The 57,671-nt window shown below is 39.6% G+C and carries 57 protein-coding genes (2 of these 57 cut by a window edge); 40 read left to right on the top strand and 17 right to left on the bottom strand.

The genetic code is table 11. The annotated features are described in order from the left end of the window. The 14 genes from LY11_RS13635 to LY11_RS13570 all read left to right on the top strand — a co-directional run. Positions 1-860 carry the 3' portion of a quinol:cytochrome C oxidoreductase gene (locus LY11_RS13635; protein WP_111634215.1) on the top strand. Its footprint begins 355 nt before the window's first position, so the window shows 860 of its 1,215 coding nt (coding positions 356-1,215); its start codon lies beyond the left edge, outside the window; the stop codon is at positions 858-860. 63 nt (positions 861-923) lie between these two features. Beyond that, positions 924-2,189, top strand: coding sequence for a cytochrome c oxidase subunit II (locus tag LY11_RS13630; RefSeq protein WP_068403967.1), 1,266 nt, complete (start codon positions 924-926; stop codon positions 2,187-2,189). A gap of 20 nt (positions 2,190-2,209) precedes the next feature. After that, entirely contained in the window at positions 2,210-4,102 is a 1,893-nt protein-coding gene (locus LY11_RS13625) for a cytochrome c oxidase subunit I (protein WP_211321549.1), read from the top strand. Between the two features lie 85 nt (positions 4,103-4,187). Further along, on the top strand, positions 4,188-5,246 hold the full coding sequence (locus LY11_RS13620) for a COX15/CtaA family protein (RefSeq protein ID WP_111634213.1): 1,059 nt from the start codon (positions 4,188-4,190) through the stop codon (positions 5,244-5,246). Between the two features lie 17 nt (positions 5,247-5,263). Next, positions 5,264-6,166, top strand: coding sequence for a heme o synthase (gene cyoE / locus LY11_RS13615; protein ID WP_111634212.1), 903 nt, complete (start codon positions 5,264-5,266; stop codon positions 6,164-6,166). Positions 6,167-6,176: 10 nt separating this feature from the next. Next, complete coding sequence (locus LY11_RS13610; protein WP_111634211.1) at positions 6,177-6,770, top strand: cytochrome c oxidase subunit 3; 594 nt, start codon at positions 6,177-6,179, stop codon at positions 6,768-6,770. 30 nt (positions 6,771-6,800) lie between these two features. Next, complete coding sequence (locus tag LY11_RS13605) at positions 6,801-7,508, top strand: cytochrome c oxidase subunit 3 (protein WP_111634210.1); 708 nt, start codon at positions 6,801-6,803, stop codon at positions 7,506-7,508. 18 nt (positions 7,509-7,526) lie between these two features. Continuing rightward, entirely contained in the window at positions 7,527-7,880 is a 354-nt protein-coding gene (locus LY11_RS13600) for a cytochrome C oxidase subunit IV family protein (RefSeq protein WP_111634209.1), read from the top strand. A 3-nt stretch (positions 7,881-7,883) separates the two neighbouring features. Next, entirely contained in the window at positions 7,884-8,591 is a 708-nt protein-coding gene (locus LY11_RS13595) for an SCO family protein (RefSeq protein ID WP_111634208.1), read from the top strand. A 43-nt stretch (positions 8,592-8,634) separates the two neighbouring features. Beyond that, positions 8,635-9,207: a DUF420 domain-containing protein gene (locus tag LY11_RS13590; RefSeq protein WP_317047998.1), complete on the top strand. Its 573-nt coding sequence runs from the start codon at positions 8,635-8,637 to the stop codon at positions 9,205-9,207. 131 nt (positions 9,208-9,338) lie between these two features. Then, positions 9,339-9,590 carry a hypothetical protein gene (locus tag LY11_RS13585; protein ID WP_068403944.1) on the top strand — a complete coding sequence of 84 codons (252 nt, stop codon included), beginning with the start codon at positions 9,339-9,341 and terminating at the stop codon, positions 9,588-9,590. A 15-nt stretch (positions 9,591-9,605) separates the two neighbouring features. Next, on the top strand, positions 9,606-10,004 hold the full coding sequence (locus LY11_RS13580; RefSeq protein ID WP_111634207.1) for a DUF983 domain-containing protein: 399 nt from the start codon (positions 9,606-9,608) through the stop codon (positions 10,002-10,004). Then, entirely contained in the window at positions 10,001-10,663 is a 663-nt protein-coding gene (locus LY11_RS13575; protein WP_111634206.1) for a DUF2461 domain-containing protein, read from the top strand. Before LY11_RS13580 ends, LY11_RS13575 begins: the two co-directional genes overlap by 4 nt. A 2-nt stretch (positions 10,664-10,665) precedes the next feature. Beyond that, a complete protein-coding gene (locus tag LY11_RS13570; RefSeq protein ID WP_111634205.1) occupies positions 10,666-11,508 on the top strand; it encodes an OmpA/MotB family protein in 843 nt (280 codons plus the stop codon). 74 nt (positions 11,509-11,582) lie between these two features. Here the strand turns inward: LY11_RS13570 and rfbC are convergent, their stop codons facing one another. The 3 genes from rfbC to LY11_RS13555 are packed head-to-tail and all read right to left on the bottom strand — an operon-like array spanning position 11,583 to position 14,308. Beyond that, the gene (gene rfbC / locus LY11_RS13565; RefSeq protein ID WP_111634204.1) at positions 11,583-12,137 is read right to left on the bottom strand and encodes a dTDP-4-dehydrorhamnose 3,5-epimerase; all 555 of its coding nucleotides are present in this window, start codon (positions 12,135-12,137) and stop codon (positions 11,583-11,585) included. Positions 12,138-12,139: 2 nt separating this feature from the next. Continuing rightward, positions 12,140-12,442 carry a DUF4286 family protein gene (locus LY11_RS13560; RefSeq protein ID WP_111634203.1) on the bottom strand — a complete coding sequence of 101 codons (303 nt, stop codon included), beginning with the start codon at positions 12,440-12,442 and terminating at the stop codon, positions 12,140-12,142. 54 nt (positions 12,443-12,496) lie between these two features. Then, a complete protein-coding gene (locus LY11_RS13555) occupies positions 12,497-14,308 on the bottom strand; it encodes a tetratricopeptide repeat protein (protein WP_111634248.1) in 1,812 nt (603 codons plus the stop codon). 96 nt (positions 14,309-14,404) lie between these two features. On the opposite strand from LY11_RS13555, the gene LY11_RS13550 reads away from it, so the two are divergent. The 3 genes from LY11_RS13550 to LY11_RS13540 are packed head-to-tail and all read left to right on the top strand — an operon-like array spanning position 14,405 to position 18,806. Then, positions 14,405-16,435: a S9 family peptidase gene (locus LY11_RS13550; RefSeq protein WP_245952760.1), complete on the top strand. Its 2,031-nt coding sequence runs from the start codon at positions 14,405-14,407 to the stop codon at positions 16,433-16,435. Positions 16,436-16,444: 9 nt separating this feature from the next. Beyond that, positions 16,445-18,112, top strand: coding sequence for a sensor histidine kinase (locus LY11_RS13545; RefSeq protein WP_111634202.1), 1,668 nt, complete (start codon positions 16,445-16,447; stop codon positions 18,110-18,112). 4 nt (positions 18,113-18,116) lie between these two features. Further along, on the top strand, positions 18,117-18,806 hold the full coding sequence (locus LY11_RS13540) for a response regulator transcription factor (protein ID WP_068403928.1): 690 nt from the start codon (positions 18,117-18,119) through the stop codon (positions 18,804-18,806). Positions 18,807-18,863: 57 nt separating this feature from the next. On the opposite strand, the gene LY11_RS13535 is transcribed toward LY11_RS13540, so the two are convergent. The 9 genes from LY11_RS13535 to hemW form a co-directional block, all read right to left on the bottom strand. Further along, positions 18,864-19,583: a hypothetical protein gene (locus LY11_RS13535; protein WP_111634201.1), complete on the bottom strand. Its 720-nt coding sequence runs from the start codon at positions 19,581-19,583 to the stop codon at positions 18,864-18,866. 350 nt (positions 19,584-19,933) lie between these two features. Next, positions 19,934-21,223: a metallophosphoesterase gene (locus LY11_RS13530; protein ID WP_111634200.1), complete on the bottom strand. Its 1,290-nt coding sequence runs from the start codon at positions 21,221-21,223 to the stop codon at positions 19,934-19,936. Positions 21,224-21,260: 37 nt separating this feature from the next. Beyond that, positions 21,261-22,760, bottom strand: a complete 1,500-nt coding sequence (locus LY11_RS13525; RefSeq protein ID WP_111634199.1) for a sigma 54-interacting transcriptional regulator — start codon at positions 22,758-22,760, stop codon at positions 21,261-21,263. Between the two features lie 17 nt (positions 22,761-22,777). Beyond that, entirely contained in the window at positions 22,778-23,875 is a 1,098-nt protein-coding gene (locus tag LY11_RS13520) for a vWA domain-containing protein (protein ID WP_111634198.1), read from the bottom strand. Positions 23,876-24,055: 180 nt separating this feature from the next. Next, on the bottom strand, positions 24,056-24,940 hold the full coding sequence (locus LY11_RS13515) for a cupin-like domain-containing protein (RefSeq protein ID WP_111634197.1): 885 nt from the start codon (positions 24,938-24,940) through the stop codon (positions 24,056-24,058). Positions 24,941-25,056: 116 nt separating this feature from the next. Further along, on the bottom strand, positions 25,057-25,938 hold the full coding sequence (locus tag LY11_RS13510; protein ID WP_111634196.1) for a cupin-like domain-containing protein: 882 nt from the start codon (positions 25,936-25,938) through the stop codon (positions 25,057-25,059). A gap of 143 nt (positions 25,939-26,081) precedes the next feature. Beyond that, a complete protein-coding gene (locus LY11_RS13505; protein WP_111634195.1) occupies positions 26,082-26,633 on the bottom strand; it encodes a fasciclin domain-containing protein in 552 nt (183 codons plus the stop codon). Between the two features lie 33 nt (positions 26,634-26,666). Continuing rightward, positions 26,667-27,470: an SDR family oxidoreductase gene (locus LY11_RS13500; protein WP_111634194.1), complete on the bottom strand. Its 804-nt coding sequence runs from the start codon at positions 27,468-27,470 to the stop codon at positions 26,667-26,669. A 26-nt stretch (positions 27,471-27,496) separates the two neighbouring features. Continuing rightward, the gene (hemW, locus tag LY11_RS13495; RefSeq protein WP_111634193.1) at positions 27,497-28,642 is read right to left on the bottom strand and encodes a radical SAM family heme chaperone HemW; all 1,146 of its coding nucleotides are present in this window, start codon (positions 28,640-28,642) and stop codon (positions 27,497-27,499) included. A gap of 113 nt (positions 28,643-28,755) precedes the next feature. Here hemW and LY11_RS13490 point away from each other — a divergent pair, with 113 nt between their 5' ends. The 7 genes from LY11_RS13490 to porN all read left to right on the top strand — a co-directional run bounded on the left by LY11_RS13490 (position 28,756) and on the right by porN (position 36,431). Then, the gene (locus LY11_RS13490) at positions 28,756-29,304 is read left to right on the top strand and encodes a histidine phosphatase family protein (protein ID WP_111634192.1); all 549 of its coding nucleotides are present in this window, start codon (positions 28,756-28,758) and stop codon (positions 29,302-29,304) included. 262 nt (positions 29,305-29,566) lie between these two features. Beyond that, positions 29,567-30,535: a DUF4271 domain-containing protein gene (locus LY11_RS13485; RefSeq protein ID WP_245952758.1), complete on the top strand. Its 969-nt coding sequence runs from the start codon at positions 29,567-29,569 to the stop codon at positions 30,533-30,535. Positions 30,536-30,544: 9 nt separating this feature from the next. After that, positions 30,545-31,315, top strand: a complete 771-nt coding sequence (locus LY11_RS13480) for a uroporphyrinogen-III synthase (protein ID WP_111634190.1) — start codon at positions 30,545-30,547, stop codon at positions 31,313-31,315. Positions 31,316-31,509: 194 nt separating this feature from the next. Further along, positions 31,510-32,880, top strand: coding sequence for a T9SS ring complex lipoprotein PorK/GldK (gene porK / locus LY11_RS13475; protein ID WP_111634189.1), 1,371 nt, complete (start codon positions 31,510-31,512; stop codon positions 32,878-32,880). 54 nt (positions 32,881-32,934) lie between these two features. Further along, a complete protein-coding gene (gene porL, locus LY11_RS13470; protein WP_111634188.1) occupies positions 32,935-33,741 on the top strand; it encodes a type IX secretion system motor protein PorL/GldL in 807 nt (268 codons plus the stop codon). 43 nt (positions 33,742-33,784) lie between these two features. Further along, positions 33,785-35,323, top strand: a complete 1,539-nt coding sequence (porM, locus tag LY11_RS13465; protein WP_111634187.1) for a type IX secretion system motor protein PorM/GldM — start codon at positions 33,785-33,787, stop codon at positions 35,321-35,323. A gap of 7 nt (positions 35,324-35,330) precedes the next feature. Beyond that, the gene (gene porN / locus LY11_RS13460; protein WP_111634186.1) at positions 35,331-36,431 is read left to right on the top strand and encodes a type IX secretion system ring subunit PorN/GldN; all 1,101 of its coding nucleotides are present in this window, start codon (positions 35,331-35,333) and stop codon (positions 36,429-36,431) included. Positions 36,432-36,496: 65 nt separating this feature from the next. On the opposite strand, the gene uvrC is transcribed toward porN, so the two are convergent. Genes uvrC through porW form a run of 3 tightly spaced genes read right to left on the bottom strand, consistent with a single transcriptional unit; the run spans position 36,497 to position 43,566 of the window. Further along, entirely contained in the window at positions 36,497-38,302 is a 1,806-nt protein-coding gene (gene uvrC, locus LY11_RS13455) for an excinuclease ABC subunit UvrC (protein WP_111634185.1), read from the bottom strand. Next, on the bottom strand, positions 38,303-40,528 hold the full coding sequence (locus LY11_RS13450; protein WP_111634184.1) for a penicillin-binding protein 1A: 2,226 nt from the start codon (positions 40,526-40,528) through the stop codon (positions 38,303-38,305). It lies immediately after the preceding gene. 2 nt (positions 40,529-40,530) lie between these two features. Next, positions 40,531-43,566 carry a type IX secretion system periplasmic lipoprotein PorW/SprE gene (gene porW, locus LY11_RS27170; RefSeq protein ID WP_170132681.1) on the bottom strand — a complete coding sequence of 1,012 codons (3,036 nt, stop codon included), beginning with the start codon at positions 43,564-43,566 and terminating at the stop codon, positions 40,531-40,533. A gap of 167 nt (positions 43,567-43,733) precedes the next feature. On the opposite strand from porW, the gene LY11_RS13440 reads away from it, so the two are divergent. The 10 genes from LY11_RS13440 to LY11_RS13395 all read left to right on the top strand — a co-directional run bounded on the left by LY11_RS13440 (position 43,734) and on the right by LY11_RS13395 (position 50,852). Continuing rightward, positions 43,734-43,952 (top strand): AtpZ/AtpI family protein, encoded by a 219-nt coding sequence (locus LY11_RS13440; protein ID WP_111634182.1) that lies wholly within the window; start codon positions 43,734-43,736, stop codon positions 43,950-43,952. A gap of 210 nt (positions 43,953-44,162) precedes the next feature. Next, entirely contained in the window at positions 44,163-44,552 is a 390-nt protein-coding gene (locus LY11_RS13435) for a hypothetical protein (protein WP_111634246.1), read from the top strand. A 14-nt stretch (positions 44,553-44,566) separates the two neighbouring features. Next, positions 44,567-45,697: a F0F1 ATP synthase subunit A gene (gene atpB, locus LY11_RS13430; protein WP_111634181.1), complete on the top strand. Its 1,131-nt coding sequence runs from the start codon at positions 44,567-44,569 to the stop codon at positions 45,695-45,697. A 38-nt stretch (positions 45,698-45,735) separates the two neighbouring features. Beyond that, a complete protein-coding gene (atpE, locus tag LY11_RS13425) occupies positions 45,736-45,942 on the top strand; it encodes an ATP synthase F0 subunit C (protein WP_041879754.1) in 207 nt (68 codons plus the stop codon). Positions 45,943-46,024: 82 nt separating this feature from the next. Further along, on the top strand, positions 46,025-46,519 hold the full coding sequence (atpF, locus tag LY11_RS13420) for a F0F1 ATP synthase subunit B (protein ID WP_111634180.1): 495 nt from the start codon (positions 46,025-46,027) through the stop codon (positions 46,517-46,519). Positions 46,520-46,544: 25 nt separating this feature from the next. Beyond that, on the top strand, positions 46,545-47,093 hold the full coding sequence (gene atpH, locus LY11_RS13415) for an ATP synthase F1 subunit delta (RefSeq protein WP_111634179.1): 549 nt from the start codon (positions 46,545-46,547) through the stop codon (positions 47,091-47,093). Between the two features lie 44 nt (positions 47,094-47,137). Then, a complete protein-coding gene (gene atpA / locus LY11_RS13410) occupies positions 47,138-48,712 on the top strand; it encodes a F0F1 ATP synthase subunit alpha (RefSeq protein WP_111634178.1) in 1,575 nt (524 codons plus the stop codon). Positions 48,713-48,768: 56 nt separating this feature from the next. Beyond that, entirely contained in the window at positions 48,769-49,650 is an 882-nt protein-coding gene (gene atpG, locus LY11_RS13405) for an ATP synthase F1 subunit gamma (RefSeq protein ID WP_111634177.1), read from the top strand. 115 nt (positions 49,651-49,765) lie between these two features. Further along, the gene (locus LY11_RS13400) at positions 49,766-50,551 is read left to right on the top strand and encodes a 5'-nucleotidase, lipoprotein e(P4) family (RefSeq protein WP_245952756.1); all 786 of its coding nucleotides are present in this window, start codon (positions 49,766-49,768) and stop codon (positions 50,549-50,551) included. An 85-nt stretch (positions 50,552-50,636) separates the two neighbouring features. Further along, positions 50,637-50,852: a hypothetical protein gene (locus LY11_RS13395; RefSeq protein ID WP_084359345.1), complete on the top strand. Its 216-nt coding sequence runs from the start codon at positions 50,637-50,639 to the stop codon at positions 50,850-50,852. A gap of 73 nt (positions 50,853-50,925) precedes the next feature. Here LY11_RS13395 and LY11_RS13390 read toward each other — a convergent pair whose 3' ends face one another. Beyond that, positions 50,926-51,570: an FkbM family methyltransferase gene (locus LY11_RS13390; protein WP_111634176.1), complete on the bottom strand. Its 645-nt coding sequence runs from the start codon at positions 51,568-51,570 to the stop codon at positions 50,926-50,928. Positions 51,571-51,600: 30 nt separating this feature from the next. After that, on the bottom strand, positions 51,601-52,164 hold the full coding sequence (gene ruvC, locus LY11_RS13385) for a crossover junction endodeoxyribonuclease RuvC (protein ID WP_111634175.1): 564 nt from the start codon (positions 52,162-52,164) through the stop codon (positions 51,601-51,603). 45 nt (positions 52,165-52,209) lie between these two features. On the opposite strand from ruvC, the gene LY11_RS13380 reads away from it, so the two are divergent. The 6 genes in view from LY11_RS13380 to gcvT are tightly spaced (at most 41 nt apart) and all read left to right on the top strand, a layout consistent with a single transcriptional unit that may run on beyond the window. Further along, on the top strand, positions 52,210-53,187 hold the full coding sequence (locus tag LY11_RS13380) for a lysylphosphatidylglycerol synthase domain-containing protein (RefSeq protein ID WP_111634174.1): 978 nt from the start codon (positions 52,210-52,212) through the stop codon (positions 53,185-53,187). After that, positions 53,165-54,301, top strand: coding sequence for a glycosyltransferase family 2 protein (locus tag LY11_RS13375; RefSeq protein WP_111634173.1), 1,137 nt, complete (start codon positions 53,165-53,167; stop codon positions 54,299-54,301). Before LY11_RS13380 ends, LY11_RS13375 begins: the two co-directional genes overlap by 23 nt. Next, positions 54,301-55,410: an ABC transporter permease gene (locus LY11_RS13370; protein ID WP_111634172.1), complete on the top strand. Its 1,110-nt coding sequence runs from the start codon at positions 54,301-54,303 to the stop codon at positions 55,408-55,410. Before LY11_RS13375 ends, LY11_RS13370 begins: the two co-directional genes overlap by 1 nt. A gap of 21 nt (positions 55,411-55,431) precedes the next feature. Then, the gene (locus tag LY11_RS13365; RefSeq protein WP_111634171.1) at positions 55,432-56,043 is read left to right on the top strand and encodes a ribonuclease HII; all 612 of its coding nucleotides are present in this window, start codon (positions 55,432-55,434) and stop codon (positions 56,041-56,043) included. Positions 56,044-56,060: 17 nt separating this feature from the next. Further along, on the top strand, positions 56,061-57,263 hold the full coding sequence (locus LY11_RS13360) for a glycosyltransferase family 4 protein (RefSeq protein ID WP_111634170.1): 1,203 nt from the start codon (positions 56,061-56,063) through the stop codon (positions 57,261-57,263). Positions 57,264-57,304: 41 nt separating this feature from the next. Then, positions 57,305-57,671 carry the start of a glycine cleavage system aminomethyltransferase GcvT gene (gcvT, locus tag LY11_RS13355; RefSeq protein ID WP_111634169.1) on the top strand. 713 nt of this gene lie beyond the right edge of the window, so only the first 367 of its 1,080 coding nucleotides appear in the window; the start codon lies at positions 57,305-57,307; its stop codon lies beyond the right edge, outside the window.

Genomic DNA, 57,671 nt, shown 5'->3' with positions numbered 1-57,671 from the left:
CACCGGGCTTAACTGATCCGTCTTCTGCCAACTATGATAAATTAATCGATGGAAAATCAGCTTTCTTAAATGTACCTTTCTTCTTAGGACGTCAGGTTGTATTTTTAAGTATCTATTCTTTCTTCGCTCTTTTACTTTCTAAGTTATCAACTAACGAGGATTTAGAAGGTGGTTTAAATTCATACACGAAAAGTTTTAAATACTCTTGTATATTTTTAGTTATCTACGGCTTTACTACGCCAATCTTTGCATTTGATACAGTAATGTCATTAGAGGCACACTGGTTCTCTACTATGTTTGGATGGTACAACTTCGCAGCAATGTGGGTGAGCAGTTTAGCTACTATAGCTGTAATTATCATCCTGTTGAGAAAAGCAGGTTATATGCAATGGGTTAACAATAGTCACCTTCATAACTTAGGTCAATTCATCTTCGGGTTCTCAATTTTCTGGACTTATGTATGGTTTGCACAATTTATGTTGATCTATTATGCCAACATGCCGGAAGAAACTGTGTATTTTTACAAACGATTTGAGTTTTACAAGTTCTGGTTCTTTTTGAATTTAGTGATGAACTTCCTTGCTCCGGTTCTGTTGTTAATGGACCGCGATAATAAAAGACAGGAAAATATCATGCTGGGTGTTTGTATAATTGTATTATGCGGTCACTGGGTAGATTACTACCAGATGATTATGCCTGGAACTGTAGAATCACATAATGGCTTTGGTATTATTGAAATAGGTACAGCAATCGGTTTTGTAGGCTTGTTTACCTTTACAGTATTATCTTCATTAAGTAAGAAACCTTTAATTGCAAAGAATCACCCTTTCTTACAAGAGAGTCTGAATCACCATTTGTAGTAACTGGTTAGAGAGTATATACATTAATTTATAGTAGAAGTACATCGTACTACTTTTAAGAAAATGAGTTTAAGAAAATATATAAGCAATAAGACAATAGCGGCCCTGGCAGTAATTCTTACTGTGTTTGCAAATACGAGCGCATTTGCACAAGAAGCTGCCGCCGGTGCTGCCGCTACGGCTGCGAAAAAACCTATTGATATGTTCCCGATCTATAAGTCGGCAGCATTTTATACCCTGTTATTTTTACTGCTTTGCTTATTCATAGCGATAGTTGGTAAAGCAATGCGGGTATATGAATTGACACGTGAAGCACAGGATAAACCTGCCGGTATCAATTGGAATACAGTAAATGGTGTTCTTTTTGTGATTTTCTTAATCGTCGGATTATACGGAGTTTACTTTGAATATACGGTTCACGGAAACATGATTCTTCCTGATGCTGCTTCAGAACACGGTAAGAAGATTGACCAGATGTTTAACATCACGCTGATCCTGACTACTATCGTATTCATCGGAACACACCTTGTATTATTCCTGTTCTCGTACTTTTACAAGAATACTGGTAAAAGAAAAGCTTATTACTACCCACACAATAATGCACTGGAGCGTATCTGGACAATTGTTCCTGCGTTAGTGCTTACTGTATTGGTATTAATGGGATTCCTTACCTGGAGATCAATTTTCTACAAAATCGAAGATCCTAATAATAAGCCATTGAGCATTGAGATTACTTCTCAGCAGTTCGCATGGACTATCCGTTATCCGGGAGCTGATAAAATTGTAGGTAAGAAAAACTATAAACTGATTACCGGAACAAATAGTTTGGGTATGGACTTTAATGATAAGGACAATCTTGATGATCAGATGGCAGAGGAAATGGTTATTCCTGTCAACAAACCAGTAAGATTGATTCTGACCAGTAAAGATGTATTGCACAGTTTTTACATGCCGCATTTCAGGATACAGTTAAACACTGTTCCGGGTATGACTTCTTATTTTGAATTCACACCAACAATTACTACTGCTGATATGCAGACTAAAGTAAATGATCCAGCATTTAAATTCTTGTTCTATTGCTCGAAAATCTGTGGATCTGGTCACTATAACATGCAAAAGGTTGTTAGAGTTGTTTCTCAGGCTGAATATGATGCCTGGATAGTTAAACAACCTAAGTTTATCAATAACGATTTGAGAAAGCAATTTAACTTGCCAATCGTACCAGAACCAGCAGCTGCACCAGCGGCGGCAGCACCAGCTGATAGTACAGCTAAAGCTGCGACAAGTGCTCCTGCTGTAGCAATGAATAAACCGGCTTTAAAAAAATAATTATACTGGAATAGCGCATTATGTCAACTATAACATTACACGATACACATAACAACGATCACCATGACGGTCACGATCATGGGCATCACGAACAATCTTTCATAACGAAATACATCTTTAGCCAGGATCACAAGATGATCGCTAAGCAGTTTTTAATAACTGGTATTGTTATGGCTGTTATTGCAATGGGATTGTCTATCTTATTTCGTATGCAGCTGGCCTGGCCAGATAAAAGTTTCCCTATTCTTGAAACATTTTTAGGAAGATGGGCAGAAGGAGGAAGGATCAAACCTGATTTTTACCTTGCTCTGGTAACTATACACGGTACCATCATGGTATTCTTTGTACTGACCGCAGGATTGAGCGGTACGTTTAGTAATTTACTGATTCCTCTTCAGCTCGGGGTACGGGATATGGCATCACCATTTATGAACATGCTTTCATACTGGTTATTCTTTATCGCCTGCGTAGTGATGATGAGCTCATTCTTTATTGAAACGGGACCAGCGAGTGCAGGCTGGACAGTATATCCGCCATTATCAGCGCTTCCTAAGGCTATCGCCGGATCAGCACTGGGTATGACATTATGGTTAATCAGTATGGTTCTTTTTGTAGCTTCTCAGTTAATGGGTGGTATCAACTATGTAAGTACTGTATTAAACATGCGTACTAAAGGTATGGACCTTTGGAAAATGCCTTTAACAATCTGGGCTTTCTTATTAACAGCTATCTTAGGTATCTTATCATTCCCTGTTTTAGTAGCAGGTGTTGTGTTATTGATCTTTGACCGTAGTTTCGGTACAAGTTTCTATTTATCTGATATTGTTATGGGTACTCAGGTATTACCTAACGAAGGTGGTTCTCCAATCTTATGGCAGCATTTATTCTGGTTCCTTGGTCACCCTGAGGTATATATTGTAATTATGCCGGCTTTAGGTATCTCTTCAGAGGTTATCTCGGTAAATTCAAGAAAACCAATCTTTGGTTACCATGCGATGGTTTACTCGTTAATCGGTATTACTATCCTTTCCTTCATCGTATGGGGTCACCATATGTTTGTAACTGGGATGAACCCATTACTGGGTGGTGTGTTTATGATCACGACCCTGATTATCGCTGTTCCTTCAGCAGTAAAAACTTTCAACTACCTGGCTACACTATGGCGCGGTAATATCAGGTTCACACCTGCAATGTTATGTGCTATTGGTATGGTTTCATTCTTTATCTCAGGTGGTTTAACTGGTATCTTCTTAGGTAATGCCTCTTTAGATATTAACCTTCACGATACTTACTTCGTAGTGGCTCACTTTCACCTGGTAATGGGTTCTGCGGCGATCTTTGGTATGCTTGCCGGTGTTTATCACTGGTATCCAAAAATGTTCGGAAGAATGTTAAACGAGAAATTAGGATACCTTCACTTCTGGATTACATTTATCTGTGCTTACTTAGTATTCTTCCCATTACACTTCTTAGGTTTAGATGGTGTACCACGTCGTTACTATGCTTTCACTGAATTTGAATTCATGCAGAAATGGGTTACTGTAAACATCTTTGTAACATGGGCAGCTATCGTTGCAGCATTAGCACAGGTTGCTTTCCTTTTCAACTTCTTCTACTCAATTTTCAAAGGTAAAAAAGCAACACAGAACCCTTGGGAATCTAATACTTTAGAATGGACTACACCAGTTGAGCATATCCATGGTAACTGGCCAGGAGAAATCCCTACAGTATACCGTTGGCCATATGATTACAGTAAGCCAGGTTCTGAAGCAGATTTCATTCCTCAGACTGTTCCTTATTCTCAGACAATGAGCTCTAACATGCCGCATGACTTCGAAGGAAATGCAGAATCTGAGCGCATCCAGAGAGAGTGGGAAGAAAAACAAGCAAAAGAAAAAGCAATACTGGATTAATCTCCTTTATTAAAATTATACAATGAGGTTATCTGCTTGAGTATCTACTTAGAACGATAACCTCATTTTTTTTAAAATCAAACCAATGGTTCCTAAATCTGAAAAGAGATTTATCCGGTTAAACCTGATTACTTTAATAGTGACGTTAGTACTCATCTTAGCAGGTGCAGTAGTACGGAGTACGGGATCAGGTATGGGTTGTCCGGACTGGCCAAAATGTTTTGACCAATATGTTCCGCCAACCTCGGTAGATCAGCTTCCGAAAGACTATAAAGAGAAATATGTAGCTGGCAGGGTTAAAAAGAATGAGCGTTTTGCGCTGATGCTTGATAAAATGGGTAAAAAGGACGTGGCAGATAGTATCCGTCACGATCAAAGTATAACAGTTCCGGAATCATTTAATGCAGCAAAGACCTGGACTGAATACATTAACCGCCTTACCGGAGCAGCTACAGGTTTTCTGTTAATTGCAGTTACCGTTCTTTCATTTACGTATAAGAGTAAAGCTAAAAGGATTATAGTTTTAAGTATACTGAATCTTTTTATGGTAGTTTTTCAGGCCTGGCTGGGATCAATTGTGGTTTCCACCAATTTGCTGGCCTGGGTAGTCACCCTTCATATGCTGCTGGCCCTGGTCATGCTGGCTATATTGGTTTATACCCATTACTACGCACAATCACTGCATAAAGAAGCGACTGTTGTCATTTCTACAGTGTTCTGGTTAAAAGTACTGATCCTGGTTTCTTTAGTGCTGAGCGTTCTGCAGATTGTTTTGGGAACAGAAGTCCGGGAAGCTATTGATGAGATTTCAAAGAACCTGTTATACCAGGAGAGACATACATGGATTGGGAAAATAGGGGACATCTTCTCTTATCACCGTGATCTGGCAATTTTTGTAGTGGTGCTGAACGCATTCATCTACCAGTTTGTAATGAATAAATTTGGTGGTAAGGCAACAGAATTGAAACTGGGAAATTCAATCGTACTCGTACTGATGGTACAAATTGCGAGTGGGTTATTATTATCTAACTTTGCACTGCCACCTGCAGCTCAGGTGATACATTTAGTGTTCTCAACAGTTCTGTTTACGCTCCAGTTTTATCTTTATCTGCTGGTATACAGAACAAGTACTTATAATCAATAATATTAAAACACATAGAATTGAAATTATTTTTCTCAGATTTATCTAAACTCATCAAATTCAGACTTACTTTTCTGGTTGTGTTTTCTGCGTCAGTTACTTTTTTAATTGGTTCAAGGATGCAGGTTGCCAGAGGTGAGGTTCCGTCTATTGACTGGGGAAACTGGCTGATTCTGGTAGCAGGTGGGTTTTTAGTAACTGCTGCAGCAAACTGCTTCAATGAGATTATAGAAAAGGATCTGGATAAACTGATGACCCGTACAATGGATCGTCCGATGCCAGCAGGAAGAATGACAACAGGCCAGGGATTAGTACTGGGTTTGATCATGGGAATGCTTGGTACCTGGTTATTAGGGAAGCTGAATCTGGAAACAGGGCTTTTATCAGTATTTTCTATCTTGCTGTACGCATTCGTTTATACCCCTTTAAAACGTAAATCTCCGATTGCTGTTTTTGTTGGCGCAATACCAGGTGCTTTACCACCGCTAATCGGTTATTTAGCTGCACTGGGCCATACAACAAACTTTACACATGTAGATTACGAAGTGGCAGGAATTCTTTTCCTGATACAGTTCGTATGGCAGTTTCCACATTTCTGGGCAATTGCATGGGTTTTGGATGATGATTATAAAAAAGCAGGCTTCAGATTGCTGCCTACTAAGAAAAGAGACAAGACCACCGCATTTCTTGTTTTCTTAAGCACGTTAATATTAATACCTGTGAGTTTGCTGCCTACATTCTTTGGATTTGGCGGTTATTACATCGCAGGAGTTTCTATCATAGCCGGAGTGATTTTTGCACTGCTGGCCTTTAAACTACTGGTAAAACTGGATATAGACAGCGCACGTAAAGTGATGTTCTGTTCGTTCTTTTATATACCACTGGTACAATTGATTTTATTGTTTGATTTTATAGGTAAATAGTTTTTTATATATGGTACACACATTAAAACCGGAAGACGTAGCGCAGGATAGATTAGCTACCTCTTTTAAAGCTAAGAAATTCGTTCTTTGGCTATTTGTGGTTTCTTCAACTATTATGTTCGGAGGGTTCACAAGTTATTATATTGTATTTGCAGCATCTAAGGGTAAAGGACATGGATTGGTTCTTCCGGATGTCTTTATGTACAGCACAGCAGTACTTGTATTGAGCAGCATCTGCTTATTCTTTGCAGCAAAGGCAGTCCGTCAGCAGAATATACAGACACAAAAAATATTTCTATGGTCGACCCTGGTATTGGGGATTGCTTTTGGCTATCTTCAGGTTGATGCCTGGTCGGCACTATACCAAAGTGGTGCAACACTGGTTAACAATAACGCAGCAATTTCTACGATTTATATTGTTTCCGGCATGCACTTACTGCACATTTTTGCAGGACTTTGTTTCATCCTGAACAGTCTTTGGGGTGCATATAGCAAAATTCCTAAAGAAAATGCGGTGTATCGCATAGAAATAGCCTCTATATTTTGGCATTTTATAGATATATTATGGATATATCTCTATGTTTTTTTACTTTTGAACAGTTAGACTTTTTAACAAACTATTACAATTTTTAAAATGAATTCATTATCACAATTAGATCAGGTAAAAACTACTCCATGGAGTGGCGGCCGTTCACCGTGGTCGGTAGAATACGGAAAAATAATGATGTGGTTTTTCTTGCTATCAGATGCATTTACATTCTCTTCATTATTGGTATACTACGGAGCACAACGTTTCACAAAGTTTACATGGCCTGATCCGGATTTGGTATTCCAGTCTATTCCAGGTGTAATGGATTCAGGAGCACCATTAGTGTTCGTAGGTATTATGACTTTTATCCTGATCATGAGTTCGGTAACTATGGTATTAGCTGTTGAAGCTGGTCACAGACGTGCTAAGAAAGAAGTGATCTGGTGGATGGTTGCGACTATTATCGGTGGTTTCATGTTCCTGGGTTGCCAGGCATTAGAGTGGACTCACCTTCACCATGAAGGTTTCTGGTGGGCATCTATTCCAAAACCAGAGAAATTACAAGAATTCTTTGTTGGGCCAGTGTCTAACGTTGCGGCACAACAATTTGCTAACTTGTTCTTTACCATTACCGGATTCCACGGATTTCACGTATTCACAGGTGTACTCCTGAATATTATCATCTTATGTATGACTATTAACGGTACTTTCGAGAAACGTGGTCATTACCTGATGGTAGAAAAAGTAGGTTTATACTGGCACTTTGTTGACCTGGTTTGGGTATTCGTATTTACCTTCTTCTATTTAGTTTAATTCCTCAAAAAATATATTATGTCTGAACATAACTTACAAAATACAGGAGAGCATGCACACGATGAGCATGCTGGCCTAAGCAAATCAAAAATCTGGCAGGTATTCTTTATCTTATTAGGAATTACTGTAGTAGAATTTATCATTGCATTGGTAATTTTACCAAAACATTTGATTCCTCATACGGCTGGTAATATTGCTTATATCTTATTAACCCTTTTAAAAGCATATTATATTGTTGCCTACTTTATGCACCTTAAGTTTGAGAAAACCGGGCTGCAGTTGTCACTTGGGCTCGCATTTATATTTATTGCGTACTTTATAACTTTAATGCTCATTGAAGGTGGTTATTTGCATATACATATGACTATTTAATTCATGAAGTTTTCTTCAATAAAAAAAATAATAATCCTGGTATCGATTTTAGCGGTACCGGGATTTTTATATTATGAACTGGTTGAACAAGGGAAGAACAGGTATAAACCGTTACCCTTTTTCGGCCCCAAAAAAGTAGCCGCTACTTTCCATTCCAAAAGAGGGAAACAGATTCCTGATACCATTTATCATCAATTACCTGACTTCCGGTTTATTAACCAGCAGGCAGATACGGTGAGCTGGAAGAATTACGAAGGAAAGATTATTGTGCTGAACCTGATTTATACATCCGGGAATAATTATGCCGTAGAATTTGCCAACAAAGCAATGAACGTGTATATGAATACCTATATCAAAAACCCGTTGATTCATTTTATAGGGTTGAGTATAGATCCGACAACAGATGCCCCGGCTAAATTGCTTCCTTATGCGGAGAAACTAAAAGCAAAAGCCGGTAAATGGGATATATTGACCGGAGATAGTACTGCAGTTTATAACTGGATTAATAAAGGGCTTTATATTGATGCACAGCAGCATTTTGAAAAAGGAGAACGTAAATTCATTTATAGTAATTTATTTGTCCTTCTGGACCCTCAGCACCGTATCAGAGGCTATTATGATGCGACGAATCAGGAAGCGCTCTCCAAGCTGAATGATGAAATAAAAGTTCTCGTTGCCGAAGAACTTAGAAATGTAAGAGACGGAAGGTAGGCTTGCCCTGTAAGCTATCTGATGCTTAATAAAGATATACACCATGAATATTAACGATAAATTCTTTTTACGCCTGATCTGGATCGTTTCTGCAGTAGTACTTGCTGTAGTTATTGCTTTGAAGATTGTACCTCCACCAACAACAAAACCATCATTCATTTACTTATTACCACATTTAATTGGTGGCATAAATGCGACCTGTGCAGTATTACTGATTCTGTCTTTAATCTTTATCAAGAAGAAAAATATACAGGCACATAAAGTAACGAATGTGATTACTTTTATGCTGTCGGCTATTTTTCTTGTCTTTTATATCCTTTTTCACCTTTATGAAAAGGATACTAAATATGGAGATATTGATCATAACGGAGTCCTTTCTGTAGCTGAACTGGCAGCAGTGAGCGGAACAAGAATGATTTATTTCTTCATTCTGATTACCCATATTATGCTGGCCGTTATAGTATTGCCATTGATCCTGATTAGTTTCCTCAGAGGATTCAGCATGCAGATTGAAAGACACCGTAAGATCGTTAGATGGGCTTACCCGGTATGGTTATACGTTGCTGTTACCGGGGTAATTGTCTACCTGATGATTTCACCATATTATAATTTTTAAACAACCCGGCATTTTTACATTAGACTTATGTAATGTCAGGCTTAATTGTTCGTTTAATCTTATATTTGCTATAGTTAGTAATTCACCTGATGAAACTTGTTTTTTGCAAGTTTCGTAAACAATAGAATCCAATGAAAAGAGCTATTATCTTCTTTATTCTTTTGGTTGCTGTAACAGCAGGAGCTGGTCTGCAGAAAGCTGCTGCACAATGTGCCATGTGTACAATTAGTGCAGAGCAGGGAACTCAAAACGGGAATACACAGGCTGTAGGCTTGAATACAGGTGTTTTATACCTGATGGCAATTCCTTACCTGATGATTGCTGCAATAGGCTTCCTGTGGTATAAAAGATACCGTCGTTCACAAGCCTCGCTGCGTTCCTGATCTCTTTCAGCTTAGATGGAGAAAACGACCAAGCTATATGCACTGGTAAACGGTAAATGTCCGCATTGCCGCAGAGGAGATATCTTTACCGGTACTTTATATGGTTTCGATTTACAACGTACAAATGATATTTGCAGTCATTGCGGACAGCGCTACGAAATAGAGCCAGGTTATTTTTATGCCTCTATGTACGTAAGCTATGCAATGAATGTAATGGAAATGATTGCCGTGGGCATTGCAACCTATGTCTTTTCCGGGGGTAACCTGGAATTTGATTCCTTATGGATGTATGTAGGGGTGATTTTTAGTGGATGCTTAGTTCTTGCACCCTTTAACTATCGTTATTCCCGCGTGATTTTATTACATTGGCTCTCTCCTAAAATTAGTTATAACGCCTATTACGACAGACCATGATTAAGCCAGAAACACTAGCTTTTTTAAGCGCAGTAGCAGCAAATAATAACAGGGAATGGTTTGCCCTGAACAAGGAAGTCTATGAAACAGCAAAGGCTGATGTGATTCACCTTGTTGAGGAACTTATTCCTATTCTTGCGACCGTTGATCCGCAATTTCCACTCGAAACACAAGCTAAGAAATGCGTGATGCGTATTTACAGGGATGTGCGGTTCAGTAAAAATAAAGACCCCTATAAGAACAACTTTGGAGTTTCCTTCTCTGTGAAAAACTCGAATGGGAACGGACCGGAATTCTATTTACACCTTCAGCCAGGCAACTCCTTTTTTGCCGGCGGTTACTGGATGCCAGAGGCTCCGCTGCTTAAAAAAATAAGAGAAGAAATAGATTATAATACCTCAGAGTTTCTTGAAATTATAGAAGCTAAAGGTTTTACAGACCAGTTTGAGCTGAGTAAAAATGATACGCTGAAGAAAGCCCCTAAAGGATATGATCCGGAGCATCCTCATATTGAGCTGTTAAAACTCAAAAGCTTCATTGCTGTTTTACCACTCACCGATGCAGAACTAGTAAAACCTGCCTTGGTTAATCACTTAAAAAAAGCATTTACAGGTATATACCCATTCGTCCGCTTCCTGAGGGGAGCCATAGCACCATAATTATGAAGAGAGTTATTTTGTTTTTAAGCATCGGTTTATTAGCCAGTGCATTCAGTTCATGTGTAGTCCTGTCGCCAAAAAAGTACAAAGCCTTATTGGCTAAACAAGACTCATTAGGTACCGGATGGAGCGGAGCACAGGAATCCATTGATCACCTGCAGAGCGCCATTTCTAAATTACAACGTGACACTGCCAACCTGAATGGTCAGCTCAATGAGCTTCAAGGTAAATATAAAGCGATAAACGGCAGTTATGCCAAGTTAAAGGATAATAGTTCCTCGGCGATCAGTAAGCTCTCAGACGACCTTAAAAAGCGTGAACAACGCCTTAAAGAAGTAGAAGATGTGTTGCGTAAACGTGACGAAGCCTCTAATCAATTAAAAGAAAAATTAGAACAGGCACTGCTTGGATTCTCTAAGAACGGATTAACCGTAGAAATGAAAAACGGTAAAGTTTATGTCTCTCTGACTGATAAACTCTTATTCCCTTCAGCAAGTATTATTATTGATGAAAAAGGAAAACAGGCATTGGCTCAGCTGGCCAAAGTATTAAAAGAGCAGCCGGAGATCATCATTGCAGTAGAAGGACATACAGATTCACAGAAAATCACTAACCTGGGTCAGATTAAGGATAACTGGGACTTAAGTGTATTACGCTCTACTTCTGTAGTGCGTTACCTGACAGAAACTGAAAAAGTTCCGGGTGTAAGGTTAACTGCAACAGGAAAAGGTGAATTCCAGCCATTAGAGCTGAATACTACTCCGGAAGGAAGAAGCAAGAACCGCAGGATTGAAATTGTACTGTCGCCTAAATTGGATGAACTGTATAACCTGATCAAAAAATAATTATCATTCTATAAAAAATGGGCATCCGGATTATCCGGATGCCCATTTTTTATAGAATGATATTAACTCGTGAATTAAAAAGGGCTCACGAAATCTTTAAAAGAAGAAAGTACCAAATCCTTATCAGAAAGTAAAAGCTCTTCTTTGGTTAGCTCTTCGCTCCAGTTGATATTCAGATCTGCATCATTCCAGATTACACCACATTCGGACTCTTTATCGTAATAATTAGTCACTTTGTAGGTGAAAATAGTATCATCTTCAAGTGTTAAGAAACCATGAAGGAACCCTGGCGGAACCCATAATTGCTTATGGTTTTCACCACTCAGGACGATGCTGAAATGCTGACCATAAGTAGCAGATCCTTTCCTGACATCAACAGCAACATCAAGTACCTTACCCTGTATAACCCTTACCAGTTTTCCTTGTGCAAAAGGAGCTTTCTGAGCATGTAAACCACGCAAAGTACCTTTTTGTGAGAAAGATTGATTGTCTTGTACAAAGTCGGCCTCAATGCCGGCTCCGGCAAATGCGCGCGCACTAAAACTCTCGTAAAAATAGCCACGGTTATCTTTCCATACTTTAGGTTCGATAACAAAAAGATCAGCTATAGGTGTTTGTATCATATTCATAATTAGGCTATATATTCCATTACGGTAGTGAAAGAAACGAATTTATCCTTAAAACGACTATTTAATTCTGCTGCCAGCGCATTTGCATGCGTTAACTGATAAGCATCATAATCTTCAATTGACTGTACAACGTATTGTGCGCAATAAGTTACACCTTCATTTGGTGAATCGACTACTTTTAATAATCTGTTGGAAACGAATAATCCAGTAGCCATTACTTCAGGAATATGTTCTTCTTGCATCCATTGCAGCCATGCCGCAGCAGAAGCTTCTTCAATAATCAGGGTTACATTGTATAATAACATGGCACAAAGATATAATTAAGAGTTTGTGTAATTTTATAAATTACAGGAATAAATTCAGGATTCCATAGGATCACCTCTCAATTTCCTGAAATGCTTGCGTGCCTCAGTTACAAACATACTTCCCGGAAAGTCCACAATCAATTTTTGATATAATGTCTTAGCTTGCTCAGGATCGTTCAATTGGTCTTCATAGATTCCGGCAAGGATAAACAACGCTTCATCTGCCCAGTTTCCTTTTTGCTGATGTCCGATCAATTCTTTAAGCAAAGGCACAGCAAGAGCGAAATCCCTGTTTTTGATATATATGTTTGATTTAAACATCAAAATATCATCAGTAAGACTGTTTTTAGGATATAACAAGGCAATGCTGTCCACTTTGGCTATAGCTTCCTTATGGAGGTTTCTGAATTGTAATGATTCAGCAGCGGCATACATTTTAAGCGCCAGTGTATCCGTTTTGGTTTCCAGGTGGTCGGAGATCAAAAGGCTGAGATTTAGCGCATCATTCGCTATCAATTGTTCTGTTGAAGCCTTTAATACATCTGCCTGCGATTTAGCATAACTGAAATTTCCCTGTTCAAATGATAACCTTGCAGATCTGTATTTTGCTTCTGTTCCTATGTTTTGATTTTCAAACTCCTTAGCGACCTGCTCATACATCAAAATGGCCTCCCAAGGTTGTTGTGTAAGTCTGTAAATATCTCCAAGCTCGAGTTTCATTTCAGCCAGTTCAGCACTGGCGATACCCGGAATTTTTATAGCTTCTTCCAATGCGGATTCTGCCTTTTTAAGATCCTTCAGATAATAAGCCTGTAGATTTGCCCATTTTCTGAGTGCAAAAAGTGTTTTAGCATTCCTGCCGTATTCATCCAGGATCTCCTGATATTGAGCCGCAAGTGCTACCACATCTTTCTGCTCATTTTTCCCCAATAAAAGCGCTTGATAACTGGCATCGATCAATGCTAACTTGGAAGATAGATAATAGGGGCTATCCTTGCCCTTCAATGCTAGATAAGTATATGCTTTGATAGCCGTATCATAAGCTTTATTAGAGGCAAATATCTGCGCATGTTCAAATAAGATAGTTCCGTCATCCTTAATTCTTTTATCCTGTGCAATTAATTGGCGCAGTGCCATATCATATTCTTTTTGCTGCAAAAATTGCCAGATCAGCAGCTTTGAGTAAGATTCATTTTGCGGATCTTTCTGTATCCTTTTGAATAGAGAATTCTGAAGTGTCTGGTAATCGGCATTCGTTTCAAAGACCGATGGTAATACCGTCTCAGCCTGCTGTAACATTTGCGGCATGGTAGACAAAGCATTTAAATATTCTTCCCCCAGCTTGTTTTTGTCCTTTTTGAAACGATAAATGCTTAACAGTTCAAAAGTGAAGAGCTGATTGTTCTTCTGATTTTTCCGCGCTTGCAGAAATACATCCGCAGCCAGATCATATTCGCCTATCTGGTATAAATCATTTGCCAGCGTTCTTATTTTAGATTCATCTTCAGGAAGGGAATGCAAAAGCTGATCAAAAGTCTTTGCCGCATTATCCAGTTCTCCTTTTTCCTTATAAATCCGGCCCTGTATAGTCAGATATTTTGACGATCCGGGGTTTTGTTTGATCAGCTTTTTAATCGCTTTATCAGCTACCTCATATTGTTTTGATTTGATAAGGGCATTGAAGTAAAGGTCTAAATAAGCTTCGTTCTTTGTTTTGATGGCTATTTTCTCCAGTAATATGGAAGCTTTTTGATAATCTCCATTTTGATAATATAGCATCGCCATTTCATTATCATTATTAGTTTGTGCCAATAATGATAGTGAACCTGTAAAGCAAAGTATAATTGCCAATATTGTTTTGATCATAATGTTCTGAATCAACCTGAACAGCAAAGAAATTGTTATCAAAAATAAAGATAATAAATTGTGGTTTCCCATCACCCAGGATTACCCGTATTTTAAATGTTACCGGACATTTCTTTATCAGCGATAAAATATTCCTATTTTGAGTCGCTCTCCATTGCTGTTCAGGTAACAATATTAGTGTATTGCCTGTTTAGACAGATGGCGTTGCGTATTTTTGCAGGCTACCACAATGCTATGACCCTAAAGAAAAGATATTTATTAATTGTTCTTCTAGCCCTTTTTAGTGCTTGCCGGCAAAGCAGGCAGGTAAGGGTTATTCCTGTAGCCGACTTCTTTAAGGCACAGGATAAGGGTTCTTATGCAATTTCTCTGGACGGTAAAACTATGTCTTATTTGAAATTGCAGGGTAAAAAGCAAAACTTATTTGTAGAAGATCTGACTACTGGCAGATCCTCACAGATCACACAATTGAACGAAAAGAATATCAATTATTATTTCTGGGTGAGTAATGATGAAATCGTTTATTATAAAGAAAAAGCTGGTGCAGACCGGTTATCTGATATTTTTATTATCAATAAAAACGGAGAAAATGAACGTCAGCTGAGTGACAATGGGAAAAGCAGGATGCACGTTCTCAAAGATCAGCTGATAGATGGTAAATTCTTATTGGTTTCGTCTAATAAAAGAGATTCCACAGTATTTGATGTTTACCGCTTAAATGTAAGGGACGGTCAGATGGACATGGCTGCCAGGAATCCCGGAAACATTACCAACTGGGTTACAGATTCGAAAGGGCAGATACGCCTGGCCACTACCAGTGATGGGGTAAACCAGACTTTACTCTACAGGGAAACTGAAAACCAGGCCTTCAGAGCTGTAGTGACCAATAATTTTAAAACTACTTTCACGCCTATTGCGATTTCGGACGTGAGGCCAAATATTGTTTACGCGATTTCTAACGTCAACAGAGATAAAAATGCACTAATAGAATTAAATTGTCTGACGGGGAAAGAAAGCAAAGTACTTTTCAGTAACGATACGCTGAATGTAGTGGATGCTCAATATTCAGAATCCAAGAAAACAATAGCTTTTGTAATCTGTGAAACCTGGAAAAAGGAGAAGCACTATCTGGACCCTTCTGTCAAAAAGTTATATGAAAAGCTTGATAAATTATTACCAGGTACTGAATCCAGAATTATTGACAGAGATAAAGCAGAGAATACATTTATTGTAAGAACATTTACAGATAGGAATCCGGGTTCTTATTACTTATATATCGCCAATAAAGGTACGATCAGAAAACTAAGTGATTTTAATCCTTACGTTAAAGAAGCTGAAATGTGCGAAATGAAACCTGTTTCTTATACCGCACGTGACGGATTAAAAATACAGGGGTACCTTACTTTACCGATTAATAAACCGTCTTCAAACCTTCCTGTGGTTGTTTTGCCGCATGATGGCCCGGGACGCAGAGACTCCTGGGGTTACAAAGCAGAGGTGCAGTTCCTTGCAAATAGAGGGTACGCAGTGTTTCAGGTGAACTATAGAGGCTCATCCGGTTACGGGAAGTCTTTTGCGGCTGCAGGATCTGGTCAATGGGGTGGTAAAATCAAAGATGATATTAATGATGGCGTAAGATGGCTCATTGAGAATAAAATTGCGAATCCAAGGAAAATCGCTATTTATGGTTCTGGATTTGGTGGTTATATCGCGTTAAATAGTTTATATTCGAGTCCGGGGATGTATGTTTGCGGCGGCTCTAATTCTGGAGTGATAAATTTATTTAGTTACCTGAAGTCCATTCCCCCATTTTTGAAGACCAATTTGCAGATGTACTATGAGGTGATCGGTAATCCTGTAACAGAGGGTGACCGGATGAGACAGGTTTCTCCGGTGTTTCACGCAGATAAATTCAGGGTTCCCGTGTTTCTTGCGCAGAGTCCGAAAGATCCAAGGAGCAATTCCGGTGAGGCTGTTCAGTTTGTAAAAGAGCTTAAAAAAAGAAATGTGAATGTGACTTATCTGGAAAAAGAATATAATGAATTTTCTCCGCAGGGTGAGGATATGCGTCAGAAGCTATATGCTTCATTGGAGCAATTTTTGTCTGTAAATTTATCCAGGAAATAGGTGAATAATATGGCTCCGGAAAAAACTAGTGGCTATCGTAAGAACTTTTCACTGATCGTCACCTTCATTGTGCTGATCTCTGTACTGTTTATCTTGTCGCTGTTTCTGGCGTATAATTTCAGTAAGAAATTTATAGAGAATGAGTTTGTCTCTGAAAAGGTAAAGGTACTGGAAGAAAGTATTAAGCCTTACAATGAGTTTTTTCAGAACAAAGTCCCTGAAATCTCTTATTACAATGGTTATCTTGATTCTGCGACGGCATCGAAGTTTGTCGATACGATTATTAACGCCTATCCTTTCGTTTCAAAGGTGGTTTTTTATGATTCTGAGATTGGCAATTCGCCGGTCAGGGATGGACTGAATACCGGGCATTTCTCTTTTGGCCCTAAAAATATTTATCAGTTTGGTGATTTAGTGCCTTTGGATTCAGTCAAATTGTTTTCCAGGGATGATACGAAAAAGTTCAGCAGGGGAGACGATTTTAATGCTTTAGGAATTAAGCTGATTTCTTACATTGAGAGTCTGGATACCACGAGTGTGCCTAGTCAGGAAGAGCTTTTTACGAATTTCAGCATTATCCGTTCCAACAAGATCACTTACCTGAATATTCCGGGGTTTGAAGATTTAAAGGTCTATAAGCAGATGTTAAGGCAGCAGCTGAGCCCGTCTCCGGTTTATCAGCAGGATATGTTATCTTTTCATCTTGATCCTTATAAGATCAGGATTATCAATACGCGTCCGCTGTTATATCAAAACATAAGAATTGAGCCGCTTACTTATGATCCTTTAAATACGTCTACAGATTATGTGGCCACAGAGATTACTTTACCGGGGCCATTTTCAGATTATAAGCTTTATTTTATTTCGGCAAAGTCGTTTGTAGCTCAGGAGATCCTGAGTTATTTTATGCCTATTGCTTTGGTCATGTTACTTTTCTATGGAATTTTGGTTCTGGTAACTGTTTTGATTTACAGAAATCTGAATATTAATCATAAGATGTTTAAATTGCAGTACGATTTTGTGAATAATCTGACGCATGAGTTTAAAACACCTGTGAGTGTGATCAAGATAGCAGGTAATAATATTAAAAGTGCGAGTGCGCTGACTGAAAGGGAGCTTAAGTTGTATGGTAAGATCCTGGATGAGGAAGCCGACAAGTTAAATGGACTGATGAACAAGTTACTGGCTTTCACGCAAATTGAAAATCGGGCTATTCAGTTGAATCATGATGAAATCAATATTGTAGACTTTATTGAGAGTACAATCGAGTCACATACGTTGAAGCATCCTGATTTTGTGGTCACTTACGAGGTTACTGGTTTTGGGACATTTATTACCGATCCGGTGTTGCTTGGCAGTCTTTTTGACAACTTAGCGGAGAATGCGTATAAGTATTCTCGTCCTGAGCATAAGCGGCTGCATATTGTAGCGAGAATGATTAAAGGAAAAGTTGTATTCAGATTTGTGGATCAGGGGATAGGTATTCCTACACCAGAAATTAATAATATCTTTAAGAAGTTTTACCGGATACAGAACCAATATAATCAGAATGGTAGTGTTGGTTTGGGGTTGGCTTTTTGTAAGGAACTGGTGAATTTCATGAAGGGTGAGATTACGGTAAAGAGTAAAGTAAATAAAGGAACAGAGTTTAAAATAGTACTGCCTTATAATAATTAAAGATATGTCTAAAGGAATTAAAATACTGATAGTTGAGGATGATGAAAATTTAAGGTTTTTAGTGGTACACAGACTAAAGTCTGAGGGTTATGATGTACTGGAAACTGGTGATGGTGAGCTGGCAGTAAAAACTATCATGGATGAAAAGCCTGATATTGTTTTGCTGGACTGGATGTTACCGGGTAAGCAGGGATCAGATGTTTGTCAGGAGGTGCGTAAGCAGGGTTTTGAGAATTTGATTATTATGATGACTGCTAAGGCGCAGGATGTGGACAAGATCGATGCTTATACTTTTGGGGTGTCTGATTATGTGACCAAGCCGTTTAATATGGATGTTTTGGTGGCGATGCTGGAGAGTAAGGTGAAGTTTTTGCTGAACAATGATAAGTCAGAGATCCACCGTTTCGGGGATATGGAGCATCATCCTAATATTCATACGCTTTACAGAAGCGGAAGAAAGATCGAGTTAACGATATTAGAGAACAGGATTTTATTATATTTCCTGAGAAATCCGAATAAGGTAATTAACCGTGATGAGTTGATGCTGGTTGTCTGGGGTTATAATTCTGATGTAAATACGCGTACGCTTGATATGCATATTGTTCGTTTAAGAAAGAAGATTGAGTTAAATCCTGATAATCCTCAGTTGTTGCAAACTGTGAGGGGTATTGGATACCGTTTTAATGCGGGATAATTTTTAATAGTTATTTGTGATAGCGCAGTCTTGTTTACAGGGCTGCGCTATTTTTGTTTAAATGTCATCACGCAACCTGGCAGCCCAGAAGGGGTACTTTGTTCCATCTTCTATAAAATTGAGGAAGTGTGTTTCGTCTGGTATAATCAGGGCTCCATGTGTTTTTCTGAGTACACTGAATATACTTTGATCATGGCGGTGGTCTATAAAGGTTTTTTGCTGAATGGCGGGGTTTTTCTGGTCTGTAAACAGGGATGGGGCTTCATATAGTGTGTCGTACCATTTGTCTATGAGTTGTGTGGTGTGGTGGCATTTTCTCAGCATGATAACAGTTGCCATCAATTGATTAGAATTGATAATTTCTGCTGGTGTTTTGAGGTAATCAAATACTTCTTGTTTGGTATATTCATTTTCTTTGTGGGGGAGTTCGAAGGCGAGTATACCGGTGTCGGTTGCTGTGAGCAGGTTCAGGTATTCGTGGTAGCGCTGGGCTCCTCTTTTGTTAATGACACATCCTGCGTCAGCATAGATTAAAACGTCGTTTTCCGGAAGGGTGTCGAATATTCTCTTAATGAGGTAGGGTTTCCAGATCCAGTATCCTCCGCCTTTTCCCTGTTCAAGTATTGATTTGAAGTGTTTGGCGAAGATGGGGTCTATGGTGGATGGGCTATAGGCTTTTACTTCGTCGAAAAAGGTGGAATCTACGGCTGTTTGTTTGAGGAATTTTCTCTGCTCTCTGTATTTATCGTCTCCGTAGGTTATAAAGTGAGTTTTCATAGCGTTTAATTTATTTATAATGTAATAAATTAAGTTTAACGGGTTGGGTTAAGTTGTTAGTGAGTTATTAACAGTGTGGAGGGGGATGGTGATTGGAGGAGAAGTAATTGCAGGGAGGTGATTGCAGGGAGCTTAGTTGGAGGAGCTGATGCGAGTTGGATTGAGGCGGATCAGGGTCAGGGGTAGGGTTTTCCTGGCTTCGCAAAAAAACAAGGACACTATGTTCGGCCGACATTGCCTTCGCCTGAAGGGGCTCGGAACGCATGTCCTCACATTAGTGTATTTGTTTTTTTTCGACATCCATACCTGAAAGGAGTGATTAGATCCAGGTTTTCTTTGTGCCTGTTTTTTTAGGCTCTTTTCAGTGTGAAGATGGTGATCTCCGGTAAGATACCTACTCTTCCGGGATAGCCCAGGAAGCCGTAGCCCACGTTAACGTAGAGTTGTTGTTTCTGTTCCTGATATAATCCTGCCCATTCTTTATAGATATACTCTATAGGGCTCCACTGATATTTTTCGGTACGTACGCCAAATTGCATACCGTGGGTGTGACCACTAAACATGGCATCTATCTGAGGATATTTAGGCAGGACTTCGGCACGCCAGTGTGAAGGGTCGTGTGAGAGTAAAAGCTTTACGGGAAGGTCATCGGTGTTCTGAACTGCGAGATCCATGCGGCCGTATTTTGGGAAACGTCCCATACCCCAGTTCTCGATACCGAGGATTCCGATTTCCTCACCATCAATTTTTAATCGGCGGTTTTCATTCATTAAGAGATCCCAGCCCATGAGTTCGTGGGTTTTGATTACGTCCTTCAGGTTTTTGACTTTGGCAGGGGATGACTCTTTACCAAAATGATAGTCGCCGTAGTCATGATTTCCGAGGGATGAAAAGACACCAAGAGGAGCCTTTATTTTACTGAAGATGTCCTGATAATCGCGCATTTCAGTGGCCATGTCATTGACGATGTCCCCGGTGAAGAAGATGAAGTCTGGTTTTTCACCAAGCAGCATTTCCACACCGCCTTTTACGGCAGTTTTATTGTAAAAACTTCCGGAATGGATGTCCGAGATTTGTCCCATCGTGATCCCGTCAAAGGCAGCAGGTAAGTTAGGGAGGATCAATGTTTTTCTACGGACCTGGTAATCATAAGCACCTGATATAATACCCCAGGATAATGAAGTCAGTGGGATTGCTGCCGCAACGAGTCCGGCTTTGACAATAAACGAGGAGCGGCTGATTGGCTCTTCAATGGCTAAACCAGTTTTATTGCTAATGGATGTTTGATGAGCTGAGCCAGTTGTGTTGTCATTCCCTGATCTTTTGATACGTCTGAATATAGCAATAGCTAGTCTGCGCAGGTCATCAACCAGCAGAAAGGGCAGCATCACGATTTTGCAGGCCGTGGTCAGGAAAAAAGTGACCAGGATGATTGCGCGCAGAGATAGAAAGAGATTGGAGAAGATGCCAGCAAAAACGCCAATCACCAAGACTATGGTTATACCCCAGTAGATGCGGGTAAACCTGATTTTTGCTTTTTCACTCCAGTTTTTGAAAGCAGATAAAATCGCCTTGACGAAGTAAAAATCGAATGCGATGATTAAAAGGCATCCTGCAATAAGAAAGGGTAATCGGCCCATTATTTATGTTTAATATTAAAAGATAATTTAAAACAGACTAGGCATTGAAATCAATATCGTCGTCTTCATCCTCTTCAGGATCAGTATTAAATAAGCTGTCAAACATATCAGAGAAACCAAAACCACCACTCAAATATTTTTTGTTCAACTGAGAGTATTCCGCAAGGCCATGTAAGGCAAACTCCATTAATAAAAGGGTTTGATTAGCACTTAGCTTAGGATGGAACTGTTTAACGAGTTCGTTCAGGCCGCCAACTTGCATCAGCTCTTTCTTATATTGAGATTCAGTCAGGTTATCAGCAATGTCCAGCGTATTGCCGTCTGTGAACCAATCTGTTATCAATTGATAAGGATTCGCCGTTTTGCTTTTCTTTGCTTTCTCCGGATCTGGGAAGTAGCGGTTGAACAGGCTTTTGATAGCTTTACCAATCAGGATATTGGCCACTTTAGCAGGGCCTTCAAGCTCACCCTCATAAACCAATTCTATTTTACCGGTTACTGCTGGTATAATTCCAGTCAGGTCAGCAAGTCTCACGAAAGTTTTCTTCTCGCCGTTAATCAGCATCCTTCTCTCGGCAGTACTGATCAGGTTTTCGTAAGCAGAAATCGTTAAACGCGCAGATACACCGGATTTTTGATCGATGAATTCACTCTTACGGGCTTCGAAAGCAACCTGCTCAATCAAATCTTTTACTAAACCATCGGCTTCGATCAGTTTTTGTGCTTCAGTGATTTTTGCCTCCTGAAAAGTAATTTTGCGGGAGATTGCAATAGTTTTAGGATAGTGGGTAAGGATCTGACTTTCTATCCTGTCTTTCAACGGCGTTACAATTGATCCCCTGTTGGTATAATCCTCAGGGTTTGCTGTAAATACGAATTGTACATCCAATGGAAGACGTAGTTTAAAGCCTCTGATCTGAATGTCTTTTTCCTGAAGCATGTTAAATAATGCCACCTGTATCCTTGCCTGTAAATCGGGGAGCTCATTGATTACGAAAATGCTTCGGTGTGCTCTTGGGATTAATCCAAAGTGGATCACACGTTCATCGTTGTAGGTTAATTTCAGTGTAGCGGCTTTAATCGGGTCCATATCACCAATTAAATCGGCTACAGTAACATCCGGCGTAGCTAATTTCTCTGTATAGCGATCCGAACGGTGCTGCCAGCTGATCGGCGTTGCATCACCATGGGCAGCAACTTCTTGTTTCCCGAACCAGGAAATCGGATTCAAAGGATCATCAAAGATTTCACTTCCCGTAATATAAGGGATATATTCATCGAGCAGGTTGACCATTAAACGTGCAATACGTGTTTTAGCCTGCCCCCTTAAACCCAATAGCAGAATATTATGTCTGGATAAAATCGCAGTCTGAAGTTCAGGAATAACAGTTTCATCATAACCCACGATACCCTCAAACCCAGCATCTTTATTTTGAAGCTGCTGAATAAGGTTCTTGCGCAATTCGTCTTTTACTGTTAAGGAAATGTAATTTGAGGCTTTTAATTCGCCAAGAGTTTTAATTGAGGTTTGCTCCATAGGTGTATTTGCCCGGATTAACGGACTATTTTTCTTCGGTTTTTAATATAATCTTCAAAAATGTACTCGCCTAAACCAGTTAGGGAACTGTAAAAAGCCCTTCCCCCGTTTATTTCTGTAAACTCCCTTACAAATTGTTGTAAATAGGGGTCCTGGGCAATCATAAAAGTAGTAATCGGGATATTCAGCCGTTTGCACTGTGCAGCCATATTCAAGGTTTTATTAATCACCTTTCTATCCAGTCCCATACTGTTTTTATAGTAACGGCCGTTCTCTTTCAGACAGGTCGGTTTACCGTCAGTAATCATGAAAATCTGTTTGTTATGTGTTTTGCGGCGACGCAGTAAATCTGCAGCCAGCTCCAAACCCGCAAGGGTATTGGTATGGTAAGGCCCAACTTGCAGGTAGGGAAGATCCTTCACAGTAATCGGCCAGGCATCATTTCCAAATACCACAATGTCGAGTGTATCTTTGGGATAACGGGTTTTGATCAGTTCGGCAAGCGCCATCGCTACCTTTTTAGCCGGTGTAATTCTATCTTCTCCATATAAAATCATAGAATGGGAAATATCAATCATCAGCACCGTTGAAGTCAGCGTCTTATAATCTTTTTCCTCGACCTCCAGGTCACCCTCAGTCAAAGTGAAGTTGCCGATACCATGATTGATTTGTGCATTTTGTATCGACGCAGTCATATCAATCTGATCCAGACTGTCTCCAAAGGTGTATTCGCGGCGATCTGCATTCTTTTCTTCGCCAATACCAGAGATATTGCTATTGTGATTACCCTTTCCGGCTTTCTTCAGCTTGCCGAAGATTTCTTCCAGCGCAGACTTCCGGATCACCTGTTCAGTTTTTGCTGTGATGTCCATACCGCCGTCCTTAGGATCTTCTTTGATATAGCCCTTATCTTTCAGCTCATCAATAAAATCACCCATACCGTAATCGCCTGTGGTAAACTTATATTGCTTATCCAGTTCATTCATCCATGCCAGTGTTTCACCTGCGTCACCCGCAGTATAATTCAATAGCTGGGTAAATAACTTCAGCATTTCATCAAACCCGCCCTTAGGCTTGTCATCTGCTTGAAAATTAGAAAAATGGAAACCTTTCATATGTGAGTATATAACGGAATATCGAAGGTAAAAGTTTGCCAGAGAACTAATGTTACCTGCTTGTAAAAATAGCCTTAGGGCCTGAACGCAAAAAAACCAGTATGGTTAATACTGGTTTTTTGCGTTCAGGGCTGTGAACAGGCCTTCATCTGAAAGGAATTATGACACAAACGTGTGCCCTTATTTTTTTGGCAAGCCCCTGGCTAATGCCTTTTCTGCTCTTTTAATAGCCAGTTTTTCTCTGAATTCTGCGTAAGGAGCTTTTAATGCCATTTTCAAAACACTGTCTACGCCACCTTTAATAGCAAGGTTGAACAAGCTTTGCGCTTTTCTGATCGGGGAAGCATCCCATGCTCTTAAACTTAAAGAAAAAGAACCATCCAGATATTTCATCCAGTGCCACATTCCTGTAGGCATGAAAAGTGTATCACCATGTTCCAGAAAAACTTCATAACCCTCTACACCTCTGAGTGCAGGGAATTTATCAAAATCAGGATTGGCTACATCATAATCTTCCAGCGCATAAGTAGCATTTGGAATACAATAAAGACGGTCCTTCCACTTGTTATCAAATAAGATGATATGTTTTCTGCCACCGAAGTGCGTATGAAAAAGATGCGGAAGGTCGATGTCGTAATGTAGAAAGGTCACCGAGTTTGAACCTCCGAAAAACATCGCAGGCATACTCTCAATAAAACCACCCATTAAATCTTTAGGCAAAACGATGTCCTTGATCAGACTCGGTACGTGTTTAAATAAATTAAAGAAAAATATACGCAGTTCTGTAGGCTCAGATTTAATCAAATCAAGATAATCGCCGAAACGCATATGCGCTGCCGCCGAATTGATAGGCTTGGAAGGGTCTACTTTTGCATTGTCATATAAAGGGACCTCCAGGTCACCGGCAATTTCTTTCAGGTACTCAGTTGTCCACTTTTCTCTTGCAGGCCAGCTCTTGGTTAAACCTTTAATGATTAGAGGTTTTCTAGGGTCTAAATAGTTTTTTTTAAAGTCTGCGGGACTGATATTCTCAACGGTATCTACCGGCTTTAATATAAAGCTCATAATCAAAAAAGATCTTGTTTGAGAACAAAAGTGTAAATTTAAATCTATTTATTTATATAAAAAGGCAAGGTATGACGCAGAAAAAATATACTATCTGAATTTAAACTGATTCTTAATTAGAATGGGACGTGTTCCGCCAATGCTTTATTCGCCCTTTTTATAGCTAACCGCTCTTTCCATGCCATGTATTTCTCTCTGAAATTGGCTTTCATGAAATCATCAAATTTACGTTGGATCGTCAGGTTATATAAACTCTTCGCTTTGACTGCCCACGACTTATCCCATGCCCGTAAACTAATAGAAAAGGAGCCGTCCAGGTATTTCATCCAGTGCCAGTAACCTGTAGGCATAAACAAGGTATCTCCATGCTCCAGATATGCCTCTATACCTTTTACTCCTTTTAATGCCGGGAACTTATCAAAATCAGGATTTTCAATATCATAATCCTCTAAAGCATAGGTTGCATAAGGAATTTGATAAAGACGTTCCTTCCATTTATTCTCAAATAAGATCACATGCTTGCGGCCATTAAAATGGGTATGGAAGATGTGTGCCATATCTATATCGTAATGCAGGAAAGTAACAGAGCCTTTTCCGCCAAAAAACATGTTAGGGTAACTATCCAGAAAGCCGCCCATCAGCTCTTTAGGAGCGATATAATCATTCAGCAACTTAGGCGCTTGTTTAATAGGATCAAACAGGAAGATCCGGAGATCAGTAGGCGTAGTTTTAATCAGGTCAATATAATCTGCGAATTTCATTTCTGTTGCTGCAGCATTAATTGGCTTGGAAGGATCAGCTTTAGAGCTGTCATAGAGCGGTACTAGTTTGTCTCCAACTACAGTTTTCATGTAATCCATAGACCACTTCTCATATGCCGGCCAGCTTTTAGCCATGTTTTTGATGACTAATGGCCTGCGTGCATTGAGATAGTTTTTCTCAAAATCTTCTTTGGAAATATCATCAACGCAATCAATCTGAGTTAAATCAAACTTCATGTTAAAATAATGTTAATTCATGTAAAATTATAGAATTTGACTTTTCTTATCAATAGGTCAATGGAAAATAAAAAATTCTGACAATAAAAAAACACAGCATATCGTGCTGTGTTTTTAATATTATAAGAAATAATTAAAAAAAATTAGTTAGGCATTAAAACGCTGTCAATAACATGGATTACACCATTTTTCTGCATTACATTGGCGATAGTCACTGTAGCAGTTCCGCCTTTTTCGTCTGTTAAAATTAATTTGTCTCCATCCATAGAAGCCCATAGTTTTCCTCCTGAAACAGTAGTCAGCTCAGCTTTACCATTACCCATTTTAATTGCTTTGGCGATTGCTTTTGAATCCATTTTTCCAGCAACGACGTGGTAAGTAAGGATTTTAGTTAACATTGCTTTGTTTTCTGGTTTTAAAACTGTTTCCACAGTTCCAGCAGGCAATTTGTCAAAAGCTTCGTTCGTTGGAGCGAATACAGTGAAAGGTCCGGCACTTTTTAAAGTTTCTACAAGGCCAGCAGCTTTAACAGCAGCAACCAATGTGGTGTGGTCTTTAGAGTTTACCGCATTGTCAACAATATCTTTATTGGCATACATTGCTGCACCACCAACCATTGGATTTTTTTGAGCGTAAACTGAAGTTGAAAATGCCATAGCTACTATGACAAATACAGGTAAGATGAATCTTTTCATGATTTTGTTTTATAGCAGGAGATACGGCGAATTTTAGTGCTTGGTTTTCTGAATAGCCAAATTTTTTGTTCTCATGTATTTGGAGAACCTTAAAGGGAAAAAACGTTTGAACAAAATTCCCTTCACTTCTTTACCGCCCATATAAACTTCTTCCTTGTTCTGCTGAATAGCTTTAACGATTAGGGCCGCACACTCGGCCGGTGCAAGACCAGACTCCTGGTTCTCATCCATTTTGTTATGCAGCTGGCCATCAGCAGTCATCGCGTTCAGCGAAATATTAGTTTTAATATAACCTGGACAAACCAGGGTAATCTGAATATTTTTGTCAGCTACTTCTGAGCGTAAAGAATCGAAGTACCCATGTAAAGCATGTTTGGAAGCCGCATAAGCAGAGCGGTATGCGGTACCAAATTTACCTGTCAGGCTACTGATGCAGACAATTTTACCACCGCCATTCGCAATCATCTGCGGCAATACAGCTTTACTCAAAGCAACCGTACCCCAAAAGTTAACATTCATCAACTTTTGTTCTACATTCAATGCCGTTTCCAGTGCTAATGACCGCTGGCTCAATCCTCCACTGTTGATCAGCAGATCAATATGTCCGAATATTTTCTGTGCATCCCTGGCCTTATCCGCTAAATGGGCAGTATCTTCCAGGTCAAAAGAAAGTACATGTACATTGATCTGATTTTTACAGTTCCCTTTTACCCTGAAAAGTTCATCCCTGTTGCGGGCAGAAATAATAAGGTTTGCCCCTGAATTATTATAAGCATAAACGAGTGCTTCGCCGATACCCGAAGAAGCTCCCGTGATCCAGATTACTTTAGTCTTCATTGTAGTTTTTTATTAATTATTCAGGATTAATCTTCCGGGTGCTCGTCTAAAAGGAATAATTCTGAAGCGATATAATCGGCAAATAACTTGCCGTCAGGGGTCAATATTAACCTGTTATTCTCGTTTTTCAGCCAATCGCGCTGTAAAAAAGGAACAATGTTTTTCAGCGTATCTTCCAGGAAGAGCTTACCAAATTCATTGCCTATTTTTTGTAAATCTGTACCCCACATCGTGCGAAGCGAAGTCATTATATACTCGTTAAACCGGTCATAAATATCCAGTTCTTCGATCGTCTCTGCTAATTTACCCAGCGCTAACTGCTGCATATATTTAGCATTGTTTGCGATGTTCAAATACCTGACATTTCCGTTAAAGCCGTGTGCAGAAGGGCCAATTCCTAAATAGGGAATGCCTCTCCAGTAATTGGTATTGTGCACCGCATGACGGCCAGGTAAACTATAATTTGATATTTCATAATGATCAAAGCCTGCTATAGCTAACTTTTCTGTCAGCGTGATAAACTGTGCAGCGCTCTGCTCGTCATTTACAGGGATTTGTTTACCCTTTTTTATGGCTGCTGCTAAAGCTGTTTTAGGCTCAACGGTTAATGAATAGGCAGAAATATGCGGAGTTTGCAGGCTGATTGCTTTATTGATATTGCTCAGCCACTTTTCATCGGTCAGCAAAGGGAACCCGTAAATAAGATCAATACTCAGATTCTCAAATCCTGCATCCTGACTACGTTTAATACAGGTTTCTGCTTCGTTGGAAGTATGTGCCCTGTTCATCCAGAGCAGGTCGTCATTAAAAAAGGACTGTATACCAATGCTGAAGCGGTTCACAGGAAGCTGACGCAATTGTGCGATTTTCTTTGCGTCTAAATCATCAGGATTGGTTTCAATGGTGATTTCCGCATCGGCCGCTATAGAGAAATTGGAGGTTAAAGTATCAAAGATTTTAGCCAGTGATTTCTCCGGTAAAAGAGAAGGTGTGCCGCCACCAAAATAAATGCTCCCAATATGCTCATCAGCTATTCTGCTCTTTTTTAAAAGGATCTCTTTGCAAATCGCATCCGTCATTTCATCTACATGCTGCAGAGAAGTGCTGAAATGAAAATCACAATAATTACAAGCTTGTTTACAAAAGGGGATATGGATATAAATTCCTGCCATGGGGCAAAGGTAAGCGCAATTATGTGTTTCTTCAGCTATTTAATCAGCTTACCTGTTCTTTATATTTGAGCCGGATAATTATTTAACCAACTCATGCGTTATATTTAAACCTCATGAAAAAAACTGCCCTGACTATTCTATGCTTGTTATCTGCCCTGATTTTACCCCTGATCGTAAAATCGCAAGCCAAAATTGTCATTATCCGTCATGGAGAAAAACAAGAACAGAATGAAAATCTCAACTGTAAAGGACTTAACAGGTCTTTAAAGCTTACCAGCATCCTGTCTAAAAAGATTGGAGTTCCAACTGCAATCTATGTGCCCTCTTTAGGTAACGGGAACCAGACCAGCCATTCGCGCATGTTTCAGACCATAAGCCCTTTTGCCATTAAATATAATTTAAGTATCAACAGCAGCTTTAATGGAGCAGATTATGCCAGTATTGCTAAAGAAATCAAACATAAAAAAGGAACAGTGTTATTAGTCTGGAACCATGGTAATATTCCTGCACTGGCTAAAGCGCTCGGAATCAAGCACCAGAAACTAAGCTGGAACCCGAACGATTTCGACTCCATCTGGATCATTACCGGCAGTGGCAAAGATAAAGTGCTGAAAACAGACCAGGAAGGAATTTTGCCTGGTGCTGCCTGTCCAATCTTCTAAAAACTCTTATTAGTTCTTGAATTTCTACCTGCTTTTGTAAAGAGCAGGGAGTAGTTTGCGTCTGGTTAACCAGGGTATGAATCCTCAGTGAGTCCACTGTGGAGCTGAGCCAGACATGATGTGGATACATACATAACTGTGTCCCTGCTCATCGCGGCCTTGCTAATCTGTAGCAAAGCATGAATGTGAAATAATAATATCTTAGATTTGCACAAAGGAATAATCCCGTTACTTTAATAGGTCGATGTATAAATACTTTTTGATGACTTTTTTCCTGCTGTGCATAGCGGGCTTTGGAAAGGCGAATGCGCAGAATTTGGCTGTTGTCAGAGATTCTACCGTACAGCGCAGGGTTTATAAACCTCGCGTGGTCAGAGACTCTGCATTTTTGGCGCGGCAAAAGTTCGTTACTGACTCCATCATGACGCATACCTGGATTCTTCCGGACTCTTTGATCAACAAACACATTTTGATGGACAGTATCATGAAGGTCAATGTTTTTGAGAAACTTGATCTCGATGCCTGGTTTAAAAAATACAGTAAACTGAAAAAAGTGAGCAAGTTCAGGACAGGTAATCCACTGCATAAAGGGCAGACCTGGGTACTCGGTTTTATAGTCTTGTTACTAGTTGTTTTTGCCATCCTCAGGATCTCTTTTGCCAAACAATTACAGAGTATTGTGCAATCTTTTTACAGTAATCGCGGACTAAATAACCTGAATAAAGAAGATAATGTGTTCAGTTCATGGCCGTTTTTATTTTTATTTATACAATTTGGCTTCACAATCGGAATGTTTTTTTATCTCGTGGCGCAATATTATCAGCTCGCTTACGTGCACCAGGGCTTCCGTTTTTTCGTCAGTGTTTCTATTCTTATTGTCGTACTATATGCGACGAAAATTCTTTTATTGCGTGTGCTCGGACATCTGTTTAACATCCAAAAAGCAGTCCACGAGTACGTTTCTATATTATATTTGAGTTATTTTAATATCTCCTTAATCTTCATTCCACTGGTTGTCGCTTTTGCCTTATCGCCAATGAAATATGGTATATACTACATAGTTATCTCATTTATTTTGTTGGGGATTATCTTCACGTTTCAATTTATAAGAGCAGGAATAAATATTTTATCTCATTATCGGTTTTCGAAGTTCTATTTATTTATGTACTTTTGTGCCCTCGAAATATGTCCTATTTTGATATTAATCAAGGCCATAGGATTGGAGCTGTAATTAGGTAAAATGCAAGAAAAAACAGAAGATAGGTTGCGTAAAGTAAAAAGTATACTGATAACTTTGCCAAAGCCCGAAACAGAGAAGTCCCCATACTTTGATTTGGCTAAGAAATACAATTTAAAAATTGATTTCAGATCCTTCATTCATGTGGAAGGTATTCCAGCAAGGGACTTCAGAAAAGACAAGATCACATTAGCTGATTTTACTGCTGTAGTTTTTACAAGCAGGAATGCGGTAGATCATTTTTTTAGAATTAGTGAGGAAATGCGGTACGAAGTGCCTGCAGATCTGAAGTACTTTTGTATTTCGGAATCAACCGCCCTATATCTTCAGAAATATATCCAGTACCGGAAACGGAAGATCTTCTTCGGTAAGCAGACCGCTGCCGATTTATCGGAAGTACTGAAGAAACATGCAGGGGAGAAATTCCTTTACCCGTGTTCTGACGTAGCGACGGAAGATACGATGAATTTCCTGTTGAAAAATGGATACGATCTGACCCCGGCAGTATTGTTTAAGACCGTAGTAAGTGATCTTTCAGATCTTGCTGAAGTGACTTATGACATGATCTCCTTTTTCAGCCCGTCAAGTATTCAATCGCTTTATACAAATTTCCCTACATTTCAGCAAAATAATACAAGGATTGCAGCGTTTGGCGTAAATACCCACAAGGCAATTATGGATAACAACCTGATCGTTGATATTGCTGCACCTTCACCAGAATCACCTTCGATGATCATGGCAATTGAAAATTATATTAAGAAATCCAATAAGTAATAAAAGTTGTGTTGATAAATTTTCCCAAATTGGGGAATGAAATAGCCTGCTAAATTCTTTTAAATCTATTAAGCAAGATGTTATATAATTATTAACATCTTGCTTTTTTTGTGTTTAAGACTTATATTTATCTGATAATAATTGTTTATATCAATCATATTTGATAAAATTGTTGTAAAATTGCTCCAGGGCTTATGAGGAAAATTTACACACTGGGTTTTTTAATAATTACAGCATTGTTTTCTAGCTGCGGAAAAGGTGGACAAGGGGAGCTGGTTGGTGTATACAATAAAAAATTCAACAACAAGAAAATGCCAAGAGGAATGGTCTACATCCCTCAGGGCAAAACACTTATTGGTATGTCTGACGAAGATATTAACAACTCGCAGACTTCTCCCAGTAAGATGACCTCATTCAGTGCGTTCTATATGGACGAAACTGAGATCACCAACGCAAAATACAGACAGTTTGTGAATTGGGTAAGAGACTCTGTGGCTTTGACAAGTGTTGGCCCGGGCGGAGCTCCAGGCTATTTCATCACCCCCAAAGGCCAGACTGCAGGGGGAGCGAGCCTCACCTCAGGACAGAAGAACATTGACTGGAAAAAAGTTGGTAATGGTTCTGCCATGTGGAACGATAAAAAGGGCGGCCTGAGCAATAAATTCAAGGACATGTATTATGCAGGTGATGACGCATTACCTGGGCGCAATGATTTAGACATCAGAAAATTAAGATATTCTTATAGTTTCGTGAATCTTGACCTGGCAGAAGCCGGAAGAAAAGATCCGACAAAAAAGCGTAAAGACTTTATTGAAAGTTATGTGGATTCACCAGATCCGAATAACCCAAACCAGTTTCCTTCGGTGAATGTTTACCCGGATACCATGGTTTGGAAAATAGATTATTCTTATTCTCAGAATGATCCGATGGTGAAATCTTACTTCAATCACCCTTCTTATGATAATTATCCTGTAGTAGGGGTAACCTGGGAACAAGCCAACGCATTTTGCTTCTGGCGTACCCGCTTATATGAGCCGGTTGCTGCTTCCAGAAAAATTCCTTTAAGCTCACGCCCGGAGTACAGATTACCTACTGATGCTGAATTTGAATATGCAGCAAGAGGTGGTAATGTGAAAACTAAATATCCATGGGGCGGGCCTTATGTAAGGAATACAAAAGGGTGTATGCAAGCCAACTTCAAAGTAGGCAGAGGAAATTACTCCGATGATGGTGGTTTATATACCGTCAATGTGAAATCTTATTTCCCTAATGATTACGGGCTGTACAACATGGCTGGTAACGTTGCGGAATGGACAGTCACAGCGTACAACAATTCAGCAGCACCTCAATTGCTGGATTTCAATCCGAATTTCACTTATGTAGCTAAAACTACAGACAGTAAATATCTTAAACGTAAAGTAGTTAGAGGCGGGTCATGGAAAGACATTGGTTTCTTCCTTCAAAACGCAGTGGGTACTTACGAATATCAGGATCAGGCGAGATCATACATCGGCTTCAGATGTGTTGCTTCTTACGCGGGTACTGACATTCACTTCAAAAATTAAGTTGATTCAATCTCAATTATAAAATTTTAAAAATAACATCTATCTAGTAGTAATATGGCAGCTAAAAAGAATTCTAATTGGTTACACTCGGCAATCTCATGGGGAGCGAGTATTGTAATTTTGGGGGCATTATGTAAAATCCTTCACATTGGAGGTATTTGGGGAAGTTATGCCATTGGTATAGGCCTGGGTGTTGAGGCGGCTTTGTTCTTTATCACCGGATTTTTTCCACCAGAACCAGAATTGGCCTGGGAAAAAGTATATCCTGAATTAAGAGACGATTTTAAAGGCGAATTGCCTGTAGCTACTGCAAGACCGGTTGCTGTGGCAGGACCTTCTTCTACAGCAGCATTGGATAAAATGCTGGGTGATGCTAAAATCGGCCCTGAATTAATTGAAAGCCTGGGTACTGGCTTACGTAACTTTGGAGACAAAGTAGCAACCATTTCTACCGTTGCTGATGCAGCAGTAGCGACCAATGATTTCACCGGAAAAGTAAAACAAGCTTCTGCAGGTTTCGATCAGCTGAATGGTGCATTTGGTAAAGCAACTTCTCAACTGGTAGAACTGGGTGAAAGTGGTAATGCTTCAAAAGCTTACCATGAGCAGGTGAATAACCTTTCTAAAAATCTTTCTGCTTTAAACGCGGTTTATGAATTAGAGTTACAAGATTCTGCTACACACCTTAAATCAATGAATAAATTCTATCAGAATCTTTCTGCGACGATGACTAATTTCAATGAGTCGATGGATGATTCGAAACAATTTAAGGAAGAAGTAGGTAAACTGGCTAAAAACCTTTCTTCGCTGAATGCTATTTATGGCAACATGTTAACAGCGATGAACCAGCCACGTCCATAATCAGGTAATCAATTTATTTAATCACCACAGAGAACCATAACTAATGGCCGGAGGAAAAGAAACAACGAGGCAGAAGATGATCAATATCATGTATTTGGTATTGTTAGCTATGCTTGCGCTAAACGTATCTGATACTATACTGAATGCCTTTAAGAATATCAATGATAGTCTGGATTCGTCACGTACGAATGTAAGCACAAGCATTGACCAGTTGTTCACTGCATTTCAGAATACTAAACTTAAAGAGGAGCCTGGAAGGGCACAGCCGATTTGGGATAAAGCCAATCAGGCGAAAAAATATGCGGATGACCTGAACGGTTATATCCAACAATTGAAACAACAATTCAATACTGCCGGTGGTGGTATAGACCCTGAAACAGGTGACCTGAAAGAAAGAGGAAACCAGGATATTGCCCAGGGAATCATGATCAATGCGAAAGAAGGCGAGAAGCTGAAAGCAAAGATCAATGAGACACGCGAAAAATTAATTGCCCTTTTAGAGGCTGAAGACCGTAAACATGTCTCTTTCTCTTTAGAAGCGAAGGATGCGGAAAAAAGTATAGAAGGTAAAAAGAAGTGGGAAGATATTAACTTCGGAGAAGGTACACCTTTAACTGCTGCAAATACAGTATTGACCAAAATTCAGTCAGATACAAGAAATGCAGAAGCAGAAATTGTTAAGAAATTGTTCGGAAACATGGACAAGTCACTGGTTAATCTGGATCAGTTTGCCGCTGTAGCGGTTGCGCCGACTTCTTATGTAATTCAGGGACAGCCTTACAGTGCACAAGTATTTTTAACAGCGAGTGATTCTAAATCAAGTCCTGAAATTAGTGTTGGCGGTGGCAAATTAGCCATTAAAGACGGAAAAGGAACCTATACAGGAGGAACTGGTTCAGTAGGTGTGTTTAAATGGGTGGGTACCATCCGCGTGAAACAAACTGACGGACAGGTTAAAGAATACAGAACTCCGGAACAAACTTACCAGGTTGCCAAGCCATCGGCTACGGTTTCACCTGATAAGATGAACGTAATTTATGCAGGTATCCCGAATCCGTTCTCTGTTTCAGCGGCAGGTTTTCCTTTGGAAAGCGTAAAAGCAAGCATTTCAGGTGGCTCAATGAGTGGCTCGAATGGTAAATATTCAGTGAGCGTAGGCGGTGATCAGATCGGTAAAACGCTTCACATCAATGTGACTGCAAACAATGCCGGTAAAACTGTGAACCTGGGCTCACAAGAATTCAGAGTAAAAGCATTACCTACACCAAAAGCCTTTGTTAAAGGTAAATCTGGTGGGAGTGTTGACTTAGAGTGGTTAGCAAGATCTGGGGCAATTGAGACACAACTGGATGATTTTGTGTTTGATATTAAATATAAAGTGATCAGGTTTAACGCTACCTTTATTAATCCAAGATCGGATGCGGTGAATATGCCTAACAGCGGCGGTTCATTTAGCAGTCAGGTCAAAGGGGCATTAAATTCGATTAAACCAGGAGCGACTGTAATTTTTAAAGATATTATTGCTGAAGGACCTGACGGCAGACAAAAGAATTTAGATGGTATCACATTTACAGCTAAATAGAGTCAAGATGAAACAATTTTTATATCTGATTATCCTGTTGTTCGTGGGAACCGAAGCGTTCGCTCAGAGCAAATCTGTAAAACCAATTGTTAGTCAGCGTCCGAAGGTGAAACCGACAAAATCAACTCCTGCAGAGGTTACGCCAGTTCCGGATGCGGTTACAGTACCGGCTACAGAAGTAACTAAGCCAGTGCCTGAAACGGTTACGTCAATTCCTGCTCCGGTGGTGAATACCCCTTCAGTAAATACTCCTGCTGTAAATACACCATCGGTGAATGCACCGGTAGCAACTACAGCTGCAGCGGTCAGTACGCCTTTGCTTAAAAAATCTAAGATTAAGACTCCGCCGAAAGATGGTTTCTTTGCCAGAAAAGATGTAGATAGCAGTGTAATGGTTCCTTATGCAGATGTCAGAGAAGAAGATGTGTTTTATTCTAAACGTATCTGGAGAGAACTTGACTTACGTGATACGATCAATTCTGTCTTAAATACAGAAAACTCTAAGCTGATTGAAATTCTGCTGGAAGCAATAGGAAACGAAGAATTAACTGCTTATTCACCTAAAGATACGACTGCTGGAAAAGTACTGGAAGACAATGACTCTTTCAAGATTGCTTTAACTTCGGCCGAGGCATTGAGAAATGCAAGAGGAACTTCTGAAGGAGAAGCAGATGAGAAAGGTAAAATAGGAGATCCGATATTGAAACGCTTAAGAGCAGATGAGTTCTTAAAATACAGAATTAAAGAAGACTGGATTCTGGACGTGAAGCGCTCAATCTTTGAACCGCGTATTGTTGGTCTTGCACCGATGAAAATGGTAGAAGGGAACTGGCAGCCTGTGTTCTGGATCTATTACGATGAAGCCCGGACGATATTAAGCAAGAAAAAATTGCAGGACCCGTCCAATGATGCGTCGGTATTAACTTTCGATGATTTCTTTGTCAGACGTTTGTTTTCGAGTAATATCGTGAAAGAAACGAACCCGGCCAATAAAACAATCGTGGAGATTCTGAATCAGACCGATCCTAAAGATCCGAGAAAGTTATATGAATCTGAAAGGATCAAAAAAGGAATGGCAGACTACGAACAAAGTTTGTGGGAATACTAAGATCCTGATCAAATAAAAATATAAAAGCGCCGTTATCATTAGATAGCGGCGCTTTTTCTTTGGGCTTAAGTAGTCTTCGGGGCGAAATGTGCCAGTAAAGTTTTAACCTGTGCTTTGTTCAATACGTTTTCCAATTCAGCCTCTGTAGCCTCTCTGATCTTTTTAACGGATTTAAACTGGCGTAACAGCTTATCGGCAGTGGTTTTGCCAATACCGGGAATATCCTCCAGTTCGGTCTTTAAAGTGCCCTGATCTCTTTTCTTTCTGTGAAAGGTAATCCCAAAGCGGTGCGCCTCATCCCGGAGTTGCTGAATAACCTTCAGCGTCTCGGATTTTTTGTCCAGATGAAGCGGATAGCTGTCTCCCGGATAATATAACTCTTCCAGTCTTTTGGCAATACCGATGACGGTAACCTTATGTTCTATTCCTAATTTCTTTAAACTGCTTACTGCAGACGATAGCTGACCCTTACCTCCATCAATGATGATCAATTGGGGCAATGACTCCTCTTCTTCTAACATGCGCTTATATCGCCTGTAAACAGCTTCTTCCATCGTCGCAAAATCATTCGGTCCTTCTACCGTTTTCACGTTAAAATGCCGGTAATCTTTTTTAGACGGTTTGGCATCTTTAAAGACAACAATTGCGGAAACAGGATAAGCTCCCTGGAAGTTCGAGTTATCAAAACATTCAATGTGAACAGGCAGCTGTGTCAGCATCAGATCTTTCTGCATTTGTGTTAAAATACGTTCAGACCTCAAATCCGGGTTTAACTTTTCATACTGATTCAGCTTTTCACGTCTGAAGAACAATACATTTTTATGGGAAAGTTCCAGCAGGTTTTTCTTTTCACCCAGTTTAGGAACAGTAAACTTTAAATTTTCATCCTTCAGTTTAATATCAAAAGGGACGATAATCTCTCTGGAAGTACTGCTGAACTTCGTCCTGAATTCAGTAATCGCCAGGGTAAGCAGTTCTTCATCAGATTCATCCAGCCGTTTTTTGATCTCTATAGTTTGCGTCTGAATGATACTTCCATTCATGATTTTTAAGTAATTGACAAAAGCGTAACGCTCATCAGAAGCAATACTCACCACATCTACATTGGTAATAGAGCTGTTGACTACAGTTGACTTACTTTGATACTTTTCTAAGACCAGTAATTTTTTCTGATACTGATGGGCATATTCAAAATTCAGTTCATCGACTGCTTTTTTAATGACCTGTTTAACGTCTTTGATTACGTTACCTATCTTTCCGTTCAGAATATCTTTGATTTCGGCTATACTCTGATCATAATCTTCATCCGATTGATAAGCCTGACAAGGACCTTTACAGTTGCCAATCTGGTATTCCAGGCAGACCTTGAATTTGCCGGCATGGATGTTTTCCTCCGTCAGCGGGAGGTTACAGGTACGTAAGGGATAGGTTTCTTTGATCAGATCGAGAATCGTGTGCATCATCCCTACAGAGGCATAAGGGCCAAAATAGGTAGAACCGTCTTTGATCATTTTCCGCGTCCAGTACAAACGCGGAAAGGGTTCTTTTTTGATAATAATCCATGGATAGGTCTTATCATCCTTCAGCATGATATTATACCTTGGCTGATGCTTTTTAATCAAGCTGTTTTCCAGCAGCCAGGCATCAATTTCGGTATCAACAATGGTAAAAGTAATCTTGCGGATCTTGGAAACCAATACCCGCGTTTTCCCATTCATCTGGTTGTCCTGGTTGAAATAAGAGCCGACGCGGTTTCTTAAATCTTTGGCCTTGCCAATATAAATGAGCGTATCTTCCTGGTCCCAGTATTGATAAACACCGGGTTTGTGCGGAATATCGGCTAATGCCTTCTTGTAGTCAAAAATGCTCATTTAAAAACCCAGCTTCTTGTCCAGTTCTGTTGTATCAGTTTGTTGCTGTTGATATTGGTTACAATCGTAAGTGATAGAAACACCGTTTTTAGGTGCTTCAAAGTCGCCTCTGCCTACTTTTAATTTAGGATTAGCATATACTTTCTTTAAGAAACCACCAAAAATAGGCATAGCTGTTTTAGAACCTTCACCTTCCCTGGTACTGATAAAGTGGAATGCACGGTCTTCACACCCTGTCCATACTCCGGCAACCAGGTCAGGCGTAATTCCTACGAACCAGCCATCAGAGTTATTCTGTGTTGTTCCGGTTTTACCCCCAATAGGATTCTTCAGCCCATATTTACCAATCAGGCCATAACCATAACCTGTTTTTACCACACCCTCTAACATACGTGTCATCACATAAGCGACATCTTCGTTCATTGCTGGGTGTTTTTGTGGGGTTTGAGAGAAAAGTACCACTCCGTTTTTATCTTCAATTCTTAAAATATAAGTTGGCTGTGTCCAGACCCCTTTATTTGCAAATACACTGTAAGCACCTACCATATCAAATACAGAGGCATCAAAAGAGCCCAGTGCAATCGATGGATAAGCAGGTACATTTGAAGTGATTCCCATTCTTTTCGCTAATGTAGCGACCGCAGTAGGGCCCACTTGTTTCATCAGGTAAGCGGCAATATAATTCTGAGAGAAGGCAAGGGCTTTCTGTAAGGTAATATAACCGGGTAAAGTACCTCCGGATTTTGGAGTCCATGGCGCGCTGCCCGGAACTTCAATCGTTACTGGTTCATTCAAGACCTGGTAACATGGAGAATAACCGTTTTCTATCGCTACTGAATACGTGAAAGGTTTGGCTGTTGAACCTACCTGCCTGGTCCCCATTTTAACCTGATCGTATTTGAAATGCTCATAATTGATCCCGCCAACCCATGCTTTAACATAGCCGGTTTTCGGGTCCATCGCCATCATCGCATTTCTTAACAGCAATTTATAATATTTTACAGAATCGACAGGCTTCATCAGGGTATCCAGATTCCCTTTCCACGTGAAAATACTCATTTCTGTCGGCGTATTGAAGTCAGTTTTGATCTCTTCTTCAGATTTTCCTTCCAGCTGTAAGGCTTTATAACGGTCAGATCTTTTAATTCCCTGTTCAATCTGCATTTCTTTTCCTTTGAAAGGATTTCTGCCTTTCCAGCCTTTGGTAAATTGTGCCTGCAGAACTTTCATCGCATCTTTTTGCGCTTCTTCAGCATACACCTGCATGTCGTAATTGATGGTCGTTACAATCTTCAGTCCGTCTCTGTCCAGATCATAAGGCGTACCATCTGCTTTTAAGATAGAGCGTTCCTGGAAGATTTTTTTAATATCATTTTTCAATACGGCCCTGAAATATGGAGCAATTCCATCATTTACAGTTGCTGCACTGAATTTAAGGGCTAGTGGTTTTGCTTTTTCTTCGTCATACTGTTGTTGTGTCAGCAGGTCTTCTTTGACCATATTGGACATCACAGTATTCCGTCTGGCTAATGACCGCTCCGGGTTACGGGTAGGAGAGTAGCGGGTAATTCCTTTTTGCAGTCCGACCAATGTAGCTGCTTGTGCTACAGTAAGCTGATCTGGTGTGGTATTAAAATAAACTCTTGCTGCAGATTTAATTCCGTAAGCCTGGTTACCAAAATCTACGGTATTCAGGTACATGGTAATAATTTCTTCTTTGGTAAAGTTACGTTCCAGTTTTACAGCCACAATCCATTCCTGGAATTTCTGCATTAAACGCTTGAAGAAGTTCTTTTGACGGCCTTCTTCTGAGAAAAGGTTCAGTGCTAATTGCTGTGTAATCGTACTTGCACCTTGTTTTTTACCTACTAAATTGTAGAAGATAATTGTGAAGGTCCGTTTGAAATCAATTCCTGAGTGTTCTTTAAACCTCGTGTCTTCTGTAGAGATCAGGGCGTTAATTACGTTCTGAGAAATTTCAGGATAGGTAACATTAGAGCGGTTTTGTACAAAATAGGTACCCAGTACTCTTTTGTCTTCTGTTAATATTTCAGTAGCCTGATTACTTTTAGGGTGTTCAATATCTCTGAAAGATGGCAGGGTTCCAAATAGCCCAAAACCGATTGCAACAATAAAGATGGCAAACAGGATCATCGCACCTATCAGTAACTTCCAGAGCGTAAGGTTATAGCTTTTTATCTCTGCAGCCGAAATATTTTTGGTCATTTTTAGTAATTGTTTTTGTAGAAATCTAAATATTTAGTTACCAGATCCTTGCTCCGGAGCTTTTCGAAATTCTCCTTACTGATAATAAAGCTGCTGTACACACCAGCAGGGACTTTCATGATCTGTTTCAATTGAGGAGTTATTCCGTCAGCGTAACTTTTTGCTTCTGCAAAACTAAGAAAGTTCCCAACATATATTAGTTGGTCATTGTCAAATTCTGTTAATTGATGTTTCAAACCTGCTCCCGGGAAGTTTCCACGGTTAAATTGACCGATTCCAAATCGTGAAGAGCTTAAGGTCAGGCTGGCATCTGCCACATCAACCACAAAATAATAGACTTTAGATATTTCTGTACTGAATGTTTTGTCTTTAATCACCGGACGCGGAGCTGGAACTTCTGCTGTTTTTACCGGAGCAGGGATTGTAATTTCCGGCGTAGCAACAGGTGCGACCGGAGTTTCTGCAACAGGTACTGGTGGGGTAACTGGCGGATTAGCAGGGGTGTTTACTGCTATCTGGGGCACAACCGGAACTTCTTTTGGATCTATTGGCGCAACAACCGGAATGTTTTTAGTAATCGCAGATGTTTCTTTCACAATGGCTGGCGGAACAACTGCTGGTGGGGTAGCGGCCGCTGTCTGTGGCACAATCACTGCTGGTGGAACAACCGCAGGTTTAACGGCTGCTGTCGCTTTCTCTTTTGCTGTTTTTACGATTGGCTGAAGATCAGGTCCGGTAACTGGTTGAACAACTTTTTCCGCTACAGGAGCTGAAGTAAAGAAACGAGGCTCTGCCGGATCGAAGTCTGGTAAAGCAACCCTTCTGTTCCGGAATTCACCCTGATGGGCAGCAATATAAGCCAGGTGCTCTTTAACCAGCGGAACGATTAATTTATCATCCGGATAAGCAATGGTAATCGCCTTAAATGCTGCTGTCAAACTATCAATTTTCTGTGTTCTTCCAATCGCTATAGCTTTCAGGTAACTCAATTGCGGATTGATTAAACCAGCAGGATATTGCTGAATCGTAGAATTCACTTCAGTGATCACTGACGGAAATGCTTTTCCTTCATACAGTTCGAATACCTGGTTGTATCTTTTAATTCCTGCAGCTTCCAGGTCAGACTGTTTGATCGAATAGTCGGGATCAAGGATAGTTTTTGCATAAATACTTGCCGGAAATTTATTCAGTACCAATGCCTTATATTTTGCTGCATTCGCAGGATCTGTTTTTTGATAACATAAGTATAAACTATAATAAACAGAACCCAGATGATCATTGTCAGGAAATTTGCTTAATATCAATTGATAGATACGGATTGCTTCAGGCTGGTCATCCAGTTCCTGCTGATAGAAACTTGCGATTTCATAATAAGCATCAATGATCTTCCCGGTCGAAGTTTTAACCGCTTCTGGGGTTAGCGGAACAGCAGCCATATACTTTTTACCGGTCGTATCTTTGTCAGCTATCGTTTTCTCCATCCCGATTTTGTCTGTCGGATAGCCATCATTCTCTACTTTAGCAATGCTTTCGGAAGTAGATTGTGAAGATGATTTAATACTCTGTCTCCAGTTATCTTCTTGTTTCCTGTTGCCCCATTTAGTCAGAAAGTCTGTGTATCCTCTGCTTAATGCCGCAGGATTACTAAAGTAAAACGAGCTTGTCTGTGGTGCGCCCGCATTGTTGCGCCGCCCTGCATCAGGGAAAAGATTGTTTCTGAAAGTTCCGTTATTCGCAGCTACAGGCACTACTTTAATCTTCGTTAGTTTTTTGATTTTGGCAATACGCTCCGCTTCAGGGAGTTTGGCTAGCATTTGCAGGGTATCCTGGTAAGCAATAACCTCATACCTGTCGGTGATATATTCCAGGTTCTGACTCTTTTTTAAGATCTGTGCATATCCCGGATAGTTTTTAGGCAATACACTGACTGTGCTGTCATAGTATGCTTTTGCTTTCAGGAAATCTTTATGTTTATTGAAATTCAGGTCGGCCATCCTCAAATAAGATAACCCTTTCTGATAGTTGTTCCGCGTACTGTTTTTGATAGATAGCCTATAAAAATTTTCTGCTTCCGTGATATTATTTTCTTCGGCATAGTCTTCTGCAATCTGATAATAAATCTGATCATGATAGTCCAGGTTCTTATCATCTTTGAGCAGTGCCAGTAATTCCTTCTTCCGGTTCAGGTGTTCTCCATTGAGGATGCCCGTCACTTTGATTCTGTTCAGGTTTGCATTGAAGTACAACTCAAAACCAGCATTACTTTTTTGTACTTTAGTATAAAGCGCTAAAGCTTCTTTGTACTTTTTTTGACGTTCATACAACTGCGCAAGAATGTAAGTCCAGCGGATACGGTTTCGGTGCAGTTGACTTTCTTTGACTGCTTTCTCCAGAATAGGGATCGCATCGGTATACCTGTTCTGATAAATGTACGACTGTGCAATGGTTGCATAAGGCTCAGATCTTTTCTTTTTGACCAGTTCCAGGTTATCATAAACAGTATCCAGAATAATCGCTGCATCGTCCATATTATTGAGCTGCATCAAACTTCTTGCTTTCCAGTTTTGTGCCGTAATCAGCACATTCATATCTTTAGTATAGGTTTTAGCCGTATAATCGAAGTATTCTTCGGCTACGAAATAATTAGTTTTCAGATAATAGGCTTTACCCAATAACAGGTAAGCATCATCGATATAATTACTGAAAGCTTTATCCGCAATAATAGCTCTTGATTTTTTGACGATGGCATCCAGCGCTCTGTCATTGGCAGGGGCATGAAGAACACTTTCTGAACTGAACTTTTCAGGATCTGTATAAACAGGTAAAACGTCACTGTAATTGTCTATATAGTTGTTATACGATTCTTCCTCGTAATTGTTGAGAATAACATTCGCGTTATAAATATAATTATAACGTGCAGTTAAATTTTGCATAGCCCTGCTTGTTGCCGTATCTTTAGGCGTACTACAAGCCACTAATAAAGAGCTTCCCAGGTAAAATAATAATAATTTCAAACTGGAGCGTCGGAGATTCTTCAAATAAGTAGTTTGAGTCAACATTTAAAATAGACTAGAATGTATGCAAAAATATTTTATTCATCAGTATTTCAATGCAAATTATTAATTTTTTATAAGAGCAAGTTTAATAAGCTGTTATAATTTTATTACTGCCATCTGTTTTTATAGCCGCTAAATACATTAACCTCATGAATGACGAGCCAGAAGAGAAAAAATCAGCGAATTTTGTAAAGTATACCGGCATGGGTTTCCAGATGCTGGCTACCATCGGCATATTTGCTTTCGCGGGCTATAAAATTGATCAGTATAGAAATAATGGTAAAATGATTTTTACTGCACTGCTCGGCCTTTTAGGCGTGATCATTTCCTTATATCAGGTTATCAGACAACTGAATAGTAAAGACTAACACTGGTAATCTCTGTTAATTGCAGAAACTGTTTAAAATTAAGATGATAAAATTATTTATTAGTTCCTTTTAGCTGCAACGTCGCCAAAACCATTTCTGGTAGAAGGCTACCAGAAATAGTTTTGACTTGTTTCGCTTAAAATGAACTAATAAATAATTTTATCATCTTAATTCAAACAGATTCTCATACTTTTGTCAAAAAAAAGTATTTTGAGTGTTTTAAAGTTTACGTTGTACTATCTGATTTATTCGCTGCTCCTTGTCGGGGTCGCTTTTGCCTTACCTGTATTATTTCCAAATGTTCCATTGTTAGCTAATAAGTTCTGGTTACTGTTTGGTTTTATAGGCGGACTTACCTATATAGCTTATATAATGGCTTATCTGGGGATAAAAATGGACCCGGAGACAGGTATTATAGCGATTATGGGGTCAATAGTTTTGAAAATGATATTTTCTATGGCTTTTGTACTGATTTACAGCCTGAACACTAAAGAAAAGGGGTTGGTTTTCGCCCTCAACTTTTTTTCTTTATATTTATTGTTCAGCTTCTTTGAAATATACTCGCTGTTATGTAACTTGCGCCACCAAAATAATAAGTAAAAATCTGCCAGTAAATGGATTGTAGCCACGTTTTTGATTTTAAAGTTAATAGGTTAACCCTTGTTTTTACGCTTTTTTTAGCGTTATTCTTTGTAACACCCCTGTTATATGCACAGGAAGACACATCGAAAGCAACCGTAACCGCTCACGCCGAACCAGAGGCTGAGAAAAAGTTCAATTTAGGTAAGTTCGCCTTACACCACATTGCAGATTCGCATAGCTGGCATGTAATCGGGGATACCTTTATTGGCCTGCCTGTCATTTTGTATTCGCAAGGTGGATTGGTCATGTTTAATTCTAATGAGTTCCACGGAGACGATGAAGCGAAATTAGTAATCGAGCGTGCCGGTCAGCGTTTTGTGAAATTGCACGAAAAGATTTATTATGCTTCTGAAACTGCAAACGCAGAAGGAGAATATGTAGAACTTGGTGCAGATCACCACGCAACAAATGCACGTCCTCTTGATTTCTCTATCACCAAGAACGTATGTACTTTGATCCTTTCGGTAGTTGTCATGCTTGCAATATTTCTTAATGTAGCTAACGGTTACAAAAAGAGAGTCGGAAAATCTCCAAAAGGATTACAATCCTGGGTTGAGCCCCTGATCCTGTTTGTACGTGATGACATCGCAAGACCAAACTTAGGACACAAGTATGAGCGTTTCATGCCATACCTGTTAACGGTGTTTTTCTTTATCTGGATCAACAACATGCTGGGGCTGGTTCCATTCCTTCCGGGAGGAGCTAACTTAACAGGAAATATTGCAGTTACTGCGGTATTGTCAGTAATCACTTTAATCATTGTGGTAACCAACGGTAATAAATATTACTGGAAACACATTTTTACACCTGATGTACCATGGTGGTTATATATCGTATTGGTACCAGTTGAGATCATTGGTGTATTCACTAAACCTATTGCACTTGCCATTCGTTTATTTGCAAACATCACTGCGGGTCACATTTTAATGTTATCACTGATTGGTTTGATCTTCGTATTCAACTCTGTTTATGTTTCCTTGGTATCGGTTCCATTTGCATTGTTTATCGGAGCAATCGAATTGCTTGTTGCTTTTATACAAGCGTTTATTTTTACTATGTTATCTGCGTTATTCATTGGAATGGCGATAGAAGAACACCATTAATTAGAATTTTTTAACAACAATTAATATATATAATCATGATTACAGGAAGTATTGCTGCAATTGGTGCTGGTTTAGCTGCTATTGGCGCTGGAGTAGGTATCGGAAAAATCGGTAGTTCAGCTATGGAAGGTATTGCTCGTCAACCAGAAGCAGCCTCTAAAATTCAAACTGCGATGTTAATCGCTGCTGCTTTCGTTGAAGCGGTTGCTCTTTTCGCAGTAGTTGTTGCATTAATTGCCAACTAAAAAAAATGGTCATGTACTTTGCAGGATTGCTGCAAAGTACATACTATGATTTAAGAAATAAAGATTTAATATATATACTTAGATGGAATTATTAGTACCGGAAATTGGTTTAGTTGTTTTTCAGACAATAGCATTTCTATTGTTGATGTTTGTTTTGGCCAAGTTTGCATGGAAACCTGTATTAGCGGCTATCAAAGAACGTGAGCATAATATTGATGAGGCTTTAAATAAAGCTGAATTAGCGAAACAGGAAATGGTACGCTTAGCTGCACAGAACGAGGAATTGATGAAAGAAGCCCGTGCAGAAAGAGACTTGATGCTGAAAGAAGCGAAAACGTTAAAAGATTCAATCGTTAACGAAGCGAAACATTCAGCACAGACTGAAGGCGCTAAATTAATTGAAAAAGCAAGAATTGAAATTGAAAATCAAAAGAAAGCTGCTTTAGCTGAATTGAAAGATCAGGTTTCATCATTATCAATTGATATTGCTGAACGCGTATTGCGCAATCAGTTAGCTGATAAAGCTAAGCAACAGGACTTCGTTGCTGATTTATTGAAAGATATTGAATTGAACTAATTCCTTGCCAACAAATTAAAATAACATGTCAGAAAATAAAGCAGCATCAAGATACGCCAAATCATTAATTGATCTTTCTACAGAGCAAAATGCTTTGGAAGAGATGAAAAATGATATGGTTCTTATTGAGCAGGTTATTGATCAAAACAGTGAGCTAGAGGCTATTCTTCAGAATCCTGTGATTCCTCTGGATAAAAAATATTCTATTTTGGAAGGGATCTTCAGTAAGAGCGTTCACGCCATTACTGTTTCTTATCTGAAATTGCTTGTCAGTAAAGGTCGTGCTGCTATTTTATTTGATACTACTAAAGCATTTGTAAGACAATATAATACTATCAAAGGTATTGTAACTGCAGAAGTATTATCAGCTATAGCATTGACTGATGCGAATAAAGCAGAGATTATCAGCGTTGTTAAAAGAGAGATTGGCGCAAATGAAGTTATCATCGAAGAAAAGATCAGCGATAAACTAATCGGTGGTTTTATTCTTAAAGTTGGCGACAAACAATTTGATGCCAGTATTGCTGGTAGTCTAAACAAATTAAAAAAGGAATTGGCCCACGGCGTGGTTTAGTCCGATAACAATATACAGAATTACAAAAGAAATAATATAAAATTATGGTAGAGGTAAGACCAGACGAAGTATCGGCAATTATCAGGCAACAATTGTCGGGCTTTAAATCAGAAGCCGAACTTGAAGAAGTTGGTACCGTATTACAAGTGGGTGATGGTATTGCCCGTGTTTATGGTTTGACTAAAGTTCAATCAGGTGAGCTAGTTGAATTTGAAACAGGCTTGCAGGGTATTGTTTTGAACCTTGAAGAAGATAATGTTGGTGTGGTTTTATTAGGCCCATCGAGCACGATCAAAGAAGGCGATACAATTAAACGTACTAAAAAAATTGCCTCTATTAAAGTTGGTGAAGGTATGTTAGGCCGTGTAGTAAATACATTAGGTGAACCTATCGACGGTAAGGGACCAATCATTGGTCAGACTTACGAAATGCCAATCGAACGTAAAGCTCCAGGTGTAATCTACCGTCAGCCAGTTAATGAGCCTCTTCAAACAGGTATCAAAGCTATTGATGCAATGATTCCTATCGGCCGTGGTCAGCGTGAGCTGGTTATTGGTGACCGTCAGACTGGTAAGAGTGCGGTTTGTATTGATACTATCATCAATCAAAAAGAATTTTATGAAGCAGGTAACCCTGTTTTATGTATATATGTTGCTTGTGGTCAGAAAGCAAGTACTGTAGCAAACGTTGTGCGTACGCTTGAAGAGAACGGTGCAATGGCTTATACAGTTGTTGTTTCTGCTTCAGCTGCAGATCCTGCTCCGTTGCAGTTTTATGCTCCATTCTCTGGTGCAGCAATTGGTGAGTACTTCCGTGATACAGGTCGTCCTGCACTGATCGTTTATGATGATTTATCTAAACAGGCAGTAGCTTACCGTGAGGTATCTTTATTGCTTCGTCGTCCACCGGGACGTGAGGCTTATCCTGGAGACGTGTTTTACCTGCACAGTCGTTTATTAGAACGTGCGGCTAAAATCAACTCTAACGATGACATCGCACAAGCGATGAATGATTTACCTGAATCTCTGAAAGGTATCGTTAAAGGTGGTGGTTCATTAACTGCTTTACCTATTATCGAAACTCAGGCTGGTGACGTTTCTGCTTATATCCCAACGAACGTAATTTCGATTACTGACGGACAGATCTTCTTAGAATCTAACTTATTTAACGCAGGTGTACGTCCGGCGATCAACGTAGGTATCTCGGTATCACGTGTTGGTGGTAACGCACAAATCAAATCAATGAAAAAGGTAGCTGGTACTTTGAAATTAGACCAGGCTCAATACCGTGAATTAGAGGCCTTCTCTAAATTCGGATCTGATTTAGATGCAGCAACAAAATCTGTACTGGATAAAGGTTCAAGAAACGTTGAGATATTAAAGCAAGGTCAGTTCTCTCCAATGACTGTTGAGAAACAAGTTGCGATCATTTATATTGGTACTAAAAACCTGATGCGTTCAGTTCCTGTAAATAAAATCAGAGCATTTGAAGCTGAATATTTACAACAATTGGAATTACGTCACCCACAAACATTAGCTGCTTTAAAAGCTGGTAAACTGGATGATGCAATTACATCTGTATTGGAAACTGTAGCTAAAGAATTAGCAGGTAAATACTAAATAAAATAAAAGAGCCTGTTTAATTTTTAAACAGGCTTAAAGAAGATTAAAAAAGAATGGCTAATTTAAAAGAAGTAAGAATTCGTATATCATCAGTGCAGTCTACGCAGCAGATCACCAAAGCCATGAAAATGGTTTCGGCAGCTAAGCTGAAGCGTGCAACTAATGCTATTATACAGTTACGTCCGTATGCTACGAAGCTAAAAGAGATCTTAGGGAATCTTTCTGCCAACCTGGAAGGATCTTCATCACCATATACTGAGGAACGCGAGCCTAATAAAGTATTAATCGTAGTGGTTTCTTCAAACCGTGGTTTAGCTGGTGCATTCAACATGAATGTAATCAAGGCTACTAACAACCTGATCGCTGAGAAATACAGTGAGCAGTACAAAAATGGGAATGTAAGCATTGTAGCCATTGGTAAGAAATCTCAGGATTTCTACGAAAAGAGAAACTACAACGTAATTGGAAACAATAACGAAGTTTATACTGCATTAACGTTTGAAAACGTAACTAAAATTACTGATTCAATTATGGCCGGCTTTAAAAACGGTGATTATGATAAAGTAGAGTTGGTTTATAACCGCTTCAAAAATGCTGCTGTACAGATTTTGACTACTGAACAGTTATTGCCTTTACCACAAAACGCAAAAGCAGAAGAAACGCATCAGCACCAGGTAGATTATATTCTTGAGCCTTCAAAAGAGGAAATCGTTAAAGAATTAATTCCTAAGTCGATTAAGATTCAGTTATTCAAAGCGGTATTGGATTCTCATGCTTCTGAACACGGAGCAAGGATGACTTCAATGGATAAAGCAACAGAAAACGCGGGTGACCTGTTGAAAGCTTTAAAACTTTCATACAACCAGGCACGTCAGGCTGCAATTACCACAGAGCTTACAGAGATTGTAAGTGGTGCTGCAGCATTGAATGGATAATAAGCCGTCGTTAAAACTATAATAAAAAGGTCGTTATCATTAGATAACGGCCTTTTTACATATAAATAACTTTTTGCGGGTTCTGAATAATTAGTTTTGCAGAAACATTTCTATCATGATCAAGATCTCTTTTCCGGTTGCTTTAGCTTTATTGCTTCCGTTAGGTTTAATGGCGCAAACCAACCCGGCTGCTGAGGCAGCCAAAGATTATACTATTGCTGTAGCGTGGCAACAACATTCAGGGGAGTACAGGGCACTGTCTTTTCAGGCTTATAACTTTGCTAAGTTTTCTTTACAGGAGCGCTTAAAAGGTGCGGATACAACCAAACCAAGTTGTGTAGTGGTCGATATTGATGAAACTGTTTTAGACAATTCTCCTTTTCAGGGACATGAAATTCAAAAAGGTTTAAGTTACGCAGCTAAAGACTGGTCAGAATGGACAACTAAGGCAGCGGCTGATACAGTACCTGGAGCATTGGGGTTTTTAAAATATGCACAGACTCAAAAAGTAGAAACATTTTACATCACCAACCGCGATCAGGCAGATTATAAAGCTACTCTGACTAACTTACAGCGTTTAGGATTTCCTTACGCTGACGAGGCGCATTTGATGGTTAAACAGGGCACTTCTGATAAGGAAGCACGCAGACGGCAGGTATTGGGAAAATACAATATATTACTGCTTTGCGGAGATAACTTAAGTGACTTTTCGAATGTCTTTTACAGAGAAGGAAAGAATACGAAAGAAGAAGTAGATAAAGCGCAGCAAGAATTTGGGAATCACTTCATTGTATTGCCTAATCCAATGTATGGCGACTGGGAAAAACTATTGTATAAAGGTGGTCATTTGAGCGAAACTGAAAGGTCAAAGCAAAGAATTGAGGGCTTAAAAAGCTATTAGAAACATTATTCAATAAATTCTTAGTTGAACATGCCTTTTTTGTTGGAATAATATTAATTTTGCAGCAGAATTAAAAAATAAAAAAATGGAGCAAACGCCAAAACACAATACTAAAAGCATGCAAAATGCAAATCAAACATCAATATATAAATTATTGGTTGCGGGTATCGTTGTGAGCATGTTAGGAGTTTATCTGCGTTTCGCATTTGACTCAACTACTTTATCTCTGGTATCATGGATCGTATTATTCCTTGGTGCATTTATTTGCTGTAAAGCAGTATTCAAAATACTAGGTTCATAATCCGGAAAATATAAATGAAAAAGCCTTCTGTAAGTTATTTACAGAAGGCTTTTTCATACTTAAGGTTTTTTGCTTAAATCCCTAAACAGTTATTGCTCTTATAAAATACCGAAGTACAGTTTGAGGTGGTTACTCCAGGGCTCATGCCTGTAAAAGGAAGGTGTTTAAATCCTTTTGCTTTGAAAAAAGTAAAGGCTTCTGCATAATCCGGACGTTCTGAATTGTCCAGTACAATGACTCCATCCTCCGTTAAAGATAATACCGATTCTTTGCAGCAGTTGACGCGATCTCTGCCATCTACAATAATAATGTTGAACTTTTTACCAGTCGTTACCGCGCTTTTAGAATAAGCACCTCCACGAACCAGCTCGCAATAAATCATTTCTACATTCGGGATTTTGATCGCTGCATTTCTTTCATACCATGCTTTATCATGTTCCACGGCAGTGACAGAATTGGCATTTTTTGCGTAAAAGATCGTAGAGTTTCCGCAGCCGAATTCAAAAATGTCATGCTGTCTGGTAATCCTGTCTTTAATAAAATCAATAAAAGCATAAGTTACCCAGGGGATTGCTTCTCCATTCTGATCTACTGCTGATTTCGTTTCACGGGCCTTAAACCAGCCCTGATCTGCTAAATATCCCTTAAACCCCAATGACAATAACGTACGTAATTTGCTGGGATTAAATAAGGTTAGTTTTGATATGTTATTATCCAAAATTGAAATTGATTAAATTCAAATGTACTACTATTTCACTCTTTTCTGATTGTCTTTGGCAAAAGCATCCCACCCGGAATAAGATTTGCCACTGCCACCGGTGGATACCCGCTGGAAAGAATGACACACAGCAACAGCTAATCCATCAGTTGCATCCAGAAATTCAGGAGTCTCTTTGAATTTCAACAACTGCTGCAACATCGCCGCTACCTGCTCTTTTCCGGCGCTTCCGTTCCCTGTAATTGCTTGTTTGATTTTTCTTGGCGCATACTCTGTAATTGGTACGTCTCTGGATAATGCTGCTGCCATACAAATTCCCTGTGCTCTGCCCAGTTTAAGCATCACCTGTATATTCTTTCCATAAAACGGAGCCTCCAGTGCCATAACATCTGGTTTATATTGCTCTACCAAACCTACTGTTTTGGCGAAAATACGTTGTAACTTCAGAAAATGATCATCCAGATGATTCATCTTCACGATGCCCATCGCTATCAATTCTATTTTACTCCCTTTCTCCAGGATTACACCGTAACCCATCACTGCGGTTCCAGGGTCGATACCCATGATTACCCGCTCCTTTTTTTCAGCCAACATAGAACAATATTAAGCATATTTGCACAATATAAAAGAAACGATAATTTGAGATCCGACTATAAACGTATATTTTCCTATGCTATAAAAGTAACTATAGTTGCTTTTGCATTCTGGTTCATCTATCATAAACTCACTTCAAACGCGAACCTTGAAAGTTTCAGGAACATCATATCTACCATCCCGCGTACAGAAATCATTGCGGTAATTTCTTTAGTACTGGTGCTGATGCTGGTAAACTGGGGACTGGAAGCCCTCAAATGGAAAAGGCTGTTGCGAAAGATAGAGAAGCTGAGTTTATGGCAATCTATTGAGTCTGTATTTTGCGGTTTAACACTGGCTATCTTTACACCAAACAGGCTGGGTGAATATGGTGGAAGGGTGTTTTTTCTTTCTCCTAAACGCAGAATTATAGGCGTTGTGGCCATGGCCGTAGGGAATATAGGCCAGATGGTACTGACCAATATTTTCGGCGCAATTGCGCTGAGTATTTTTCTGCTTCGTTTTCTGCACCTGGATTACCGGCTCAATTATGCGATTATCGTACTTGCAGCTATGTTCTGCCTGTTTTTCTTAACGTTTTTCTTTAACATCCGCTGGTTAAATGGCTTATTGCTCTCCATGCGTTTTACCAGGAAATATAAAAAATTCTACAGTATCCTTGGACGTTACCATAAAAAAGAACTTTTCCAGATCCTGATGTTCTGCCTTGCACGTTACGTAGTTTTCAGTACGCAATACTTCATTATGTTTTACTGGCTGATTGCCGATATTCATTACCTGGACATCCTGATGATGGTTTGTATCCTGTTTTTTGTACAATCCACACTACCATCCCTCGATTTATTTGATATTGGGATAAGAAGCGCAACTGCGTCTTATTTTTTTAGCTTTGTAACCAAACAGGATGTCGCCGTGATTGCATGTACCGCAAGCATCTGGCTGATAAATATTATTATTCCTGCTATATTAGGTTCATATTTTGTTTTTAAATTAAATTTTTTTGGAAGTCTTAATCGTCGTTAGTTACCTATCCGCATTTTTAACCCTCATTTATCTTCTTGTTGTTGCCGGATTTATCCGGGGCTGGCATCAATTGATCCCTTTCAAGTATAAACAAACTACGGGTACTACTTCAGTTTCTATTATCGTTGCTGCCCGTAATGAGGCTGATAATATTCACCGTACCATAGAATCCCTGCTGGCACAGGATTATAATAAAGCATTGACAGAGATCATCTTTATTGATGATCACTCGACAGACAATACTGCCGAAATCGTCAGATCATACGCTGCCTCGGGTGTCAAACTGATCTCTCTGAAAGAAAACCAGGCTTTAAACTCTTATAAGAAAAAAGCAATACAGACAGCAATCGGGCAAGCAACCGGAGATTTAATCATCACCACAGATGCAGATTGCCGGATGGGAACGGCCTGGCTTAAAACCATCATTGCTTTTTACGAAGAGAAACGCTATAAAATGATTTCATCGCCTGTGGCTTATGATGAAGAGAAAAGCTTTTTTGAAAGAGCACAATCATTGGAATTCCTTTACCTGATCGGATTGGGGGCCTCCACAATAGGGAATAAAAAACCTTCTACCTGTAATGGGGCTAATCTGGCCTATGAGAAAGCAGCTTTTTATGAAGTTGGCGGTTTCCAGGGAATAGATGACCTGGCTTCTGGTGATGATGAGTTGCTTTTACATAAAATTGCAGCCCGTTATGATAACCATATTGGGTTTCTGAGAAATTCGGATGCGATGGTTTATACCCATGCAAAGCCTAATCTTGGAGAATTTTTACAACAACGTAAACGCTGGGCTTCAAAAAGTACCCGTTATAAAAACAAATCTATCATCGTACTGGGTGTATTTATCTGGTTTTTCAATGTCAGTATCCTGCTGAACCTGCTGGTTGGATTGTTCTTCATCGGTTTCCTGAAAATCGCACTGGTCCAGTTACTGTTAAAAATAATTGTAGAGTTTATATTCCTGCTGGATGTGACTAAATTCGCTAAAAGAAGAAGTCTGATGGTTTTATTACCCGTATTGAATGTGCTGCATGTATTGTATATCATCTATATCGGTATCGCAGGTAATTCAGGTAAATATAACTGGAAGGGTAGAATGGTTAAATAATGGAAGAAAGTGTTAGTCCCTCAAAAAGAATATGGGGCAGGTTTAAAAGAAATAAACCTGCCGTTGGAGGACTAATATTTATTCTGCTGCTTTTGGTGATGGGTTTACTTGGCTATCTGATTACACCAGACCAGACACCAATGGCAAATACCATGCACTTGCAATTGAGCAATAAAAAACCGGGAAGGTCATTCCAGTTTCTGATCATCAGTCAGAACCCGGCTTTCAGGAAAGTCAATTTCCTGGAGAAAATGTTATACGGACAAGAAGCTGAATTCAAAAGTATCCCGATTACGGGCTACAGGATCTCAGGAAACCAATTATGGATCAAAGAATATATTGGTGATGACGAAGAAGCTGCAGAAAGCAGTATCCTGCTTCCTGCCAAGCATCAATCCTATTTAAAGCAACATCTTTATCAGCAAACCTTCTGGTTAGGTACAGATGGCTACGGAAGAGATTTACTGAGCCGCCTGATTCTGGGAATCCGGGTTTCCTTATCGGTAGGTTTACTCGCTGTACTGATTTCAATGAGTATCGGTTTAAGCCTGGGGGCGATGGCGGGTTACTTCGGCGGCCTGACAGATTCAGCAGTCAGCTGGCTGATGAACGTGATCTGGTCTTTACCTTCATTGTTATTAGTGATTGCTATTTCTTTTGCTTTAGGAAAAGGCTTCTGGCAGATCTTTATTGCGGTAGGTTTATCTACGTGGGTGGATGTATCCAGGTTAGTCCGCGGACAGGTGATGGCATTAAAAGAAGCCGAGTTTGTAGAAGCAGCCAGGGCATTGGGTTTTCCAACTTTCCGTATCCTTACCCGTCATATTTTACCCAACATTGCAGGACCTGTACTGGTTATCGCCTCCGCTAATTTTGCATCGGCGATCTTACTGGAAACCGGCCTGAGTTTCCTGGGGTTCGGTGCACAGCCACCTATGGCCAGCTGGGGAGGGATGATCAAAGAGAACTATGGATATATCGTGATGGATGCTGCTTATTTAGCAATCCTGCCCGGAATGGCAATTATGCTGACCGTTTATGCCTTTAATTTAATGGCCATCGGATTAAGTGATGCCTTTAAAGTGAAATCTCCGGGTACACTGGTTTAAAAAATCCCTTAACTTTACGGGATGTTATTAAACTGTTTTCAACAAGAATTTTTAGAAGCGGGTTGCGATGAAGCTGGCAGAGGTTGTCTGGCCGGGCCTGTTTACGCAGCCGCAGTAATTTTACCGCTGGATTTTGTTGCCGGAGAACTGAATGACTCGAAAAAACTAACGCATAAACAGCGGGTAGCTTTAAGAGCAATTATAGAAAAAGAAGCAATTGCATGGGCTGTCGGCTCCGTTGATAACCATGAAATTGACGAAATAAATATCCTGAATGCTTCCTTTCTGGCCATGCACAGGGCAATTGAAAAGCTGACTGTGCAACCCGGCTATTTAAGTATTGATGGGAACAGGTTTAAAATTTATCCCGGTATCGCACATAGTTGTGTGATTAAAGGCGATGGTAAATATCTGAATATTGCTGCGGCCTCTATCCTGGCAAAAACACACCGGGATGAATATATGGATAACCTGGCAGCGCAGTTTCCTGTTTATCAATGGAAACAAAATAAAGGTTATCCAACTAAAGTTCACCGATCTGCTGCCTTACTGCACGGGCTAACTCCTTATCACCGTAAAACTTTTGCAATAAGTGATCCTGAAAGAATTCTCGTTATAGATAATGCGGGATAATTCGTATTTTCACCTTATTGAAAACACTTATACTTAGCAACAGAGTTCCATTTCCTCCCAATAGCGGTTATCCTATCGTAGTGTATAATACGATGAAAGGATTGCTGAATCTGGGGGTGGATATTACTTTGTTCAGTATCAATACGAATAAACACCGGGTAGATGTGGATGATATTTATGATCCGGTTTATGACCAGATCAAATTTCATTCTTTTGATCTGGATACGGAGGTTAATTTGTGGGGTGCTTTTTTCAATATCTTCTCCAACGAATCTTACAACGTTTCCAGGTTTTATGATGATGACGCAGCAAAACTGCTGGAGAACATCCTTCGGGAAAATGAATTCGATATTATCCAGTTCGAGGGCTTATTTGTAGTGCCTTACCTGGAAGTGGTTAAAAGCCACAGTAAAGCTAAGCTGATTTACCGGGCACACAATATTGTTTTTGATGTGTGGGAACGCCTGGCTACTTCAGAACGGTTTACCCCAAGACGTAAATATCTTCAGTTTTTAGCCCGCAGGCTGAAGATCTATGAAACCGAACAGTTTAACCGCTTTCACCAGATTTTTGCCATCAGTGAGCCCGACAGACAAAGCATTCTTACTTTTGGCTGCGAAATAGGTATAGAGGTATTCCCGGTAGCCCTGGATTTCGCGAAATATACTATTGATCTGTCCAGGACAAGCTTCCCTACCTTATTCCACCTGGGCGCAATGGACTGGCGGCCCAATAAAGAAGGGCTGGAATGGTTTATAGAAGAGATCTGGCCGGATATAGAAAAACTCAGCTCTGAACTCCGGTTTTATGTAGCAGGTAAAAGTATGCCGCAGCATTTTTATGAGTATGACTCCGAGAATCTTGTGGTAGAAGGGGAGGTATTCGATGCGATTGAATTCATGAATTCCAAAGCCATCATGATCGTACCTTTGCTTTCTGGCAGCGGGATGCGGGTAAAGATTATCGAAGGCATGGCCATGAAGAAATGTATTATTGCCACCACTTATGCAGCCGAAGGACTGAACTGCGAAAACGGTAAAGATATACTGATTGCGGACACTGCCGATGAGTTTTACCGTTGTATTCTGCAATGTATTACACATCCTAACCGGTGGCGTGAAATTGGCGAGAATGCCCGCAGAACAGCAGAAAGAGATCATAACCTGGCTACTATTTCACAAAGGATGCTGAAAGTCTATCAGCGGTTAGTAAATGGATAAAAATTATGTACTTTTGCCCTCAATTTTAAGAGCAATAGCGCATGAATAATACCGCATTAACAGAGAAACATATTTCATTAGGAGCCAAAATGGTTCCATTTGCAGGATACAATATGCCCGTTCAATACGAAGGCATTAATGCAGAACATGCTACAGTTAGAAAAGCCGTAGGCGTTTTTGACGTAAGCCACATGGGTGAATTCATCCTGAAGGGTGAAAATGCACTAGACCTGATTCAACGTGTAAGCAGTAATGATGCTTCAAAATTATATGATGGTAAAGTTCAGTATGCTTATCTTCCAAACGAAGATGGTGGTATTGTAGATGATTTACTGATCTACAGAATTGACGAAAAAACTTATATGTTGGTGGTTAACGCTTCAAACATAGAAAAAGACTGGAACTGGA

Source organism: Pedobacter cryoconitis (genome assembly GCF_003259615.1).
Taxonomy (GTDB): Bacteria; Bacteroidota; Bacteroidia; order Sphingobacteriales; family Sphingobacteriaceae; genus Pedobacter; species Pedobacter cryoconitis.
The sequence above is the reverse complement of the archived record's forward strand: the minus strand, read 5'-3'. Positions and strand labels throughout refer to the sequence as shown.

What these genes read in the sequence shown, in the direction of transcription:
- hemW (WP_111634193.1), bottom strand. Translation starts at nt 28,642, where the DNA reads ATGGCAGGAATTTATATCCATATCCCCTTTTGTAAACAAGCTTGTAAT.
- atpF (WP_111634180.1), top strand. Translation starts at nt 46,025, where the DNA reads ATGGAATTATTAGTACCGGAAATTGGTTTAGTTGTTTTTCAGACAATA.
- porM (WP_111634187.1), top strand. Translation starts at nt 33,785, where the DNA reads ATGGCCGGAGGAAAAGAAACAACGAGGCAGAAGATGATCAATATCATG.
- LY11_RS13630 (WP_068403967.1), top strand. Translation starts at nt 924, where the DNA reads ATGAGTTTAAGAAAATATATAAGCAATAAGACAATAGCGGCCCTGGCA.
- LY11_RS13540 (WP_068403928.1), top strand. Translation starts at nt 18,117, where the DNA reads ATGTCTAAAGGAATTAAAATACTGATAGTTGAGGATGATGAAAATTTA.
- LY11_RS13440 (WP_111634182.1), top strand. Translation starts at nt 43,734, where the DNA reads ATGAATGACGAGCCAGAAGAGAAAAAATCAGCGAATTTTGTAAAGTAT.
- LY11_RS13575 (WP_111634206.1), top strand. Translation starts at nt 10,001, where the DNA reads ATGATTAAGCCAGAAACACTAGCTTTTTTAAGCGCAGTAGCAGCAAAT.
- LY11_RS13605 (WP_111634210.1), top strand. Translation starts at nt 6,801, where the DNA reads ATGAATTCATTATCACAATTAGATCAGGTAAAAACTACTCCATGGAGT.
- LY11_RS13550 (WP_245952760.1), top strand. Translation starts at nt 14,405, where the DNA reads ATGTTACCGGACATTTCTTTATCAGCGATAAAATATTCCTATTTTGAG.
- LY11_RS13590 (WP_317047998.1), top strand. Translation starts at nt 8,635, where the DNA reads ATGAATATTAACGATAAATTCTTTTTACGCCTGATCTGGATCGTTTCT.
- LY11_RS13585 (WP_068403944.1), top strand. Translation starts at nt 9,339, where the DNA reads ATGAAAAGAGCTATTATCTTCTTTATTCTTTTGGTTGCTGTAACAGCA.
- LY11_RS13365 (WP_111634171.1), top strand. Translation starts at nt 55,432, where the DNA reads ATGTTATTAAACTGTTTTCAACAAGAATTTTTAGAAGCGGGTTGCGAT.
- LY11_RS13515 (WP_111634197.1), bottom strand. Translation starts at nt 24,940, where the DNA reads ATGAGCTTTATATTAAAGCCGGTAGATACCGTTGAGAATATCAGTCCC.
- LY11_RS13370 (WP_111634172.1), top strand. Translation starts at nt 54,301, where the DNA reads ATGGAAGAAAGTGTTAGTCCCTCAAAAAGAATATGGGGCAGGTTTAAA.
- LY11_RS13625 (WP_211321549.1), top strand. Translation starts at nt 2,210, where the DNA reads ATGTCAACTATAACATTACACGATACACATAACAACGATCACCATGAC.
- LY11_RS13535 (WP_111634201.1), bottom strand. Translation starts at nt 19,583, where the DNA reads ATGAAAACTCACTTTATAACCTACGGAGACGATAAATACAGAGAGCAG.
- uvrC (WP_111634185.1), bottom strand. Translation starts at nt 38,302, where the DNA reads ATGAGCATTTTTGACTACAAGAAGGCATTAGCCGATATTCCGCACAAA.
- LY11_RS13555 (WP_111634248.1), bottom strand. Translation starts at nt 14,308, where the DNA reads ATGATCAAAACAATATTGGCAATTATACTTTGCTTTACAGGTTCACTA.
- LY11_RS13490 (WP_111634192.1), top strand. Translation starts at nt 28,756, where the DNA reads ATGAAAAAAACTGCCCTGACTATTCTATGCTTGTTATCTGCCCTGATT.
- porL (WP_111634188.1), top strand. Translation starts at nt 32,935, where the DNA reads ATGGCAGCTAAAAAGAATTCTAATTGGTTACACTCGGCAATCTCATGG.
- LY11_RS13610 (WP_111634211.1), top strand. Translation starts at nt 6,177, where the DNA reads ATGGTACACACATTAAAACCGGAAGACGTAGCGCAGGATAGATTAGCT.
- LY11_RS13505 (WP_111634195.1), bottom strand. Translation starts at nt 26,633, where the DNA reads ATGAAAAGATTCATCTTACCTGTATTTGTCATAGTAGCTATGGCATTT.
- LY11_RS13510 (WP_111634196.1), bottom strand. Translation starts at nt 25,938, where the DNA reads ATGAAGTTTGATTTAACTCAGATTGATTGCGTTGATGATATTTCCAAA.
- atpG (WP_111634177.1), top strand. Translation starts at nt 48,769, where the DNA reads ATGGCTAATTTAAAAGAAGTAAGAATTCGTATATCATCAGTGCAGTCT.
- LY11_RS13580 (WP_111634207.1), top strand. Translation starts at nt 9,606, where the DNA reads ATGGAGAAAACGACCAAGCTATATGCACTGGTAAACGGTAAATGTCCG.
- LY11_RS13450 (WP_111634184.1), bottom strand. Translation starts at nt 40,528, where the DNA reads ATGACCAAAAATATTTCGGCTGCAGAGATAAAAAGCTATAACCTTACG.
- porK (WP_111634189.1), top strand. Translation starts at nt 31,510, where the DNA reads ATGAGGAAAATTTACACACTGGGTTTTTTAATAATTACAGCATTGTTT.
- LY11_RS13530 (WP_111634200.1), bottom strand. Translation starts at nt 21,223, where the DNA reads ATGGGCCGATTACCCTTTCTTATTGCAGGATGCCTTTTAATCATCGCA.
- LY11_RS13525 (WP_111634199.1), bottom strand. Translation starts at nt 22,760, where the DNA reads ATGGAGCAAACCTCAATTAAAACTCTTGGCGAATTAAAAGCCTCAAAT.
- LY11_RS13520 (WP_111634198.1), bottom strand. Translation starts at nt 23,875, where the DNA reads ATGAAAGGTTTCCATTTTTCTAATTTTCAAGCAGATGACAAGCCTAAG.
- atpA (WP_111634178.1), top strand. Translation starts at nt 47,138, where the DNA reads ATGGTAGAGGTAAGACCAGACGAAGTATCGGCAATTATCAGGCAACAA.
- LY11_RS13400 (WP_245952756.1), top strand. Translation starts at nt 49,766, where the DNA reads ATGATCAAGATCTCTTTTCCGGTTGCTTTAGCTTTATTGCTTCCGTTA.
- LY11_RS13485 (WP_245952758.1), top strand. Translation starts at nt 29,567, where the DNA reads ATGACTTTTTTCCTGCTGTGCATAGCGGGCTTTGGAAAGGCGAATGCG.
- ruvC (WP_111634175.1), bottom strand. Translation starts at nt 52,164, where the DNA reads ATGTTGGCTGAAAAAAAGGAGCGGGTAATCATGGGTATCGACCCTGGA.
- LY11_RS13570 (WP_111634205.1), top strand. Translation starts at nt 10,666, where the DNA reads ATGAAGAGAGTTATTTTGTTTTTAAGCATCGGTTTATTAGCCAGTGCA.
- LY11_RS13500 (WP_111634194.1), bottom strand. Translation starts at nt 27,470, where the DNA reads ATGAAGACTAAAGTAATCTGGATCACGGGAGCTTCTTCGGGTATCGGC.
- atpB (WP_111634181.1), top strand. Translation starts at nt 44,567, where the DNA reads ATGGATTGTAGCCACGTTTTTGATTTTAAAGTTAATAGGTTAACCCTT.
- LY11_RS13600 (WP_111634209.1), top strand. Translation starts at nt 7,527, where the DNA reads ATGTCTGAACATAACTTACAAAATACAGGAGAGCATGCACACGATGAG.
- LY11_RS13545 (WP_111634202.1), top strand. Translation starts at nt 16,445, where the DNA reads ATGGCTCCGGAAAAAACTAGTGGCTATCGTAAGAACTTTTCACTGATC.
- LY11_RS13560 (WP_111634203.1), bottom strand. Translation starts at nt 12,442, where the DNA reads ATGTTATTATACAATGTAACCCTGATTATTGAAGAAGCTTCTGCTGCG.
- LY11_RS13395 (WP_084359345.1), top strand. Translation starts at nt 50,637, where the DNA reads ATGGAGCAAACGCCAAAACACAATACTAAAAGCATGCAAAATGCAAAT.
- atpH (WP_111634179.1), top strand. Translation starts at nt 46,545, where the DNA reads ATGTCAGAAAATAAAGCAGCATCAAGATACGCCAAATCATTAATTGAT.
- rfbC (WP_111634204.1), bottom strand. Translation starts at nt 12,137, where the DNA reads ATGAATATGATACAAACACCTATAGCTGATCTTTTTGTTATCGAACCT.
- LY11_RS13620 (WP_111634213.1), top strand. Translation starts at nt 4,188, where the DNA reads ATGGTTCCTAAATCTGAAAAGAGATTTATCCGGTTAAACCTGATTACT.
- LY11_RS13595 (WP_111634208.1), top strand. Translation starts at nt 7,884, where the DNA reads ATGAAGTTTTCTTCAATAAAAAAAATAATAATCCTGGTATCGATTTTA.
- LY11_RS13480 (WP_111634190.1), top strand. Translation starts at nt 30,545, where the DNA reads ATGCAAGAAAAAACAGAAGATAGGTTGCGTAAAGTAAAAAGTATACTG.
- porN (WP_111634186.1), top strand. Translation starts at nt 35,331, where the DNA reads ATGAAACAATTTTTATATCTGATTATCCTGTTGTTCGTGGGAACCGAA.